Annotated in this window: 46 protein-coding genes, 1 tRNA gene and 1 pseudogene; 25 read left to right on the top strand and 23 right to left on the bottom strand. The window is 40.7% G+C overall.

Translation table 11 applies throughout. The features are described from left to right. Positions 1–754 precede the first annotated feature (754 nt). The gene (locus V7K25_RS01315) at positions 755–2,176 is read right to left on the bottom strand and encodes an NADP-dependent isocitrate dehydrogenase (protein ID WP_335154375.1); all 1,422 of its coding nucleotides are present in this window, start codon (positions 2,174–2,176) and stop codon (positions 755–757) included. Positions 2,177–2,450: 274 nt separating this feature from the next. On the opposite strand from V7K25_RS01315, the gene V7K25_RS01320 reads away from it, so the two are divergent. The 9 genes and pseudogenes from V7K25_RS01320 to V7K25_RS01360 all read left to right on the top strand — a co-directional run bounded on the left by V7K25_RS01320 (position 2,451) and on the right by V7K25_RS01360 (position 8,712). Continuing rightward, entirely contained in the window at positions 2,451–3,179 is a 729-nt protein-coding gene (locus V7K25_RS01320; RefSeq protein ID WP_335154377.1) for a GUN4 domain-containing protein, read from the top strand. A gap of 25 nt (positions 3,180–3,204) precedes the next feature. Then, positions 3,205–3,432 (top strand): type II toxin-antitoxin system HicB family antitoxin, encoded by a 228-nt coding sequence (locus V7K25_RS01325; protein WP_442948046.1) that lies wholly within the window; start codon positions 3,205–3,207, stop codon positions 3,430–3,432. A 23-nt stretch (positions 3,433–3,455) separates the two neighbouring features. Next, positions 3,456–3,701 (top strand): annotated as a pseudogene (locus V7K25_RS01330) (BrnT family toxin); the annotation flags it as partial. A gap of 7 nt (positions 3,702–3,708) precedes the next feature. Further along, positions 3,709–3,954, top strand: a complete 246-nt coding sequence (locus V7K25_RS01335) for a hypothetical protein (RefSeq protein ID WP_335154379.1) — start codon at positions 3,709–3,711, stop codon at positions 3,952–3,954. 52 nt (positions 3,955–4,006) lie between these two features. Beyond that, positions 4,007–5,104 carry an ABC transporter ATP-binding protein gene (locus V7K25_RS01340; RefSeq protein WP_335154381.1) on the top strand — a complete coding sequence of 366 codons (1,098 nt, stop codon included), beginning with the start codon at positions 4,007–4,009 and terminating at the stop codon, positions 5,102–5,104. Between the two features lie 50 nt (positions 5,105–5,154). Beyond that, entirely contained in the window at positions 5,155–5,292 is a 138-nt protein-coding gene (locus V7K25_RS01345; protein WP_335154383.1) for a hypothetical protein, read from the top strand. 325 nt (positions 5,293–5,617) lie between these two features. Beyond that, a complete protein-coding gene (locus V7K25_RS01350) occupies positions 5,618–6,397 on the top strand; it encodes a superoxide dismutase (protein ID WP_335154385.1) in 780 nt (259 codons plus the stop codon). Between the two features lie 324 nt (positions 6,398–6,721). Continuing rightward, positions 6,722–7,606 carry an FG-GAP-like repeat-containing protein gene (locus V7K25_RS01355; RefSeq protein WP_335154387.1) on the top strand — a complete coding sequence of 295 codons (885 nt, stop codon included), beginning with the start codon at positions 6,722–6,724 and terminating at the stop codon, positions 7,604–7,606. A gap of 512 nt (positions 7,607–8,118) precedes the next feature. After that, positions 8,119–8,712, top strand: a complete 594-nt coding sequence (locus V7K25_RS01360; RefSeq protein WP_335154389.1) for a hypothetical protein — start codon at positions 8,119–8,121, stop codon at positions 8,710–8,712. Positions 8,713–8,777: 65 nt separating this feature from the next. On the opposite strand, the gene rsmG is transcribed toward V7K25_RS01360, so the two are convergent. Both rsmG and V7K25_RS01370 read right to left on the bottom strand, forming a co-directional pair. Further along, positions 8,778–9,512 carry a 16S rRNA (guanine(527)-N(7))-methyltransferase RsmG gene (rsmG, locus tag V7K25_RS01365; RefSeq protein WP_335154391.1) on the bottom strand — a complete coding sequence of 245 codons (735 nt, stop codon included), beginning with the start codon at positions 9,510–9,512 and terminating at the stop codon, positions 8,778–8,780. Positions 9,513–9,571: 59 nt separating this feature from the next. Beyond that, positions 9,572–10,246 (bottom strand): ABC transporter ATP-binding protein, encoded by a 675-nt coding sequence (locus V7K25_RS01370; protein WP_335154393.1) that lies wholly within the window; start codon positions 10,244–10,246, stop codon positions 9,572–9,574. A 300-nt stretch (positions 10,247–10,546) separates the two neighbouring features. On the opposite strand from V7K25_RS01370, the gene V7K25_RS01375 reads away from it, so the two are divergent. The 3 genes from V7K25_RS01375 to V7K25_RS01385 all read left to right on the top strand — a co-directional run bounded on the left by V7K25_RS01375 (position 10,547) and on the right by V7K25_RS01385 (position 12,470). Then, a complete protein-coding gene (locus V7K25_RS01375; protein WP_335154395.1) occupies positions 10,547–11,503 on the top strand; it encodes a Sll0314/Alr1548 family TPR repeat-containing protein in 957 nt (318 codons plus the stop codon). Between the two features lie 74 nt (positions 11,504–11,577). Further along, positions 11,578–12,030 (top strand): DUF3531 family protein, encoded by a 453-nt coding sequence (locus tag V7K25_RS01380; RefSeq protein ID WP_335154397.1) that lies wholly within the window; start codon positions 11,578–11,580, stop codon positions 12,028–12,030. 8 nt (positions 12,031–12,038) lie between these two features. Next, positions 12,039–12,470 (top strand): NUDIX hydrolase, encoded by a 432-nt coding sequence (locus V7K25_RS01385; protein WP_335154399.1) that lies wholly within the window; start codon positions 12,039–12,041, stop codon positions 12,468–12,470. 37 nt (positions 12,471–12,507) lie between these two features. On the opposite strand, the gene V7K25_RS01390 is transcribed toward V7K25_RS01385, so the two are convergent. Further along, positions 12,508–12,888: a type II toxin-antitoxin system HicB family antitoxin gene (locus V7K25_RS01390; protein ID WP_335154401.1), complete on the bottom strand. Its 381-nt coding sequence runs from the start codon at positions 12,886–12,888 to the stop codon at positions 12,508–12,510. Beyond that, positions 12,854–13,066 (bottom strand): type II toxin-antitoxin system HicA family toxin, encoded by a 213-nt coding sequence (locus V7K25_RS01395; protein ID WP_335154403.1) that lies wholly within the window; start codon positions 13,064–13,066, stop codon positions 12,854–12,856. The genes V7K25_RS01390 and V7K25_RS01395 overlap by 35 nt, the downstream gene beginning before the upstream one ends. Positions 13,067–13,181: 115 nt before the next feature. Between V7K25_RS01395 and V7K25_RS01400 the strand changes: the two genes are divergently transcribed. After that, complete coding sequence (locus tag V7K25_RS01400; RefSeq protein WP_335154405.1) at positions 13,182–13,652, top strand: DUF29 domain-containing protein; 471 nt, start codon at positions 13,182–13,184, stop codon at positions 13,650–13,652. Between the two features lie 98 nt (positions 13,653–13,750). On the opposite strand, the gene V7K25_RS01405 is transcribed toward V7K25_RS01400, so the two are convergent. Both V7K25_RS01405 and mfd read right to left on the bottom strand, forming a co-directional pair. Then, positions 13,751–14,011: a hypothetical protein gene (locus V7K25_RS01405; protein WP_152589996.1), complete on the bottom strand. Its 261-nt coding sequence runs from the start codon at positions 14,009–14,011 to the stop codon at positions 13,751–13,753. A 56-nt stretch (positions 14,012–14,067) separates the two neighbouring features. Further along, positions 14,068–17,643 carry a transcription-repair coupling factor gene (gene mfd, locus V7K25_RS01410; protein ID WP_335154408.1) on the bottom strand — a complete coding sequence of 1,192 codons (3,576 nt, stop codon included), beginning with the start codon at positions 17,641–17,643 and terminating at the stop codon, positions 14,068–14,070. Between the two features lie 240 nt (positions 17,644–17,883). On the opposite strand from mfd, the gene V7K25_RS01415 reads away from it, so the two are divergent. After that, positions 17,884–19,212 (top strand): hemolysin family protein, encoded by a 1,329-nt coding sequence (locus V7K25_RS01415; RefSeq protein ID WP_335154410.1) that lies wholly within the window; start codon positions 17,884–17,886, stop codon positions 19,210–19,212. 94 nt (positions 19,213–19,306) lie between these two features. Here the strand turns inward: V7K25_RS01415 and V7K25_RS01420 are convergent, their stop codons facing one another. Both V7K25_RS01420 and V7K25_RS01425 read right to left on the bottom strand, forming a co-directional pair. Further along, positions 19,307–20,491, bottom strand: coding sequence for an aldo/keto reductase (locus V7K25_RS01420; protein ID WP_335154412.1), 1,185 nt, complete (start codon positions 20,489–20,491; stop codon positions 19,307–19,309). A 371-nt stretch (positions 20,492–20,862) separates the two neighbouring features. Beyond that, complete coding sequence (locus V7K25_RS01425; RefSeq protein ID WP_335154414.1) at positions 20,863–26,808, bottom strand: amino acid adenylation domain-containing protein; 5,946 nt, start codon at positions 26,806–26,808, stop codon at positions 20,863–20,865. Positions 26,809–28,094: 1,286 nt separating this feature from the next. Between V7K25_RS01425 and V7K25_RS01430 the strand changes: the two genes are divergently transcribed. The 4 genes from V7K25_RS01430 to V7K25_RS01445 all read left to right on the top strand — a co-directional run bounded on the left by V7K25_RS01430 (position 28,095) and on the right by V7K25_RS01445 (position 35,436). Further along, positions 28,095–29,537, top strand: coding sequence for a sugar transferase (locus V7K25_RS01430; protein ID WP_335154416.1), 1,443 nt, complete (start codon positions 28,095–28,097; stop codon positions 29,535–29,537). Between the two features lie 573 nt (positions 29,538–30,110). Beyond that, positions 30,111–31,205: a glycosyltransferase family 4 protein gene (locus tag V7K25_RS01435; RefSeq protein WP_335154418.1), complete on the top strand. Its 1,095-nt coding sequence runs from the start codon at positions 30,111–30,113 to the stop codon at positions 31,203–31,205. A gap of 154 nt (positions 31,206–31,359) precedes the next feature. Continuing rightward, on the top strand, positions 31,360–32,592 hold the full coding sequence (locus tag V7K25_RS01440) for an O-antigen ligase family protein (RefSeq protein WP_335154420.1): 1,233 nt from the start codon (positions 31,360–31,362) through the stop codon (positions 32,590–32,592). Between the two features lie 627 nt (positions 32,593–33,219). Beyond that, on the top strand, positions 33,220–35,436 hold the full coding sequence (locus V7K25_RS01445; protein ID WP_335154422.1) for a GumC family protein: 2,217 nt from the start codon (positions 33,220–33,222) through the stop codon (positions 35,434–35,436). 637 nt (positions 35,437–36,073) lie between these two features. Here the strand turns inward: V7K25_RS01445 and V7K25_RS01450 are convergent. The 5 genes from V7K25_RS01450 to fabI form a co-directional block, all read right to left on the bottom strand. Beyond that, positions 36,074–37,477 carry a right-handed parallel beta-helix repeat-containing protein gene (locus V7K25_RS01450; protein WP_335154424.1) on the bottom strand — a complete coding sequence of 468 codons (1,404 nt, stop codon included), beginning with the start codon at positions 37,475–37,477 and terminating at the stop codon, positions 36,074–36,076. 1,229 nt (positions 37,478–38,706) lie between these two features. Then, entirely contained in the window at positions 38,707–40,179 is a 1,473-nt protein-coding gene (locus V7K25_RS01455; RefSeq protein WP_335154426.1) for a polysaccharide biosynthesis/export family protein, read from the bottom strand. A 506-nt stretch (positions 40,180–40,685) separates the two neighbouring features. After that, a complete protein-coding gene (locus tag V7K25_RS01460; protein WP_335154428.1) occupies positions 40,686–41,669 on the bottom strand; it encodes an ABC transporter ATP-binding protein in 984 nt (327 codons plus the stop codon). Between the two features lie 153 nt (positions 41,670–41,822). Beyond that, on the bottom strand, positions 41,823–42,464 hold the full coding sequence (gene hisB, locus V7K25_RS01465; RefSeq protein WP_335154430.1) for an imidazoleglycerol-phosphate dehydratase HisB: 642 nt from the start codon (positions 42,462–42,464) through the stop codon (positions 41,823–41,825). Between the two features lie 86 nt (positions 42,465–42,550). Next, positions 42,551–43,327, bottom strand: coding sequence for an enoyl-ACP reductase FabI (gene fabI / locus V7K25_RS01470; RefSeq protein WP_335154432.1), 777 nt, complete (start codon positions 43,325–43,327; stop codon positions 42,551–42,553). Positions 43,328–43,709: 382 nt separating this feature from the next. On the opposite strand from fabI, the gene ntcA reads away from it, so the two are divergent. The 3 genes from ntcA (at position 43,710) to V7K25_RS01485 (ending at position 46,613) form a co-directional block, all read left to right on the top strand. After that, positions 43,710–44,381, top strand: a complete 672-nt coding sequence (gene ntcA, locus V7K25_RS01475; protein ID WP_017652326.1) for a global nitrogen regulator NtcA — start codon at positions 43,710–43,712, stop codon at positions 44,379–44,381. Positions 44,382–44,549: 168 nt separating this feature from the next. After that, positions 44,550–46,040 (top strand): DUF3084 domain-containing protein, encoded by a 1,491-nt coding sequence (locus V7K25_RS01480; RefSeq protein ID WP_335154433.1) that lies wholly within the window; start codon positions 44,550–44,552, stop codon positions 46,038–46,040. A gap of 123 nt (positions 46,041–46,163) precedes the next feature. Beyond that, on the top strand, positions 46,164–46,613 hold the full coding sequence (locus tag V7K25_RS01485; RefSeq protein WP_335154435.1) for a pre-16S rRNA-processing nuclease YqgF: 450 nt from the start codon (positions 46,164–46,166) through the stop codon (positions 46,611–46,613). Positions 46,614–46,665: 52 nt separating this feature from the next. Here V7K25_RS01485 and V7K25_RS01490 read toward each other — a convergent pair whose 3' ends face one another. Together V7K25_RS01490 and V7K25_RS01495 are read right to left on the bottom strand one after the other, a co-directional pair. Continuing rightward, entirely contained in the window at positions 46,666–46,935 is a 270-nt protein-coding gene (locus V7K25_RS01490; protein WP_372726526.1) for a DUF3146 family protein, read from the bottom strand. Positions 46,936–47,241: 306 nt separating this feature from the next. Continuing rightward, positions 47,242–48,003 (bottom strand): hypothetical protein, encoded by a 762-nt coding sequence (locus V7K25_RS01495; protein ID WP_335154437.1) that lies wholly within the window; start codon positions 48,001–48,003, stop codon positions 47,242–47,244. Between the two features lie 161 nt (positions 48,004–48,164). On the opposite strand from V7K25_RS01495, the gene V7K25_RS01500 reads away from it, so the two are divergent. Continuing rightward, positions 48,165–49,031 carry an aldo/keto reductase gene (locus tag V7K25_RS01500; RefSeq protein WP_335154439.1) on the top strand — a complete coding sequence of 289 codons (867 nt, stop codon included), beginning with the start codon at positions 48,165–48,167 and terminating at the stop codon, positions 49,029–49,031. 129 nt (positions 49,032–49,160) lie between these two features. On the opposite strand, the gene V7K25_RS01505 is transcribed toward V7K25_RS01500, so the two are convergent. Both V7K25_RS01505 and V7K25_RS01510 read right to left on the bottom strand, forming a co-directional pair. After that, the gene (locus V7K25_RS01505) at positions 49,161–49,619 is read right to left on the bottom strand and encodes a type II toxin-antitoxin system VapC family toxin (RefSeq protein WP_335154441.1); all 459 of its coding nucleotides are present in this window, start codon (positions 49,617–49,619) and stop codon (positions 49,161–49,163) included. Continuing rightward, positions 49,616–49,882, bottom strand: a complete 267-nt coding sequence (locus V7K25_RS01510) for a FitA-like ribbon-helix-helix domain-containing protein (protein ID WP_094330234.1) — start codon at positions 49,880–49,882, stop codon at positions 49,616–49,618. The genes V7K25_RS01505 and V7K25_RS01510 overlap by 4 nt, the downstream gene beginning before the upstream one ends. Before the next feature lie 415 nt (positions 49,883–50,297). On the opposite strand from V7K25_RS01510, the gene V7K25_RS01515 reads away from it, so the two are divergent. Together V7K25_RS01515 and V7K25_RS01520 are read left to right on the top strand one after the other, a co-directional pair. Further along, on the top strand, positions 50,298–50,606 hold the full coding sequence (locus V7K25_RS01515) for a type II toxin-antitoxin system HigB family toxin (protein WP_335154442.1): 309 nt from the start codon (positions 50,298–50,300) through the stop codon (positions 50,604–50,606). 93 nt (positions 50,607–50,699) lie between these two features. After that, positions 50,700–51,131, top strand: a complete 432-nt coding sequence (locus V7K25_RS01520; protein ID WP_335154444.1) for a helix-turn-helix domain-containing protein — start codon at positions 50,700–50,702, stop codon at positions 51,129–51,131. Here V7K25_RS01520 and V7K25_RS01525 read toward each other — a convergent pair. Together V7K25_RS01525 and V7K25_RS01530 are read right to left on the bottom strand one after the other, a co-directional pair. Continuing rightward, the gene (locus tag V7K25_RS01525) at positions 51,044–51,454 is read right to left on the bottom strand and encodes a type II toxin-antitoxin system VapC family toxin (protein WP_335154446.1); all 411 of its coding nucleotides are present in this window, start codon (positions 51,452–51,454) and stop codon (positions 51,044–51,046) included. The genes V7K25_RS01520 and V7K25_RS01525 overlap by 88 nt on opposite strands. Next, a complete protein-coding gene (locus V7K25_RS01530) occupies positions 51,451–51,717 on the bottom strand; it encodes a FitA-like ribbon-helix-helix domain-containing protein (protein ID WP_094330234.1) in 267 nt (88 codons plus the stop codon). Before V7K25_RS01530 ends, V7K25_RS01525 begins: the two co-directional genes overlap by 4 nt. Before the next feature lie 209 nt (positions 51,718–51,926). Between V7K25_RS01530 and V7K25_RS01535 the strand changes: the two genes are divergently transcribed. Further along, positions 51,927–53,270 (top strand): GTPase, encoded by a 1,344-nt coding sequence (locus V7K25_RS01535; protein WP_335154447.1) that lies wholly within the window; start codon positions 51,927–51,929, stop codon positions 53,268–53,270. Between the two features lie 112 nt (positions 53,271–53,382). On the opposite strand, the gene V7K25_RS01540 is transcribed toward V7K25_RS01535, so the two are convergent. From V7K25_RS01540 to V7K25_RS01550, 3 genes are all read right to left on the bottom strand, one after another. After that, positions 53,383–53,571, bottom strand: a complete 189-nt coding sequence (locus V7K25_RS01540; protein WP_335154449.1) for a hypothetical protein — start codon at positions 53,569–53,571, stop codon at positions 53,383–53,385. 89 nt (positions 53,572–53,660) lie between these two features. Next, positions 53,661–53,745, bottom strand: a tRNA-Ser gene (locus V7K25_RS01545). A 131-nt stretch (positions 53,746–53,876) separates the two neighbouring features. After that, on the bottom strand, positions 53,877–54,797 hold the full coding sequence (locus V7K25_RS01550; RefSeq protein ID WP_335154451.1) for a TIGR04168 family protein: 921 nt from the start codon (positions 54,795–54,797) through the stop codon (positions 53,877–53,879). Positions 54,798–54,904 lie beyond the last annotated feature (107 nt).

The raw sequence follows: 54,904 nt of genomic DNA on the forward strand, positions 1-54,904 counted from the left end.
CAATCCCTTTTCTCCCGCCTTAAAATGATTATCATTCTTGAGAAAACCTGTCTCTTGTTTTTCTTGGAATAATTTATTCTTTGGAAGTCCCTTATAAAGGGGATTGAACTAGATTTCCGTTTTCCCCCCTTTATAAGGGGGGATTAAGGGGGGTAATTTGACTTGTATATACACGTAATTTTCTCAATAATTTTATCTAAACTTCATATTTTGACTAAATTCAATAAGCAAAATCCGCAATTACTTTCTCAAAAGAAGCTTTTACTTTCTCAAACCCCAGTTTGCTTTCTCATTTTGGTGTTTTCCGCAAGTAAAAGGAGCTTTGACTTACTCAAACCCCAGTTTGCTTTCTCATTTCGGTATTTTCCGCAAGTAAAAGGAGCTTTGACTTACTCAAACCCCAGTTTGCTTTCTCATTTCGGTATTTTCCGCAAGTAAAATAAGCTTTTGCTTTCTCAAAATGCCATTTGACTTACTCAAACCCCAGTTCGCTTTCTGATTTTGGTTTTTTTTGCAAATAAAATGCCATTTCGCTTTTTTAAAATGGTTGATTTATCAGAAAATGTCTGAGAAGTATTAAATATTTGTCGATTGTCCCTAACTCCCCTTAAAAAGCGTGTATACACAAGTCAAATTACCCCCCTTAATCCTCCCTTGGAAAGGGGGGAAATAAGAAATCCAGTTCCCTCCCCAATACATACGGGGAGGGTTAGGGTGGGGTAATTCGACTTGTGACTAATTAGCCCTAATAGAATTAACCAAAATGCTGAATAATTGCCTCGGCAAATTCAGAACATTTTAAGGGTTCAACTGGCGGTTCTAGCAACCGGGCTAAATCGTAGGTGACTTGACTATTTGCGATCGCATCGCTTAAACCTTTCTTAACTAAGTCTGCGGCTTCTTGCCAACCCATAAATTCCAGCATCATCACACCAGACAAAATCACTGAACCAGGATTAATCCGATCTAAACCAGCGTGTTTGGGTGCTGTACCGTGGGTGGCTTCAAAGATGGCACTAGAATCACCAATATTTGCCCCTGGCCCCATTCCCAATCCTCCAACAATCGCAGCGGCGGCATCAGACAAATAATCGCCGTTCAAGTTCATCGTCGCCAAAATCGAATACTCATCCGGTCTGGTTTGGATTTGTTGAAAAATACTGTCAGCAATTCGGTCATTCACCAAAACTTTTTCTTTCCATTTGCCATCGCCGTGGGTTGCCCAAATTGTGTTAAGAACAGTTTCAACTTCCTTGACAATTTGCGCTTTCTTCTCTTCGGTGAGACTATCAAACCCAGGATCAATCTCGTGGGCGTTTTCTTCCAAGGAAATATTCGGATTTTTTTCCTTGTTGCTCAAAATCCAAGATTCCCGTTCTGTGACAGTTTCTTGGCGAAATTCGCTGGTTGCTAATTCATAACCCCAATCGCGGAAAGCGCCTTCGGTGTACTTCATGATGTTGCCCTTATGCACCAAAGTCACTTGTTGCTTGTGTTTGGGCAATAGCAAAGCGTGTTTGATAGCGCGTCTAACTAAACGCTGGGAGCCAGTTTTGCTGATGGGTTTGATGCCAATACCAGAATCAAGAGGAATGCGTTTTTTCCCATGTTCTGGGGTGGCGGGGATCAGTTCTTCATTAAGAATTTTAATTAAGCGATCGCCGATTTCGCTACCTTGTCGCCACTCAATGCCTAAATAAATATCTTCCGTATTCTCCCGATAAACAATTACATCTAGCTTTTCGGGATTTTTGTGGGGTGAGGGCGTACCTGCATAGTAACGGCAAGGACGCACGCAGGCATACAAGTCAAAAATTTGTCGCAGCGCTACATTTAAAGAACGAATTCCCCCCCCGATGGGAGTAGTCAAAGGCCCTTTAATAGCTACACCATATTCTTCAATTGCTGTCAGAGTGTCTTGAGGTAAATACTGGTATGTGCCGTATAAATCGCAGGCTTCATCCCCAGCGTAAACCTTGAACCAACTAATTTGACGCTGGCCCTTATATGCTTTGGCTACCGCAGCATCTAGAACCTTTTGAGTAGCAGGCCAGATATCTATACCTGTACCATCGCCGCGAATAAAGGGGATAATTGGATTGTCCGGTACGATTGGTTCACCATTTTTGAAGGTGATTTTTGCTCCGGCTGCGGGGGGGGTAATCTTTTCGTACATCGTTCACACACTCCTAATCGATACGCTGCTAGTAAAAAAAACCTTATGTGGCAGGCTTGTATATTTTGCTATGTCTTTTGTTCACCAAGCCATAAGGCGCAGATTTTCCCCCTATTCCCCTTGTACCTTATTTGGGGATTAAGTGTGGGATTCAGTGAAGCGATCGCAATTTTGTACGATCAAAAATAGTAAACTACTTTTCGCTATCAGTGCTTCACTTTGGAGGAGCTAGATAGCTTACCGCTCTTTCACTGACCGCTAAAACAAGAATGGCATGACAGACCCAATGATTTTATCAGGCCCTGCAAATGACATCGACTCCCTCCGACGACCGTTAATCGCTGGGTCTGAAAAAGTCCAACAACAGATAATCCCACAATTAGCTGAGTTGGGTAATGAGGGATTAGACGTGTTGATGGAATTTTTACTGAAACGGCGTGAGAACCCAGCTACTTGGGTTGATGGCAAAGCTTACCAAGTCCTCTACAACTCTGATGCATCTCAAGTCAAAGAATTTCTGCGCTCCTGCTTTCCTGAGGGAATTGTACCTCTAAAATCAGAGTGCGGGATTAACTACAATTCTTTGCAACAGCTACTTGCTGTTCAAGACTTCCAAGCAGCCGATCGCGTCACCATTGAAAAAATGTGTGAACTATCAGGGCCAACGGCTGTACAACGAAAATGGTTGTACTTTACTGAGGTAGAAAAGACCTCGGCTGTTGACTTGGAAACCATTAACAACCTCTGGTTAGTCCACTCGGAAGGGAAATTTGGTTTTTCAGTACAGCGAGAAATCTGGTTAAGTTTGGGTAGAAACTGGGAGAACTTCTGGCCAAAAATTGGCTGGAAAGCAGGTAATAACTGGACGCGATACCCTAACGAGTTTACCTGGGATTTGAGTGCGCCTAGAGGTCACTTACCCCTTTCTAATCAACTTCGGGGAGTAAGAGTATTTGCTTCTTTACTCTCTCACCCTGCTTGGTCGAAGAATCCAGAAAAATGATTTTGAGCCTACGTACAAATAGATTATGATCAATCCCACGAAGCGAGAATTCTACGTCATCATTGAACGGGATGAAGATGGTTATTATGTCGGAGAAGTCCCTCAGCTAAAAGCCTGTTACAGGCAGGGAGAAACAATTGATGAGTTGATGGCTAATATGAAAGAAGTAATTGAACTTTGTTTAGAAACAAAAACTGAAGAAGAAATACGAATTTATAGGTTTTTAAAAGGTGGTAATTTAATAATTCCATGAAGTTTGAGTAGGACGAAAACAAAGCGGCAAGAAATCTTTTAAAACATCAGGTTTCCTTTGAAGAAGCTAAAACTGTTTTCGACGATCCGCTCTATGTTGACTTCTACGATCCAGACCACTCTAATAATGAGGAGCGTTACCTTATTATTGGAGAATCAAGTCGGGGGCGCTTACTTATCATGTCGTATACAGATAGAGGAAATTCGATTCGTCTCATTAGTGCAAGAGAAGTAACACGATCCGAGCGAGAAGCATATAAAGAAGGGTAAGCCAGAAATGGAAGACGAACTGCGATCGGAGTATGACTTAAAAAGTTTAAGGGTCAAAAAGTTCGGCCCTGAACGAAAGAGCTTTGGTAAGACAACAATTGGTTTAGAACCTGATGTTGCAGAGGTTTTTCCTAATGCCGATGCCGTCAATGAGGCTTTAAGATTTCTGATTAGAATTGTGCAGAACAACGAAGTTTCTGCACTTACAAAGCAGCCTCACAGTTCCTCGGAGGGGGCGGACAAAAGCCCCTAGTACCTGAGTTGGAAGTGCCGCAGATCCCAAACTCAAAATATCAAATCAGATAATGGCAAACGTTCGTCTAGAAGATATTAAGCGTAGATTTAATAATGTCACCGCGATCGAGGACATTACCTTTGAAATTCCTGATGGCGAGTTTTGGGTTTTAGTGGGGCCATCGGGTTGTGGTAAATCTACAATTTTGCGAACGATCGCAGGTTTAGAAACCGCTACATCTGGCAAACTTTATATTGGCGATCGCTTGGTGAATAATATCCCAGCCAGACAACGGGATGTAGCAATGGTGTTCCAAAACTACGCTCTCTATCCTCACATGAGTGTGGCAGAAAACATCGGCTTTGGCTTGCAAATGCGGAAAGTTGACCGGAAAATCATTCAAGAACGGGTGATGAATGTGGCGCGATCGCTTTCTCTAGATCACTTGCTGGATCGCAAACCGAAACAACTTTCCGGGGGACAGCAACAACGGGTAGCATTAGGGAGAGCGATCGCTCGTGAACCACAAGTGTTTTTACTTGATGAACCTTTATCTAATTTAGATGCCCAATTGCGCGATGATACAAGGGCTGAATTGAAACAGTTACATCAAGAATTAGGCATTACAACTATTTACGTCACCCACGATCAAGTTGAAGCGATGACTTTAGCTGATAAAATTGTCGTGCTAAATCGTGGGCGGATTCAACAAATCGGCGCTCCCCAAACTATTTATGCAAGTCCTGCTAATCAGATGGTGGCAAGTTTTTTAGGTAGCCCAGCAATGAATATTTTGCCTGCAATCTATGAAAATAACGGTTTTGATGTGAGTGGACAGCTATTAACGATTCCAGCAGTTGTGAAGGAAAAATTACAGTTGCGTCAGGGAGACAGTTATGATTTGGGGATTCGTCCAGAGCATATTTTTATTAAGGAACAGCCCAGCCGCCAAGAAGCAAATGAGAGTCAACTGATTGTGGAAGTTAAGGTTGTGGAACCTTTGGGAAGGGAAACTTTGATTCGCGCTGCTTTACCTGGTTCGTCGGTGGTGTTGAATATTCAGGTGGGCGGGGATGTGCGTCTGCGTCCAGGCGATCGCCTTTCTCTACAACTCGATTTAAATCAATTGTTTGTATTTGATCCCAAAACTGGGGACAGAATATTATAAGCGCTTCGGAGTGTAAAATATAATTGTTTTGTGTGCGATCGCTGTAATTCGTGGCGAGGGATAGGTTAGCGATCGCATCCAGAATCATCACCACACCGCCGTTAATCCAATTTTTGACCGTAACTCTGACCTTGCCCTTGCGTCGTGCGATGCCTGCGGCGGGCATCGCCATCGCGGCCATTTGTTAACCCAATAGCGAAAATTTGGTGTATCTCTTGCTGAGTAAGAACTTGGCGCGTCCATGCCGATTTACTTTCACCTTTGGCCGCTACACCCCGTTGCGCCTCTTGTGACGACGGGGTTTATTTTTGGTGGTTGGTTGCGAACCTATGATTAGTTGTAAAAAAAGAGTTTAAGTAAAAATACTTAACTTTTTGAATATTAGTACTTAATATTACAATTCTTAAAAAAAGTTTCTTAAACTGCCAGAAATAATTGCCAATTTTTTATACCCAAAATCTAAGAAAATAAAAACTGCAATAGAGACTTAATGGATTCGCTGCAAAAACTTATATGACTATTAATCGACGCCATTTCTTGTTTTTACTCACATCAGGTGCGGGTGCTTTTGCATTAGATGCTTGTGCATTGGCAGAGAAATCTCCTCAGGGAAACACTGCAACACCAAATACAACAGCAAATACAACACCAAATACAACCGCCAATACAAAAGGGGCTATCCAACTACCGCCTTTACCTTACGCCTACGAAGCGCTGGAACCACACATTGATGCCAAAACGATGCAATTTCACCACGATAAACACCACGCAACTTATGTGAAAAACCTGAATGCAGCGTTAGCCAAACATCCAGAACTCAAAGGTAAAAGTGTTGAAGAACTGTTGCAGAAACTTGACTCTGTACCACAAGATATTCGCAAAACAGTACGCAATAATGGCGGTGGTCATGTGAACCACTCAATGTTCTGGCAAATTATGAAGCCGAAAGGTGGGGGAGAACCAACAGGAAATATAGCCTCCGCGATTAATCAAAATTTTGGCTCTTTTGCAGCTTTCAAAAAACAGTTTAACGAAGCTGGTGCTGGTCGTTTTGGTAGTGGTTGGGTTTGGCTAGTACATAATAAAGGTGGCAAGTTGGAAGTGGCCACTACAGCTAATCAAGATAGTCCCTTAAGTGCAGGTAAATATCCCATCTTGGGTAATGACGTATGGGAACATGCATATTATCTCAATTACCAAAATCGCCGCGCCGATTACTTAGATGCTTGGTGGAACGTGGTTAATTGGGATGAGATTAACAAGCGGTTTGCAGCAGCAACTAAACTTGCCTGAAAACAGACAATATTTTAGAGTTATAAGCCCTTAAGAACTGGCAACAGAAACAATATTCTGCTGCCATCTTTTTAGACGTAATAAGCTCATCTTCATTCATTTTTTCAAAATGATTCGCCAGAAAGCCTCTGCTCATAACTCCTCTCATCTTAAGAAGTGGCGTTACACCTATCGTACTAAATTACTTATGAAAAGCAAAAGCTATATAAGATTAAAACTTAAGCTTTTGTCATGACAACGCATAAAGCTTAAAATAATTTTCTCAAATGTGCAATTTGAATAACAACATTTTTGAGTCATTTTGATTATAAGGAGTATATTCTCGTGAAGATTGGTTGCAAATTATTCATGCTTGCTTTAACTGTTCCATTATTTCTTGGAATTTTAAATTATAAAGCACAAGCTCAAGTTACTACTAAAAAATTAGGTGTAACTGGTGATATTCCCGTTCCCGGTAATTATGATAAGGATGGTAGAACTGATATTGCAGTATGGCGGCCAAGTAATGGTACTTGGTATGTAATTAAAAGTTCTACAGGTCAAACAGTTACTAGGAAATGGGGTATAAATGGCGATATTCCCGTTACTGGCGATTATGATGGTGATAGGATAACTGATATTGCAGTATGGCGGCCAAGTAATCACACTTGGTATGTAATTAACAGTTCTACAGGTCAAGTAGTTACTAAACAATTGGGCATAGATGGCGATATTCCTGTTCCCGGCAGTTATGATAATGATGGTAAAACTGATTTTGCAGTATGGCGCCCCAGTAATGGTACTTGGTATGTAATTAACAGTTCTACAGGTCAAACAGTTACTAAAAAATGGGGTGTAAATGGCGATATTCCCATTCTCGGCGATTATGATTATGATAGTAGAACTGATTTTGCAGTATGGCGACCCAGTAATGGTACTTGGTATGTAATTAATAGTTATACGGGTCAAGTAGTTATTAGAAAATTGGGCGTAATGGGTGATGTTCCTGCCCCTGGTAAATACGATGATGATGCTAGAGCTGATTTTGCAGTATGGCGACCAAGTAATGGTACTTGGTACATAATTAACAGTTCTACAGGTAAAGTAGTTACTAGAAAATTGGGCGTAAATGGTGATATTCCTGTCCCTGCCATTTATAATTTTTCTATTAAAAGTGACTTCGCAGTATGGCGACCAAGTAATGGCACTTGGTATATTCTGAGGAATTAGTGCTAGTATTTTGTCTGATTAAGTAGGACGGCGTAAATAATTAAAGGTTTGTAGTGAAGGCTGTTTGCGTTGGCGTAGCCTCTCGTAGAGAAGCGTTCCCGTAAGTAAACCCTCACTACAAACTAATTTCAATATTTTTTACATTAGTTAATATAGGTTGAATTATTCTCATCAGCTTACTTACCCCTCTTCTGTCACTCTCCAGGAGGGCAATTTCTAGAAGCTTTATGAATCAATACAAGCTATCTTATTACAAAAACTTAATTGTTGTATTTATTATTAGGAAAAAATCTTGCCATGCCTGCGGCGGGCGGAGCTATCGCTTCGTATATAAAAGCTCTAGATTTCAGAAATATCAAAAGTTTTCGGAAAGTTGCAGAAGAGAAATAACAATAAGTTACTAAGCAACAAAAATAATATCGCACTAGAAGATTAATTACCAAGGTTTATTTGGGAATCCTATACATAGCCAATGACAATCGTCAAGATGTAAGGAGAGCCAATCTCAGGTGATGTCATCAAATAACACAAATTCTTATGCCAAACACCATCTACCACTACACTTAGTGCTTGTACTTCCCTTCGTTTTGCAAATTTTCGCCGCAGTAGGGCTAACAGGCTATTTATCTCTCCGCAACGGACAACAAGCAGTGAATGATTTAGCCAATCGATTGCAACGTGAAGTTAGCGATCGCATTGACCAGCATTTAGATAGTTACCTGAATACAGCTCGTAAGCTAGCTGAAATTAACGGAGATGCTATTGATTTAAAATTATTAAATACCCAGGATTTAGAGCAGCTAGGGCACTTTTTCTGGAAACAGATGCAGCTTTACAACGTCGGCTACATCAGCTTTGGCTCCAAAACTGGTGAATTTGCTTCTTCTGGAAAGTTTTTTGATGATGGTCGGATCACGGTTAGCGAAATTTCGCAACGACGCAATGGCGATCGCGATGAACATCTCTACAATGCTGATGCTCAAGGTAATCGCGCCAGTTTAGCGATCGCTCGTCAAATTGTCGAAGAAACGCACAATGGTAAGTTAATCTGCAACTCCATTCTGGGTGAGGGGACAGAATTTATTATTAAGATTCCAGTGTCTTAATTGCTACTATTTCAATAACAGATACGAGGAAAAGAAATTATTTTCCCCTATTCCCATCTTTACTCTCAAAGAGGCTTTTGAGTAGGTATACCAACAGCACGAGGAAAATTAGCTGGTGTGGTAGCTAGCTTACGCAAATACACACAGTGGCGGACGCTGTGACTCAGGGGTGTTGTAAATTGCTCGATTGATTCAATCGTGCCACCCAACTGCTTCACAGAATTCTGCAAAGCAGTTGTTTCATCCTCTGTCCAATTACCGCGATAAATTATGGCTAAACCTCCCTGTTTGAGCAGTGGTAAGGTATATTCTGCACAGACAGAAGCTTGACCTACAGCACGGATTAATGCAATATCGTAAGCTAATCGATGCTGCGGGTGATGGCCGATTTCTTCAGCCCTACCAACAAGAGTTTTGGCTTTGGCAAGGGCAAGTTCAGTTAATATATTGTCGATAAAAGAAATTTTTTTCCGAGTGGAATCGAGAAGATTAATTGTGCAATTAGGTACAGTAATTGCTGCTGGAACACCTGGAAAACCCGCACCTGTACCAATATCGATGAGAGCAGGGGAAGCAGGGGAGAAATTTGCCGATAAAAGAGGTACAATTCCTCGCAGAGAATCCCAGAGATGTTTTTCCCAAAACTCTTGGGGGTCAGTGATTCGAGTTAAATTGAGTTGGCGATTACCTTCTAGGATTAACTCATAAAGCCTTTGGAATTGCGCTTGCTGTTGGAGGGTTGGTTGCCAATTGAGAGTTTGCTGCCAGATTTCTGCCATCTCAGGCAATAGGTTTGTCATTTGTCATTTGTCATGAGGCATGGTTGTTCTCCTTGTACCCTTGTTCCCCTGCTATCCTTTCACACGGTTGGTAAAGGTTCTTTAACTTTGGTTTCTAGTGTTTTTGGGTCTACTGATTGTAGTTCACCGTGGTTGAGTGTCCAGCAACGATCTGCGATCGCTAACAGATCCCCAGCATCGTGTGTCACTACCAACAGCGTCCAATCTTGTTTCAGTTTCGCTAATAAATTTACCAGTTGCCGACGCATTGACCAATCTAACCCAGCTGTGGGTTCATCCAATAACAGTAAATTTGGCTGGCGAATCAATTGCACTGCCAAAGCTAAACGTCGTTGCTGACCACCACTCAAAGCATAGGGAGCGGCGGAGAGTGATAAATGCTCTAATCCCACTTCGGTTAGGGTCTGTCTGACTCGTTCTGACCCTAACTCAGGATGTCCTAAACGCAATTCTTCTAAAATTGAACCACCGCAAAAGTGACGCTCTGGAAATTGAAATACCAACCCAGCTAACTGTTGCAGCTGTTCGGCTATCAGTTCTTGTTCCCGCCAAAATAGTGTGCCGCTAGTGGGTTCGGCTAGTCCCGACAAAATTTCTAGTAAGGTACTTTTACCCGAACCACTTGCGCCAATAATCAGACCTAGCTGCTGGGGTGCTAATTCCAAGTTGATCGATTTGAGAATCGCTGTTGGGCACGCTGTCGGGTGATAATTTAGATTTCGGAGATAGAGCATTTGTTAAGATTACCAAAAAGTCAGCAAATTACTGATTAGCTACACTGAAAGCATCTGGAAAATTCAAAGAAAGGATTAACACCTTAATCTAGCAGCAAGAATCATCCACTTTTTCTCCATTGTGGCAGAGTCATCCTTAAAACTTTGGCTCTAACCAGCTTGGGAACATGAAAAAATTACCAAAGTCAACCTTTATATAAAAAAATTTTGGTTGAAGCAGAGGCAAGCTAAAATTAACCATTTTTTGCATTCTAAGTAACACATACAACTATTTCAACCGCAAATATTCTGAGGGTTAAAATGACTAAAAGGTTTTCTTCGCCTCAATTAGTAGTGTCTGCTAGACTCACTAAGCTTGCTCAGACTGCTTTTGGCGCTGCGATCGCCTTTGGCGTTGCCCCTTGGGCAATCGCACTTAATCTGTGGGTAAATCCCTCCTTGGCTGGCGATCCATTTCGCAATAGCGAACCTCATCAGATTGGCGACCAAACAGAAGCCGCTTTTAAAGCGATTTTCCAACAGGGCAATTATCCAGCAGCACAGCGTTATCTGGAACAAGCACTATCCAAAGAGCCAAATGAACCTCTAGCTTATGCCATGAGCGCATCTTTAGCATACGGAAATAAGGATTGGGCTAAACTAGATACCTACAGCCAAAAAACTCTAGAAACTGGACAAAAACTGATTTCTAGCGATCCATTGCGTGGTAATTTATACACTGCTGTTGGTCATTTTTTACAGGGAGCAGCAATTATTACCCGTGAGGGTACAGTCAACGGTGTGCCGCAAGCCTTTAGTCGGTTGCGGCAAGTTTATGAATATTTAGACAAAGCTGAAGCAATTTCTGCCAACGATCCAGAACTGAATTTAATCAAGGGTTATATGGATTTATTGTTGGCGGTTAATTTGCCATTTGCTAGCCCAGATCAGGCAATTGGACGCTTAGAACAAAATGCTTCTCCTAGCTATCTAGTAGATCGGGGTATTGCTCTTGCTTACCGAGATTTAAAACGGTATCCACAGGCGCTAGAGTATGTCAACCGGGCGATCAAAACGACATCTGATAATCCAGAAATTTTTTATCTTAAAGCCCAAATACTGAAACAACTGGGGCAAAGAGAAAAAAGCCAACAGATGATCCAGGAAGCGATCGCTAATTTTGACAAAGCACTGACTAAAAAATCCCAACTCCCAGGCGATTTAGTCAAACAAATTGAACGTGAACGCAGCAGTGCTGTTAGCCTGAAGAATCCTTAGTCCCCATTCCCCACTCCCCACTCCCTACTTTGATATGCTTATTTGCAGAAGAGTAATTGAGATACTAGACCAAAATGGAGATTCAGTTCCGCGAAATTAATCCTTTTGATATGTGGATTTGGCTGAAATTCAGCACAAATCCTTCTGCGCGTGAAAAGCAGTATGTAGAAGAAGTTTTCAATTCCTGGTTTTATCTGGGTAAATTGGGTGCATTTAATGCAGAAAATCTTCAGGTGCAGGACACTGGACTCGATATCAGCTACATGAATTATGACGAACAAGGCTATGACAAAAGCCTACTAGCACTGATGCACAACATTGGTGAGTTTGAATATGAGGGTCAGTGGGGACGTTGTTGGTTTGACTTAGGAACTAGTGATGCGATCGCATTGGATATTTTAATTAACGCCCTCACCCAGCTAAGTCAGGAATATGTCACCATTGAAGAATTGTACATCGGTGGCGAAAATCCAGATTGGCCTATTGAGGGTAGCGAAAGCCGTCCTCAGTCTATTTACGATAATTAGTTACCAAAATGAATAAAGCAGGCGAAATTCGGGTAATAGCCTTGGGGTTAATTCGGGATGGCGAACGCATATTTCTTTCTGAAGGCTACGATCCCGTAAAGCAAGAAACATTTTATCGGGCTCTAGGGGGTGGTGTTGAATTTGGTGAAACCAGCCACGCCGCCTTAGAACGAGAGTTTCAAGAGGAAATTCAGGCAGATTTAACAAATATTAAATATTTGGGTTGTATAGAAAACCTGTTTACATTTAATGGTAGGCAAGGTCATGAAATTATTCAGCTTTATCAATGTGACTTTGCTGATTCAAAATTTTATCAACTAGAAAGTTTAGTTTTTTCAGAATCACAAACTCATAAACATAGAGCGTTATGGATAGATATTTCTCGCTTGAAATGTGGGGAATTTAGATTAGTACCTGAAGTATTTTTTGAATATTTATAAAGAATATGGAAGTTTACTAAGATTACTTTGCTGTTAATTATGTTACTGCACTCAGCAAAGACACAATATACTGGTTGAGACTAACGCCTTCCCGTTCAGAAGTCTCAGCTAAACGTCGATGTAAAGATTTTGGCATCCGTAGTAGTAGTTTACCGCTATAGCTATCGTTACTACTTGGTAAAGGAATATTATCGTCGGCTTCATAAGCTGTCTCAATCCACAATTCCCGCGCCTCATTGAGATTTGCCATTGTTTCTTCAAGAGTTTCGCCTTGGGTAAGACATCCAGGAAAATCTTTAATTTGAGCTACATATCCCCTCTCTGGGTCGGGGTAAAGTGTTACAGGGTACTGAAGATTTAAATAATATTCTAAGGATGGCTTCTCAATCTGTTGGTTCTTCTGGTTCAGTATCTTCATCAATCCACTCTTCTAAATTTAATAGTTCAACTATTTGCTGTACATAAACTCCTTTAACTTTTTGCCCACCTGTTTTGGGTACAATGATGGTTTTACCTTGGGAGCCTCGGAAGCTATGATGGCTACCTTTAGACCTTTTCTCTTCAAACAACCGAAATCTTAAACCCCAGTTGTGCAAACACCTTTGTCGTCTTAATTGATCACCTCTATTTGAGACAGTTCTACAATAAAAGCAAAGACGTTGAGGTTGAATTAACCTAATGGGTGTACCTGAAACAAACCCAAAGATAACAATGCTTTCACCAAGCCTCTACGAAACTGATTTTTACGCTTGGACACAGGAACAAGCAACTTTACTTCGCAATGAGCAGTGGAGTCAGATTGATCTGCAAAATCTGATTGAGGAGATTCAATCTTTGGGTAAACAGCAACGTCAAGAACTGCGGAACCGTCTGAGTGTGTTAATTTGTCATTTACTAAAATGGCAGTACCAGTCAGGGCGTCGTAGCCGTAGCTGGTTAGCAACACTTCGTATTCAACGCTTAGATATTGCTGAACTGCTTGAAGACAATCCTAGCCTCAAACCCTACCTTGAAGAAGCACTTCGCAAAGCCTACCTTAAAGGTGTCGAATTAGCTGTTGGAGAAACAGATTTGCCCAAGCGGACTTTTCCGGTAGAGTGTCCTTACAATTTGATAGAGATTGTGGACTATGATTTCTACCCCGGTGAACCAAGCAAATTACTAGATGAATCCGAGCAGTAATTTGAAATTATGCCTACGCACTTTGCATTTTACTCAAAACGTCGCAGTGGTTGAATATCAATCAAAACGTCGGTATCTAGCAAATACATCAACTTTACTTATTCTCGCTCACGAGTTTGGGCCTCATGGCGTAACTTGCGAGCGTATGCTTGACTATCTGTTATGTCAGGTCTTGAATTGATCACACCTTCGCTCTGCCAATAAGCAACGAGTTCGGCTCCTGTCTTGGGAGGATTTGCTAAAACCTGTCTCACAGAAAGAATCCGAAGAATGTATTCAGAAAGAGGAAGGTTTAGCCGAGAAGCTTCAGTAAAAAGCTCGTTTTCTAGCTCTGGTGGCAAATCAAGATTAATACTCACTCTGGTTATCCTCTGTAGGTTTGGTTCTTAATTCATAGAAACTTGAGCAAAATTTATCAAACAACAGCCGCCTCTGGAATCGCACCCTGCATTCTCCCGAAAGCATCGATCAAATTCTGCAATTGTTGATCTGCTTTAAAAACTCCTAATCCGCGCACCGTCACTTTACCTGGAGAATACACAAAGCGCGTTTTAAGATTATCTGGTAAATTCGCTGCTAACAAGTTCCAAGCCGGTTCCTCCATCGGCGTTTCTAAAACGACGTGCTGCTTTTGTTCTGGTTTAATCCGGCTAAATCCGAGTTTTTTCGCTAGCTGTTTGAGTTCCATGACTCGCAAAAGTTGATTTGCAGGGACAGGTAAACTACCATAGCGATCGCTCCACTCAGCTGCAATCTGTTTTAATTCTGATTTAGATTTAGCTGTAGCCACTGCCCGATAAGCACTCATCTTTTGATCCAAATCGGTGATGTAATCCGCCGGAATAAACGCCGTCAGGTTGAGGTCAATCTGAGTATCCTCCACTTTCGGAATTTCTTGTCCTCGGATTTCCCGAATTGCTTCTTCTAGCATTTCCATGTATAAATCAAAACCGATGGCATCCATTTGACCGGATTGTTCTGCACCTAGCAAGTTACCCACGCCTCTGATTTCCATGTCGCGCATCGCTAGCTGATACCCAGAACCTAACTGAGTAAATTCCTGAATCGCTCGTAATCGTTGCCGTGCTGCATCAGATAATTGCCGTTGCTTTGGATAAAATAACCAAGCATGAGCTTGGATACCTGCACGTCCCACACGACCGCGTAATTGATACAATTGTGCCAATCCAAAACGATGAGCATCTTCAATTAAAATCGTGTTGACTCGCGGAATATCTAAGCCAGATTCAATAATTGTTGTACAAACGAGGATATCTGCATCGCCATTGCTGAAGGTGAGCATGGTTGATTCTAACTCGCTTTCATCCATTTGACCGTGAGCGATCGCAAACCTAGCTCCCGGTAATACTTCTCGTAAATTTGCTGTTGTTTCTTCAATTCCATCCACTCGTGGAACTACATAAAATACCTGTCCACCTCTGTCTAATTCTTGACGAATTGCAGTGCGAATACTTTCGGAATTTATCGGTGATAAATGGGTTTTAATCGGGCGTCTGGTTGGGGGTGGTGTGGTAATCAAACTCATTTCCCGAATTCCCGACAAGGACATATACAAAGTCCGGGGAATGGGAGTGGCGGAGAGGGTAAGCACGTCTACCTGAGTTTTCAGGCTTTTAATTTTTTCTTTCTGATTTACCCCAAATCGCTGTTCTTCATCCACTACCAATAGCCCTAAATCCCGGAATGTCACGCCTTTACCTAAAAGTTGGTGCGTACCAACTACTACATCTAATTCACCCGTTGCCAATCGCTTTTGAATCTCGCGGCGTTCTTCAGCAGACCGAAAGCGGTTGAGCAAACCGACATTTACCGGATAGGGTGCAAAACGTTCTTTGAGTGTATGGTAATGCTGCTGTGTTAAAATAGTCGTTGGCGCAAGGAGTGCCACTTGTTTACCGGCGGTGACTGCTTTAAAAACAGCACGAATCGCCACTTCCGTCTTTCCGAAACCGACATCGCCACAAACTAAGCGATCCATTGGGCGATCGCTTTCCATGTCGCGTTTTACATCTTGTACAGCTTTGAGTTGATCCGTCGTGGGTTGGTAGGGGAAAGAATCTTCTAATTCTTCCTGCCAAGGCATATCACCTGGAAAGCTAAAACCCTGTTGTTGCGATCGCGCTGCATACAGTTTCAACAAGTCCACCGCCAATTTTTTAATCGCTTTGCGGACTTTATTCTTGGTATTTTCCCAAGCTTTACCAGTCATCCGATTAAGTTCTGGTGCTTTATCACCTGCGGCACGAAACCGGGATAAAGCACCTACTTGATCGGCTGCGACTCTGAGTAAACCATCAGCATACTGCACCACCAAATAATCACGAGTTTCGTTATTAATCGTCAAACTTTCCAGCTTGACAAATTTACCAACACCATGATTTCTGTGAACTACATAATCGCCTGGACGCAGCTTATTGGGATCGACTTGTTTAGAAGTAGCTTTGTGACGCTTGCGGATATAGCCGGGAGTCGCCAAGGAATGCTGCCCAAAAAATTCCCGATCTGTGACAATTACTATTCGGTATGTCGGTAGGATAAAACCTTCTAGTTCGGCAAGACCAGAATATTTTAGGGTTATGGGAGTATGGTTGATTTGCAGCTTATCTATCGCTTGGTAGTCGCGGGGATTGGGGATAAACTGAGCCGGACAATCATGTTCTTGCAATAAAGAGACAGAACGCGAAGGTTGAGCAGAAAGCAGCCAGATGGAGAAATTACGAGCGCATTCTTGGCGGATGGTTTCAGCTAGTTTAGCAAACTGGTGCGGCGTGACTGGAACAGATCGGCTGGCAAGATTAATCCCATCATTTTCCTCTGACAGTTCCGATAAATATAAGGTTTTAAATTTGGCAACGTCAGCCAAACACTCATCAAAAGAACGGTGAATTTTCGGCAATGCTAGGGGAATAGATTCTTCCTCATGCCCCATTCTCCACTGTTCCTCAGCATTTTCCACCCAGCGATCGCTATGAGCATGACACTGTTCTGGCTCATCAATGGCAATCAGGGTATTTTCTGATAAGTAGTTTAGCAGGGACGCTGGTTGCTCGAAAGCCAACCCCAAAAAGCGACGACTCCCCTCCAAGAGTGATGACTTCTCAGTGCTAAGTTCTGAGTCAGAATTTAACTCATAACTTATAACTCCTAACTCCGAACTATTCTTCAGTGCCGCCATGACGATGGGAGCAAAGCTAGTGGGGGTAAGAATTAACTGGTCAACTTTATCGAGAGCAGAACGCTGGGTTGCTGGGTCAAATTCCCGGATTTGCTCGATTTCATCGCCAAACCATTCCAGCCGGACTGGAAACTCAGATGAAACTGGGTACACATCAACAATATCGCCCCGTCGGCTCCACTGCCCTTCTGTTTCCACCAGAGGTACTCGTTCGTATCCCAGAATAGTTATTTTCTCACTGAAGGCATTCAAGTCAAATTCCATCCCCCGCTTCAAGGTAAGACAGAATTGCCCAAAAGCTTCTGGTGGTGGTAAGTGTGGTTGCAGCGCCCCTTGAGTCGCCACAATCGCTAAATTTGTCCCTACCCTGCGGGAAGCCGCAGAAGCGTCTATGTCATTTGTCCTTTGTCCTTGGTTTCTTTCTAATGACAACTGACTAATAACTAATGACTCTTGATTTTTGAGCAAATCTGCCAATACCTGCATTTGCCCCCAACTCATCTCAGTTTCCGGGTCAAAAGGTTCGTAGGGAGAAGCCTCGGAGGTGGGGTAAAAATGTACTGTTTGCCATCCCATTGCCTCCAGTTGCGCGTAAACGCGTCCAGCTTCTTCCAGAGTGGCACAAACTACAAACAAATCTTTGCCCATAGCCTGCGCCAATGCCGAAGCCACCAAACCCTTGGGTAGTCGAGGAACGCCATTTAACCGCAATTCGTGTTGTCGGTTTAGCTTAGAAATAAATTCAGTGGTGAGCGGCGATCGCGCTAAGGCACGCACAATAGAAGAAAATGACATAAGTACTATTAGCGGTGGGAGTCTGTGTGGGTCGGAAAATCTTGAGGCAGTTTATGTCAACTATTTTAAAAGTGTTAACAGCCTTCTTATTCTTTCGGTGGAAGAATAATATCCGGCGATTAACAAACTTAAGAACTATAACTATTACTTTGTGTACAGTAAAAGCATTTATAGAAGCACCTTTAATACTAGATACTAGGTACTGAGCTACGTTCGCTCTGATAAGCGGCAATTCTAAACATGTCCTCCATAAATTTTGAAATTTTAATCATTTTGGTGCTAATTATTGCCAACGGCGTGTTTTCTATGTCTGAGATGGCGATTGTCTCGGCCCGGAAAGTTAGGCTACAACAGCTTGCTAATCAAGGAGATGCCAAGGCAAAGGCAGCATTGAAACTAGCTGAATCTCCAAATCATTTTCTGTCAACCGTCCAAGTGGGTATTTCGCTGATTGGTATCCTGACTGGTGCTTTTGGAGGAGCAACAATTGCCAACCGACTGGCAGTCTATGTAAAACTTGTGCCCTTATTAGCACCTTATAGTGAACCGCTATCTTTCGGAATAGTGGTTTTGATCATTACCTATTTCTCACTCATTGTTGGCGAATTGGTACCGAAGCGTTTGGCATTAAACAACCCAGAAAGGATTGCATCGATTGTAGCGATTCCGATGCAAGCCTTGGCGACGATCGCTTCTCCTGTAGTCTTTCTCTTAAGCGCTTCTACAGATTTGATCTTGCGAGTGCTGGGAATTACAGCTTCTACCGAACCGCAAGTCACCGAGGAAGAAATTAAAATTTTAATCGAGCAAGGCACTGAGGCGGGAACCTTTGAGGAAGCTGAACAGGATATGGTAGAGCGAGTCTTTCGTTTAGGCGATCGCGCTGTCAGCTACTTAATGACACCCCGTCCAGATATTGTCTGGCTAGACTTAGATGACACTACCGAAGAAAATCGCCAAAAAATGGTTGATAGTGCCTATTCTCGGTATCCAGTTTGTCAGGGGGGACTTGACAATGTGCTGGGTGTTATGCCTGTTACCGACTTATTAGCTAGAAGTTTCCGAGGAGAAGCGCTAGATTTAACAGTGGGATTGCGGCAACCCGTATTCGTGCCAGAAAGCACCCGTGGTTTGAAAGTTTTGGAATTATTCAAGCAAACGATTACTCACATGGCGCTAGTAGTCGATGAATATGGTGTGATTCAAGGATTAGTCACTCTCAACGACATCATGAGCGAAATCGTGGGTGATGTTCCTTCAACAGATGGGCAAGATCAACCACAAGCTGTGCAACGCGAAGACGGTTCCTGGCTTTTGGATGGGATGTTGCCTGTAGAGGAGTTTTTGGAACTTTTCGGTATGGAAGAGTGGAAATCCGAAGAAAGCGGCAGTTATCAAACCTTAGGTGGTTTTGTGATCACGCATTTAGGCCGTATTCCTGCCGCAGCAGATTATTTTGAATGGCAAAGTATGCGAATTGAAGTGATGGATATGGATGGTAACCGCGTTGATAAGGTGCTAGTTGTACCAAAGGGAAGTAAATCACCGGATACGGCAAAATCTGATTAGTATTGGGCATTGGGCATTGGGAATAGCGCATTGGGCATTAATAATTGTTTACTATTTCCCATTGCCATAGCCAATGCCCTATTTATGCAAATTGTCAAGTCTTTGATAGACGTTGAACGGCCTCACCTGCTAACATTTGATGGGCTTGTGCCAAAACTTGGGGGATTTTATCAGCGTGGGGATTGCGGGTGAGACATTGCCGCAAGTCTAATTCGTCTAGGCGGCCATCAGCTTTGTTGCCAGGAAACCAATGGCTGCCATTACCAAGCAGGTTGTAACGCATTTTGGCATACTCTACTAGATCGTAGGCGATCGCTAAATTTCGCAGCCACAAAATTACCCGAATATTTATCTCACCAGGGGTTTGGTTGAAAGTTGGTAGATTTGTTTCCCAGGATTTTACCCAATCTTCTCCCAAAGTAGCGATCGCTTCTTCTTCTAACCTTGCTAAAATTGGTGGCAAAATCTCTGACGCCCGATCTACTAATTCTAAAGTCTTCAGGTGTTCATCAAAATCTTCTGGTTTTGCTGCTCCCACACTCAGGGTATGTACCTCTTGATGACTCAAACAAAACAAATCATTAAATACCATTGGACTCAAAGGGGCGCAAAGATTTACTAATTTTTGCGGAGGTTCATACAACAAACCTCCTTTATTAGATGGGCTAATAATAAATACCCCCATATCGTGGCGTTTAGCTGCTTCAATTGCTGCCCAATTCCATTGATTAATGTAATACCAGTGCAGATTCACGTAATCAAATAGATTGGTATTAATTGTCTGCACAATCATATCTGTTGATCCGTGTGTAGAAAAGCCAATAAATCTAACTTTTCCCTCTGCTTGCAACTGCTGCGCTACTTCCAAACAGCCACCTGGACGAATGCTGTCATCAAACGACTCAGCATGATTGATACCATGCAACCCTAAAAGATCAACATAATCTAGCTGGAGATTTTGTAATGATTGTTCAAATGTCGCGCGAAATTCTTTCGCATCTGCCTTTGGGCTGACTTTGGTCTGAACAATTAACTTTTCGCGAGGAAACTTGGGCAATATTCTCCCTAATTGCATTTCGGAAGTACCATAACCACGAGCAGTTTCAATATGATTAATCCCAACCTCAACTGCCTTTCTAATAGTTACTTCGAGATTCGCCTGGTTATCAGCAGGAATTTCATTATTGGGAACATCTTCCCATTTGAACTGATATCTCATGCCACCGCAGGAAAACACTGGCATCTGTAATTCTGTGCGTCCAAATCGTCTATATAGCATCAGTAAATTGTGGATTGCTTGCCAACTTAAAATCTAAAAACAACAGCCATTAAAGTCTACAGTGCCACAATAATTAAGGACTTCCGAAAAATAAATTATCCAGTCGGGTGCGTTACGGTGTTATATCATGTCCGGCTAAAGACCAGGGCTATTTCATTCTCATCTAGCCCGCCTCAGAATAAATCCTGAGACTAATAGCAAAAGTCGTTTAAAGACTACTAATAAAGGGTTTTAGTCCACTTTAGTGGAGTTGGGCTATGAGCCCAGAACTTTAGTTCTGGGCGGTTTATGTCTACAACGAAATAGCCCTGGGCTAAAGCTCTTATCATTTAGAGCGTAGGGGAAAAAGGCTTTTCCGATTTTTGCACAGATTAATTCTTTGGAGACTGCGCTTGGATTAAGCAATTTCTTAATGTTTTGGCTAACAGCTGTATATGCGGCTCATTAAGTAGGCCAAGGTGAGATCCGGGAACATAATGGATATCTAATCCTCCAGCAACTACTTCGCCCCAGCCGAATTGAGGATCGTATTGTGTGCCTATAGCTTCGTCTCGGTTTTGATCCTCTGTTCGCAAGAGGATAACTCGACCAGGGTAAACCGGGAAAATATATTCACTAACGGCTTGAGTATTAGCATCTATAATCTTTAAGTGCTTGTCACTTATAGGTATATCTAATGCCGCTTCCAAGTAACGGTTATATGTATTTTGGAGCAGAGACTTACGCCAATAACTCCATCTCACAACCCTTTGCCAAAGGTAGGCTGGCCCTTGTTGAACAATATTATTTAAATGCAAGAAAACTCGCTTGAACAATGACGCGCGCCAGCTATAACCTCTACGGCAACTATCAAGTACAACTAGAATACCAACTTGTTCGCCTTGCTCTCGCAGTTGCCTAGCCATCTCGAAAGCAACTACACCCCCAAAAGAATAACCTCCCAGGAAATAAGGGCCATTGGGCTGAAGGGTCTGGATTTCTTGAATGTAGTGAGTTGCCATGTCTTCAACCCTTGTATGGAAAGGATGTTTTCCATCTAGCCCTTGTGGTTGTAGTCCATAGAATGGTTGATCTGGCCCCAAATGCCGTGCCAATTCACGGAAACACAAGACTTCTCCACCCAGTCCATGAATACAGAAAAAAGGTGGCTTGGAACCATTGGGTTGAATTTCTACCAAGGATGACCAAGTTGTTCTTGATTTGTCTAAGGTATTTACTAAAGTCTTCTTGTTTGCTGCTAAATCATCTTGGCAGATTATTTTGGCTAGAGCCTCTACAGTCCCTGACTGGAAGAGAATGGCAAGAGGCAGATTTTTATTAAATGTCTTCTCAATTTGCCAAAACAGTTTTACTGCTAATATCGAGTGTCCTCCTAGCTCAAAGAAGTTATCGTTGACGCCAATAGGCTGGACACCTAAAGTTTGTTCCCAAATCTCTGTTAGCTGACGTTCTACCTGATTGCGGGGAGCAACAAAGGTGGCTTCCGATTCTTGCCTTGATAAGTCTGGTGCTGGTAAGGCCCGGCGGTCTACCTTGCCGTTGGGAGTTAAAGGCATGGTGTCCAGCAAGACGAAAGCCGAAGGGAGCATGTACTGTGGGAGCTTTGTTAAAAGGAAACTCCGTATATCACTAATTGTAGATGCCCAGTCTTGATTTGGGATAATGTAAGCTACTAAACGTTGATCGCCAGGAACATCTTCACGGGCAATTACTACGGTTTGGAGTACATGCGGGTGCTGGGCTAATACCGTCTCAATTTCCCCTAGCTCAATGCGTATCCCACGGATTTTAACTTGATGATCTCGGCGACCGAGAATTTCTAGGGAGCCATCTGGACGATAGCAACCGCGATCGCCTGTATAATAAAGCCAATCTTGTTCGTCATTCCGATAGAGGTTTTTGACAAACCGAGAACGGTTTTCTTCTTGAGCATTTATGTAACCCAAAGTACGGAATGGCGTTCTCATAACGATTTCGCCTGGTTCACCAATGCCACACAGTTGGTTATTTGGTGTTAAAACTAGTGCTTGAGTTTCAGGGAGCGGCAATCCTACTGGCTGTATCCCTGGTGTACACTCCACAGGTATTTTGTAATAACACTTTGCCAAAGTTGTCTCTGTCGGCCCATAGAGATTGACAATTTCACCTGATTCTGGAAAAGTATCCCGCCACCGATATACCAGTGTTTCTTTGAGAGGTTCTCCAGCAAAGAATAACCAGCGTAAGTTACGAAGATAGACTCCTGACGGCACATTAGCCAACCATGATTGCGCCAGCGATGGAACTGTGTGCAGCACAGAAATTTGCTCATGTTCCAAGTAATTCAGAATTTTAGTTGGTTCCAGGTTATGCCCTTCTTCTGGCAGACACAGGGTTGCACCACTTGTCAAAGGTAAGAAGATATCTCTAAGAACTACATCAAAGGAAAGACCAGTCAATTGGGCTACTCGGTCTTGCTGACCAATTTCAAATGTCTGCCTCTGCCAGTTGAGAAAATGCGCCATCCCTTTGTGACATCCCAGCACTCCCTTGGGTATACCAGTAGTGCCAGAAGTAAAGAAAATATAAGCTGGATCATCGGCACTGATTTCAGGCAAGTTTAGTTCTTTACTGATGTCTTGGGGGGAATTTATCGCTTCTCCTGTATCTGGGTTTACACTGATGATTGTTAAAAATTTGTATATTTCTTTATCTTCTGAATGCTGACTCTCTATATATAAGATATATTTAGCTTTAGCTTCCTTTAACATGAGCAAGTGGCGATCGCTAGGAAGTTTCGGATCGAGAGTCAGTAGAACACCACCACTCAAAAGTACAGCGTTCATACTCGCAATCAGTGCAAAGCTTCGTGTCCCGAACACGGCTACAACATCTCCCCGTTGGACTCCGTAAGACAATATCACCCCCGCTAAAGCTTGAGCGCTTTTGCCTAATTCCCGATAATTCCAAGTGCGAGATCCTTGACGGAGTGCCGAATGTTCTGGGGTGCGATTTACCCAAGAGGTAAACATTGTTGTTACCAATTCGTACCGAGGTTCTGGCAAAACCGCCCTTGGTTCTGGTAGCAAAGTTCTGGCTCCTGGTGTGACAAGAGAATACAAACTAATCTGGCATTCCGTTGCAGCAACGATTTGATTTAACAAATGATGGAATTGATTCAGCATTTCCATCATCCGCTCTGAAGCAAACAGATCAGTGTTGTAGACTAAATCAAGTTGGATTCCCTGATTTTTTTCTGTCACATACAAAGTTAAGTCGAACTTAGAAGCTGTTTCTAACATCGAAACTGGTTCTATAGCCACCCCAGGTAGTTCCAGTTGGATATCCTTTAAATTGAGCATATTAAACCACACTTGAAACAGTGGGTTACGGCTGGTATCTCGCTCTGGTTGCAGTTCTTCTACCAATTTCTCGAAAGGCATATCTTGATGGGCATAAGCACCTAATGCCATCTGGCGAACTCGATTTAGCACTGAACGAAAACTAGGATTGCCAGAAAAATCAGTCCGTAAAACGACGGTATTAATAAAAAATCCGATCAACCCTTCAATTTCAGAACGGTTACGTCCAGCAATAGGAGAACCAATGAGAATATCTTCTTGCCCACTGTAGCGGTGCAAGATTGTCCCAAAGGCCGCCAGCAAGGTCATAAATAGGGTGACACCTTCCTGACGCGAGAGTTCAATGAGCGATGCACTCAGAGTCTGCGGTAGCACGAGGGATTGAGCCGCCCCCTGGTAAGTTTGCACTGGTGGCCGTGGTCGGTCGGTAGGCAATTCCAGTACAGTATTAGCGCCTGCTAACTGGGTTTTCCAGTAGTTTATTTGGCTAGAGAGGACTTCACCCGATAGCCATTGATGCTGCCAGACAGCAAAATCGGCATACTGAATGGGTAATTTTGCCAAAGGAGAAGGCTTACCGCTCAATAAGGCTTCATAAAGGGATGCTAACTGCTGCCAGAGAATGCCCATTGACCAGCCATCGGAAGCGATGTGGTGCATTACCAACAAAAGTATCTGCTCCTGTTCGTCTATCTGGAGCAAGCAAGCTCGCAACATTAAGTCAGATTCTAAGTTAAAAGGGCGTTGCGACTCTTGATTTAGTAGAGATTGTACCTGCTCCTGTGTTAGTTTAATTATTTTGAGTTCAACTGGCCGAGGCTTGCCAATAACTTGTATAGGGCTACCATCCGGTGATGTAATAAAGTTTGTTCGCAGTGCCTCGTGGTGAATAACGATCGCATTTAGTGCCTGTTGCAATATACTCGCGTTGAACTCGCCCGTTAAGCGCAGTGCATTGGAGATGATATAAGCTGGGCTGTTAGGTTCCAACTGCTCCAAAAACCATACTCGCTGCTGGGCAAAGGATAAAGGGACTGACTCGCGGTTGGCTATTAGGGGAATAGTCTGGTTTTGAGGATCATTTTCTTGAGTTTGGGTTTGAGCCAACGCTTGAGCTAAACTAGCGATCGTTGGATTCTCAAATAGGATTTGCAACGGCATTTCTATCTGAAAAGCTTGGCGAACCCTAGACATGACTTGCGTTGCCAGCAGTGAATGGCCTCCCAATTCAAAAAAATTGTCGTGAATACCTACTTGTTCCAAACGCAAAACTTTTACCCAGATGCTAGCTAAGACTTCTTCTGTAGCATTTTGGGCTGGGACAAAGTTAGTTGACAGACCAAGATCAGACGTATGCGGTGCAGGTAAAGCGCGGCGGTCTATTTTGCCGTTGGGGTTTAATGGCAGGTTGTCCAAAAATACAAATGAGGCAGGCACCATATATTCAGGCAACCGACCTTGTAAAAAGCGACGCAATTCAACCTGACTAGGAATTTGCTCTGGGTTGGTAACAATATATGCTGCAAGTTGCTTGTCACCAGGAACATCCTCTCTAGCTATTACTAAAGTCTGTCTTAGTGCCGGATGTTGTCCTAATATCGCTTCAATTTCTCCCAATTCAATTCGGTAGCCACGAATTTTCACTTGGTAGTCAATACGACCAAGGAACTCAATATTACCGTCTGGTAGAAAACGTGCCAAATCCCCAGTTTTGTAAAGACGTGCCCCAACTTCAGAACTAAAAGGGTTGAAAATGAACTTCTCTGTGGTTAATTCCGGACGGTTAAGATAGCCTCGCGCTAAACCAATCCCGCCAATGTGCAGTTCACCTGATTCACCAACAGGCACAGGCTGCAAATTTTCATCAAGGATGTAAATCTCTGCATTAGTAATGGGGCGACCAATGGGAGCAATGGTATAATTACTGCCGCGCTGACAAGTCCAGAAAGTGGCATCAATGGAAGCTTCTGTCGGGCCATAGCAATTATGGAAAACATTATCCAAATTCAGTTGGACAAAGAAGCGTTCTATTAGCTCGCTAGGTAAAGCTTCACCACCGCAGGTAATATGCTTAAGAAATCGGCAATTCTCAATTCCCTTCTCTTCCAGTAAGACACGCAGTATAGAAGGTACTAAGGCCAAAACAGTGATTTGCTGGTCAATAATCACCTTCACCAGGTAAGCAGTATCTTGCTGTCCACCAGGGCGGGCCAAGATCAATTGCCCCCCGAAGCACAATGGCCAGAATATTTGCCACACTGAGGGATCGAAGCTAAAAGAAATACTCAGTAAAACTTTATCTGCTTGAGTTAATCTAAAGTTTGTTTGTCGCCAGTATAGTTGATTGCAGATACCACGATGAGGGATCATTACACCCTTGGGTTGTCCTGTAGAACCAGATGTGTAGATTACATAGATCAGGTTATCAGCCGTCGTTTGATTTACAGGATTTTCTTGAGTGTTTTGGGTGTCACCTTGCCAGTTTGAGTCTAGACAAACCACTTGCGCCTGATGCGGTGGTAGGTTCTTGACCAATTTCTCTTGGGTCAACAATACTGGTGTCTGGGCATCTGATAAGATGAAGGCTAAACGCTCTGGGGGATATGCCGGATCTAAAGGCACATAAGCGCCTCCAGCTTTGAGAATACCCAGTATTCCTACGATCATCTCCAAAGAGCGCTCCAGGCAAATCCCCACAAGGACTTCAGGCCCAACTCCCAAAGTACGTAGGTAGTGCGCTAGTTGATTCGCCTGCTTATTTAACTGTTGATAAGTAAGTTGTATATCTTCAAATACTAAAGCGATCGCTTGAGGCGATCGCTCTACTTGCATCTCAAATATCTGATGGATACACAGATAATGATCAACTACTTGAGTGTTATTACATGCCTCTAGAACTTGAGTGCCGATGATGTGAGTTAAGGTATTTAACGGGATATTTTGCTTATACTCTGGAGTCTGGCTATTTCTCTGCATTTTTTATATATCAACTCCATCAACAAATGCGATTATTTTAATTTATTATTTATTGTAAATGTTTTTATAGAAAATTATCTGTGAGTCTGCATATTAATAAATGCCCTCAAGATACAAGCCTAGTAAGGCTTAAGGGCAGTCCATGCGCTAAATCGTTCTGGTTTGCACTACCCAGGCTAATTATATGTATCTTCAAACATAATTGATACTTAAAACTCTAGCTAATAAATTTTTATTAAACATACTAATTGCCAATATTTTACCAAATATTTTATTCCTAACTTAAATTTTAAAACGCGTTTAAATTTAAAAAAATGTTTGATTACATTATTGAGGTACATTTAAGGACAAGCATTTAATCTCAAGATTTTTGTTTACTTTAAAAATTCTTTTTTATATAACCCTCTATATGGTTCAAATACAATGACTGAAAAGAGTTTATCTTTTTCTACAAAATTTTGCTGAAAGAAAAAGCAATTATTACCCAATCTTCATTGTGTTTATTCAAATGTAAAAATACTGTAAAGCCAAAGAATTGATTCTCTGTAAGTAGGTAAAAATGTCTATAATGCAGATATTACAAGACTGAACAGATATCAACCACTGTTGATATTACTTTATGACCAATTCTCTAGAGATGCCCATGAAACTTACTCAAGCTCAAGCACGACAGAAATTTATGTAAATTTTTGTAACGATAATCAAATTTTTGATGCATTTTGTTATATGTTATGTCTGTAAGTTTTGTTAATCAGTAATTATGCGTAAACAAACAGACAACTTCTACGGAAAGCTGAATTAGTCATAGCTAAACATGCTACAGTAATTCCCGAAGGCATATCATTGCCTACCTAATAGAAGTAAAAATCTGCAATGAAACTGGAGTAACTCAGTTCAAATCTTACGCAGCTTAAAAATCCTTCCTAATATTTTTATCTTAGCTACTTGATTACCTGACTACTTTATTATTTACGTCAGGGATTTTATTCTGCTATTAAGTTAACACTCATTAAAAAATCTTTGTTTTGGCATCTAAAGCTCAAAATTTCCAGGCTAAACTGCATTCTATCCTGCAATAAAAGCGAGGTATCTGGGTAGTTACTGCGCTCAAGCGACTCTGAAAAATGTTTTTGATAAAGAAAGAATTTAAATTTAAAGTTAGTGCAAAGAAAAATGGTTAATTAGTAGGCTATAAAGTCCATGTTTCTTTGAAAAAAAGTATGAGATTTCCCACAGCGTTAATATAAGCTTCCATCGAATTTTAAGTACACCAAATCTTTATAACTATGAGTAATCAAAGCATTACAACAAGTAAATTCAATGAAGTACCTTTAGATTTACGTGCATCTTCATTTGCCAGGGTACGCAAGGGTTCCTGGTGGTTGAGATTAACAACATTGTTTTTAGTAGACTATACTCTTTTATCCTTGGCTTGGGTTATAGCTGGATATCAATCTTCTTATGGGCATTTTGGTTCGTATATACAGAGCCATTATTTGGCGATTCTAATAACTATTGCTATTCAAATAGGCTCATTAGCTATCGAGGGTATTTATCGAGAAGGTCAAAAACGCTATGACTATTTCAATATTATAAAATCGCTAACTTTTGCTCATGGATTAATACTCCTAGTTTGTCTTTTATATCAGCCAGTCATTGATATTACACGCCCAAGATTAATATTATTATCTTGGTTGCTAAGTATATTGTTTGTTTGTACTGGTAGATATGCTATAAATATTACACTTGAATACCTGCGTAAACAGAAAAAAATAGTTCGTTCTTCTATCTTCATTATTTGTGATTCTCAAGACCATGAACTGATAGCTAGCTTTATAAAAAAAGAAAAGCATTATATTGTATCTGGAACTGCTAAAGCTAATTCATTAGATAGATATCAGCGTCAAAAAACATTGAATCAACTTAATGAATTAGGTGTAACAGAAGTTTTTATATCTTGGGATGCTCTCAAAAATAGAATGTTTTTATGCTGGTTATTTCAAGCATCAGGCATCCAAGTACATATTTTGCCGATGGAATTAAAACCAATTTATAAAAACATAGAATTTAATAAAATAGGGGGAATGCCTTGTCTAAGTTTGGATTGTCCAATAATTACAGGGAAAGACTTTTGGATAAAGCGTACTTGTGATTTTTGCTTTGCGACTTTATTTGTAATGTTATCATTCCCTATTTATATAGCTATAGCTATAGCTATCAAACTGGACTCTCCCGGCACAGTATTTTACAAACAAACCCGTATAGGTTTACATGGGCAACAGTTTAAAGTATGGAAATTCAGAACTATGAGATCTGATGCAGAAAAATTCCAAAAAGAATTAGAAGCATTAAATGAAACGAAAGATGGGATTATCTTTAAAATTAAAGATGATCCTCGCATTACCCGTGTTGGAAAATTCCTTCGACGTTATAGCTTAGACGAATTACCCCAACTTTTTAACGTTATCCTTGGAGAAATGAGTATAGTAGGACCTCGTCCTCTACCTATTAGAGATGTAGATAAGTTTTCTGAACATCATTTTATTCGCCATGAAGTTTTACCTGGGATTACAGGCCTTTGGCAAGTCTCAGGTCGCTCGGATATTTTGGATTTTGAACAAGTGATAAATCTTGATCTTAACTACATCGAAAATTGGTCGCTTCGATTAGACTTTGAAATTCTCCTCAAAACAGTTATGGTAGTTTTGAAAAAAGAAGGTGCCTACTGAAGTCAGAAACAGAAAATAATAGCAGACAGCAATAATTATAATAAATATATTGATACAATTATTGCTGTCTCCAGTAGAGCTTCTGTTTTTCACCCATTAAATAAAGTCAGCCAAGTAAGGTTAATTAGTAATTTAAGAATGGTATAAAAGCACTTTGCAAGTAATAATTATTAGCAATACATTAGGAATCTTGGGAGGTGTATCATTAGTTTTGCAGTATTCAGTTACTAGATACAGTTTGAATGGCAATTATTAATGACTATTCTAGGCTTTGGAGCCAGTTTTGTTGATTTATCTATACTCGCCTATTTTAATTAGATTTATCGTAAGTAAGTATTGTCATGCTACTTATATTCGTAATTATGGGAAAAAATTAGTTTTTACTTTATATTCACTACTATTGATTCCTTTTTTATTTGTGATTTATCTAGCTATTAGTGCGTTCGGCGAGTTTCGTTTTTTGTAGATCAAACTTTTAAGAAAGCCAAAAAATTTTAAGATAAAATTTTACCAGTAAAGCATCCAAACAAATTTATTGAATAAATAGTTATACCTGATCTTATAATATTAATTATGAAAGTTGCGTTACTACACTTTTCCTTTGAAGACTATACCATCGAATTAGCAAACAGTCTGGTCAAATATGTTGATCTAACGCTAATTCATCCACAAAAAGTCTCAGATGTCTGTATCGATGTTATTGATCCAAGTATCCGCGTCATTAGCTTTAAAAAACCACGGATTCGCAACCTGGGCAACCTATTCTCTATGGGCGCTATGATGCATATAATCAAAGACATACAGCCAGATGTTTTACATGTCCAAGAAACTAACGATCCTTGGTACGATTGGACTTTGTTACTCAACAAGATGCCACCATTGGTGACAACTATGCACGATATATTTCGTCACCCAGGTGATAGTATGTCTGTATTCGGTTCAGAGTATACCAAGCGTATTGCTTTCTACCGTTCCCAACAATTGATTGTCCATACTCATCAACTAAAAAAGATTTTAATTGAACAATTTAGTTTACCTAAAGAGCGAATTAATATTATACCGCATGGGGAACTTGGTAGTTTGTATCAGCGCCGGAGTAATTACAAGAGTCAGCCTCGCGATCCAAATACATTACTATTTTTTGGACGCATCTGGCCCTATAAAGGATTGAAATATTTGCTTGAAGCTATGCCTTTAATTGCTGAACGTGTACCTGAAGTAAAACTGATTATTGCTGGACAAGGAGAAAGCATTAAACAGTATTTCCCTGATGGCTATAATGAGAAACGCTACGAGATTATCAATGACTTTATACCCCTTGAAGAAGTAAGTAATCTATTTCAACGAAGCGCAGTAACAGTTCTGCCATACATAGAAGCTTCTCAAAGTGGAGTAGCAGCCTTATCTTATGGAATGGGAACACCGGTTATAGCCTCTGAGGTAGGGGGATTAAGTGAGATAGTTCAGCATAAAAAAGATGGGTTATTAGTTCCTCCCTGTGATATTCGATCCTTAGCTGATGCCATAATTTGTTTATTAAGCGATCGCGACTTGCAACAAAGCATGCAAACTGCTGCACTAGCTCGTTGCCAGGAAGATTTAAATTGGTCAAATATTGCGGCTCAAACTGTAGAAGTTTATGAAAAAACCATAAAAAAGAGACATTAAAAACGCTGACTCATTACATGGCATTTAACGAACATAATAATTAGAAATTTCAGAAAAAAGTATTTGCCAAAATCAACTGATACTAGCAACCAGTGATGCCTGACTTGCTTAATATATTTTCTATATGTATACATGATGATACATATTATAAAAAATGAGAAAATTTTTAATCTCTGCTGAACAAATACTTACATTCGCTTGCTTGATGATCTACTCAGGAACTCCACTAGATGCTTTTTTAACGGATGGCTATACTGTAAAACAGGGTGATAGAATTATATTTCGACTCCTTTTTACTTTTACATATATATTTAGTCTTTTCTTGATTACTTTACGCTGGAAGAAGGTTGCTTACGTTTTTAGTAGAGATAAGTTCATTTGGATATTGATTGGACTTTGTGCTCTTTCTAGTTTTTGGTCTTTAGATCCAGACACTACTTCACGTCGCGCTATTGCTCTGGTAGGAACAAGTATTTTTGGGCTTTATTTAGCTTCACGTTACACTATAAACCAACAACTGAAGTTATGTGCATACATGCTTGGCATCACAGCAGTAATGTGTTTTGTATTTGCTATATTGATGCCAAAATATGGTTTTTCAGGCGGTCTTGATGGAAATACTTTGCGAGGAATATTCCCAACTAAGAATGTTCTTGGCAAGAGATTTGTACTTAGTGGAGCAATATTTTTCTTCCTTGCCATGACTAGTAAAGAAAATCGCTTGTTTTTATGGTTTGGCTATATTATTTCTGGATTACTTGTATTATTATCAAAATCAACAACATCTTTAGGTAATTTTATAATCATTACAGGTGCTTTTCTCATATATTATCGAATTTTAAACTTAAAGTATAAAGTAATGATACCTATTGTAACTTTTCTGCTAACACTTGGTATATCTTTCTACGTTTGGTTTATATCATATGCTGATACAATTTTAGGGTCAGTAGGTAAGGATACAACACTCACGGGACGTGCAGAATTATGGCCTGCTGTGTTGCAGATGATTGCCAAAAAACCGTGGCTGGGATATGGGTATGGAGCATTCTGGGGAGAGAAGGGTGAGTCTTCTATTATTGTACAAACCGTAGAATGGAATGCTCCTACTGCTCACAATGGTTTTTTGGATCTCTGCCTAGCGTTGGGTCTATTAGGAGTTTTGATTTTTCTAATTGGGTTAGTTATTAATTTCTTAAGAGGAATATATTTAATCCGATGGAATCAAACATCTGAAAATTTATGGCTTTTAGTTTATCTTACCTATATTATTTTTTCAAATCTAACTGAAACTACATTATTAGACCAAAATAGCCTGGAATGGATACTTTATGTATCAGCAATATTATCAAGCAAACTTTCTACACGCACAAATTTGGGCGTTGCATAATAGATCCAAATCTGTAGATATGCTTAAACACTTAGTTCGTTTACTACTTTATTCCTTGAGGTATAGAAAAATACCTGTATTTAGTTAATTTATCCCGCATTTATGCAACGCCGAAAATCGATAGGCTTACTGGAACTCAATAAAAAGCTAGGGAGCCTTTTGAATCTGCTAAAATCAAACCTTAACTTGTGATTTAGCTGATATATTAATCAAACGATAGACCAAGCATTCAAAAATTACAGCTAATGTGTCGAACTAATAGTCTCAAGATTATCACATTAAGTTCTAGCTTACTCCCACAGAGTGTTATTTTCGGTTATGAGAAACTGTCATGGCTGAAGAGAAAATTGATTATCTTCTGAGATAGAAGCCGAGGAGCAACGCAGAATGAAGAAGATCCTTGAGTGCCAATATCAAGCTCCAAAACTGTTAGAGGCTGATGATAAAATTTTGCAAAGCTAGTAGTTACTTTAAATTTCGGAAGGAACTAAATTTGTAACTTAATATAGTCTATACTATTGTCAGTATTGTCAAATCGCATCATTCTTGTCAGTTGCAGTGGTTTGTGCATTCTCTAAGTAAAGCAATTTTTAGTTTCTTGCTTAAAACCTGTACTTTTGAAGATTTATGTCAAAAAAATCTATGGAATCTAGAGAATCTATCGATTTAGACCTTAGTCGTTATTTATTGATATTAAAACGATGGTGGCTACCTGCAACTGCGATATTTGCAGGTACAGTTATGCTCAGTGCTATAGCTATACAATTTATGAAGCCATCCTATGAAGCCGAAGGAAAACTTTTATTTAGAATTCCTTCTTTTAAAGTAGTAGGCTCCAATCTTTTGCCTACTAACACTGAAGGAGGAGATGCAGGAGATTTAAAATCCCTGCTAGCAACTCAAAATCCTATAAACACTCAAGTAGAAGTTATTTCTTCACCTACTATATTACAGCGAACAATAGACAAACTAGGGCTTAAAGACCAAGAAGGTAAACCTATAGAGGTAGAGCAATTACGGAAAGCCGTGATCTTGAAAATAGTTAATGGCACAGATGTATTGCGAATTAGCTATACCAGCCATGATCCTGAACAATCAGCGGCAGTGGTCAACACAATCATGAATCTTTATTTAGAAAATGATATTTTGACAAATCGCTCTGAGGCAGCAGCAACTCGTCAATTTATGGCCAAGCAGCTTCCTAAAACTCAAGAGGCTGTTAATAATGCAGAAGTAGCCCTACGTATATTTAAACAGAAGCATCAGATAGCTGATTTATCAGAGGAGACAAAGTCAGCCGTTGCAACTATTGGAAATCTAGACAATGAGATGAATACTGTTAAGGCTCAACTGGATGAGGTAAACGCCCAAACCAATGAACTGCGCCAGAAAGTAGAGCTAAATTCTCAAGAAGCGATCGCGGTGAGTGCCCTCAGTCAATCACCCGCAGTACAGGGAGTTCTTACACAACTTCAAGATACTGACCGACAGCTAGCGATAGAGCGTAGCCGTTTTCTAGATGACAACCCCGTAATTATTAACTTAGAAGCAAAGCAATCTAGTTTAAAATCGCTCCTGCAACAGCAAATTGGTCAGACTGTTGGTAATCAAACACAAATTCCGCAGAGACTATTGCAGATTGGAGAACTCAGACAAAACCTGATCCAAAGTTTTCTACAGTCAGAAGTACAGCGCTTTGGTTTAGCTAAAAGACTCTCCTCTCTATCTAATTCCCGCTCTGCCTACGAGCAGCGAGTAAAAATCATACCCCAGTTAGCACAAAATCAGCGGGAGTTAGAACGGAAAGTTGAAGTTGCAGAATCCACATATCAAACTCTCTTAAAAAAGGTACAAGAATTACAGTTAGTTGAGAATACAAATACAGCCAGTTCGCGGATTATTACTCCGGCTTTAGTGCCAAATAAGCCAGGAACAGGCAAAAAAATTATCGTTTTATTGCTAGGAGTGATGTTCGGTTTATTTTTGGCTACTACAACTGTTCTCTTCCTAAGCATGAGAGATAGATCGTTGAAAACACTTAAGGAAGTCAGAGATGTATTTAGATATACGTTGCTGGGAATTATTCCTTTATCTGTTAAAAAAGTTCGTCGTGATTCAAATGTAGAACCAAAAATTGCTGTCAGAGATACGCCTTACTCTTTAACTAGCGAAATGTACCGAATGATTCAAGCCAATCTGAAATTCCTGAGTTCAGATAAAGTGCTCAAAACTATAGTGGTAACTAGCGCAGTTCCTAAAGAAGGCAAGTCTACAGTTTCAGCGAATTTGGCAGCAGCGATCGCTCAACTAGGGCGTAAAGTTTTACTAATTGATGCAGATATGCGAGTTCCTTCTCAGCATCATCTTTGGCAGCTAACCAATGCAGTTGGTTTAAGTGAGGTTCTTGTAGGTCAGGCTGAATTTGACGTTACTGTATCTAAGGTAATGGATAATCTTGATGTCTTAACTGCTGGGGTTAGACCTCCCAACCCACTGGCTTTGCTTGACTCGAAACGCATGGCATCATTAATTGAAAATTTTTCATCTCAACATAACTATGATTTTGTAATTATTGATGCTCCTCCCCTCCTTTTGGCAGCCGATGCTTTGACTTTAAGCCAAATGACTGACGGGATTTTGTTAGTAGCTCGACCTGGGGTAGTTGATTCTAACAGTGCTAACGCTGCTCAAGAGATGTTAGAAAGATCCAATTACAACGTATTAGGCTTAGTCGTGAATGGAATCATTGATAAAAATGAATCTAGTAGTTATTTATATCACGATCATGAATATTTTAAACCAACGAAGTTGACAAAGGAGTTTCAGCGACTTGCGAAAAAGTAAAATTTTCAAAGGTTAGGAACTACGCTAATAGATATTAATAAACCACGAGCCTAATTCATCTGGCTGAAGAGGTAGGGGAGCAAGGAGAATTGCTTGCTGGGAAAAAAATATTGAAATTACCCTGCCCCAAGGGTTTCAGAGCAAATAAACTTATGCCAAAAATTAAAAATATTTATTTTGAAACGCAATACGCAAAAAATAATGCGTCATTGTTTCAAGCCCCTGCATTTATGTACGGGGTTCTCTCTCCAGGAATAACTGCCCTTTTCCTCTTCTTTAATAGTGAGAATAGTTAGTTTAAGATGCGGAATGTAGGTTAAAACTTACAGTTCGCCCATTTTATTTTTATTATAGTTAGGAAAAATCAGGAATCTAGTTTTGATCTGGAATTGAATATAGAAAATGTATTGCTGTTTAAGTAACAGCTAGATTTAGTAGGCAATTACCTATACATTAGCCTAGCTTGATAGAAGTATTAATTATCTTCGCAAACGCTGAAACCCTGATTTTTTAACACAATTTTTCTTAGTTTCTAATAAATGAGCCAACAGTATGATGTGTTACAAAACGGGTTGTAGACAAAAAGGTTGGATAAATTAGGATTTTGCCATACAACCCAATTCCATACTCTTAACTACTACCGCATTTCGTATGCCCCTCTATCGGATCGTGAACCTTTCACACGAGGTCCGCCTAGAAAATCAGTTTTTACACTATTAAAGTTCATACCACTATTGATTGCCGGACTCGTATACTTCAGCCTAAAATCACCAACGTAGGGATTCATAAACTGTGGATCTGCAATCATATCATTAGCTCCGGAAGCAGGTATCAAGGAACTATTGGCGTTGAGGTTGTAGTCAAACCTAACGTTGTCACCACCATTTCTTAGATTTATCCGTTTCCCACGCTCAGAATAAAGGATGTTATTGAGAACATTGATATTATTTGAGTAATTAACCGAGATTTGTCCGTATTCAACTTCCCGACTTTGGTTATTCAGATAACTAGTGTTGTAGACAATATCGATATTCTCACTTTGGAATGTGTGAATGCCACCACCACCATTTTTATATGAGATGTTACTGGCAATCAAAGTACGTCCTCGATACGCACTTATTTTTGATCCTTTTTGCTTATTCATTCCACGATCAACAATAATACCATTACCGTCTTGGATCTTCCCATTACTAATCCAGGGAACCAACATTTGATTGTTGTAGACCTTGTTTCTGGTCACAAACATTTTATAGTTTTGGTTGTTGTCAGAATTCCAATTGTTGAGTAGCGAAATGCCACTACAGCCGAAAACTGAGTACCAGGCATTATTAAATACCTCGTTGTTATCTATTGTTAGATAGTCTGATTCAATAGCTGAAATGCCTCCGCCTCCACAATCATGTACCTTGTTGTTGAGAATACGTATATGGTGGGAACGACCATCTTGCCCTCCTTCTACGCTAATGCAATTTCCATTAGTCAGGGGGTTTGATTGGTTATACTTCTGACTCAGCGCATAACTACGGGACATTTTGCCATTGTTCCCTTCAACCTCAAGCCCGTTCACTTCAATATATGATGCTCCATCGTTAATCCAAACTCCATGCCATCCATTGTGCTGAAGTTTCGGTCGTTGTTCAGGGTATGCTTTATACGTAATCCATGCATTTGCCCTCCCAGAGCGTTTAATATCTATTACCGCTCCAGATGGATGTGCATTCTTGTATACCCCGTCCATAATAAGTACTGTGTCCCCAGGGTTAGTCAGGTCTGACGCTCTTTGAATTGTCCTAAAGGCAGATGAGGTAGTGCGTCCGCTATTTCTATCGTTTCCTTTACCACTGACATAGTATGTTGTGCCATATGAAATATAACTGATCAGTTTGCGGCTTGGTAGTGGCATTTCTTGATCGGTGGATGACTGACGAACATCTTTAACAAAAGACTCTGTTATTCTCTGTCCTTGAACCAGACCTGTTAATGCCCAGGGAAGTACAAGAGATGCGCTCAAACTGAGAAAACCTAAACCATGAATCATCATAGGGAAAAAATAGGGTATGTTGCAAAAACTGATTCGTCAACGGTCAGTAGCTCTAGCCTTAGTCAGTAACTCAGTATTGGATACAGTCGTGAATTGCCATTTGTAAGTTTATACACCCTTTATCAGGTTTCAACCTGAGAATTCCCACGTAGATATGCCTGAAAAACCTTTTTAGCTTGTCTTCCAAAAAATAGCAATTATATAGTAAAAGTACTGAAGGAAAATGATTCAGTATCCAAAGCTATTCCATTAATGGACACCAAGCAACTGTACAAATGGCGTCATTTCCAATTCGACATCATTGTACTGTGTATACGCGATATCTGTGGTTAAGATAGTATATCTGTTATAAATTAGTTAATTTACTTAAATAATTCTTATCATAATGAGAATGAATAAATAGGTAAAATCCTTTTACAGGTAGACTTTAAGGAATAACATATTTTAATGATTATCATTATCACAACATATCAGAGTAACTAAAACAAAGCTTGAAATAGCTTATAAATAGCAGATTAAGAATTTTCAGTGAAAACTTTAGGTCTAGAGTACTTTCAAGTGAGTAATATTATCTAAAAAGATCCGAAAATTGAGATAGAAAATACAATTTTCGAGGAAGCGATCGCTCCATGCAAGCCATTTCTGTACCCTAGTCTTATCCTGTGGCTGAGGCTGCGTAGCTTGTCCCATAGGAGTACAAGAACAGCTATTCTCTAACCTAGAAGTTTTTCTTTGGAATAAGAGACGCGTTGCATAGCTTGCTTCTCTGTAAGAGTACGGCTCTGTGCGTCATATTTAAACGCATCATTTAAGTAAATGGGCAAGAATAAATAAAACTATGTTACGTAATGTAAAATTCATTCAATTTGCTGCTACTAAGCGGCTCCAACCCTTAAAATATGGCTAAAGCCGCTTAGTACAAACCTTTAATTATTCACGCCCACTTACTTATTCTTGCTCTCAAAAGGCAGTACAAGAGTTAATTTAAAACTGCCATTATGAGTCTATGTCTATAGTTCTTTTCTATAGCAATCCAAATTAAATCGCGAAAATATACAAATATACAGAGATAGAAATACTTATTTATAAGCTTTTCAACTTTTTATCTCTCACAAATGATTAAGTAGCGCTATCTTAACTCTTAAGTATAGAGCTGTAACTTATACTTAGTGTAATTTTGGGGACGGAGAGATTTGACTAACGCCCCCAATTCACATCTGTATCTTAAACTAGAGTCCGAACAAGTTCAGAAGACTAAAGATAACACCTAGAGGCCCAGTTACAGTACCTATGGTATCGCCAGTTTTAGCTGAACCAGATCGATTGACTACTACAACGTCATTATTGCGGAGTATGGGATTAGTTTGCTCATTAATCCCAGCCGAGAAATCCACCTTTACTATACGTTTAGTGACAGAACCATTAGGGTTGAGGCGAATCAAATCAACAGCTTTACTACTAGCTCTGGCATCATTAAATCCTCCAGCAGCGAGTATCGCTTGATTTAAGGAACTATTCGGCTGAACGTCTGTTAACCCTGGTTTTTTAACTTCACCTACTACACCAACTTGAATGCGTGTAGGAGACAAAGTAGTGGTAGCTAATTGAGTGGCCTCTGCGGGGTTGATTTCAGTTGCCGTTGGAATAACTATTGTATCTCCGTCTTGCACAATAATATCTTGATTGGCGTCACCGCTCTGCAATAATTGCCAAAGATTAATATCTATAGCTTGTTCTGAGCCGGTTCTTGTAGGTCGGCGTAGCTTTAGATTACGAACATCAGCCTGTGCTGTAATTCCCCCTGCTAATTGAATTACCCGCGTCACATTTGGTAGACCAGAGGGAGAAGCAGTGCCACTATTAGTGGTTGCGCCCCCCCCTTGTGCATCCGTATTAGCTGGGGTGACAAGATATGAACCGGGACGGTTAACTTCACCAATAATTGTTACTGTGCGGGGTGTGGTTTGGCTAGCGGCAAAGTTAGATGCAAATATATTGCGGGATTCTGCCACGTTGAAGTTGGTTGCAGTTGGCACAACTATAGTGTCTCCATCCCGCAAGGTAATATCTTGTGATAACCTGCCTGTTTGGATGAGTTCCTTCAAATTAATACTGACGGTTTGCTCTGAGGAGCGTCCTAATTTACGCCGTAATTGAACTTGAGTCACATCCGCAGCCAAGGTTACTCCCTGTGCTGTTGTCAATGCGGCTAATACAGTGGGGTATTGTACACCTGGATTGTCTCCTGCGCCTCCGCTCAAGCTGAGAGTGTAAGCTCCTGGACGTGTCACCTCTCCGGCAACGAAAACATTGATAGGACGAGGCGATAACAAATTGACTGAAATCAAGGGACGTTTGAGGAAGCGAGCATATCTTCTGGCAATTTCGTCAGCAGCCTGTTCAGTTGTTAGACCGAGGACTGGCACACTGCCAATTAAAGGTAGGTTGATGGCTCCACCTGGGGGAATTTGATATTCGCCTGTATATTCAGGTACTTCAAATACATTTACACGGATGCGATCGCCGCCTCCTAATGAATAATTAGTATCTAATTGTGTTGATGTGGTTTGTGTTGGTGTTGTTGGTGGTAATGGTTGTCCCTGAGCTAAACTGGCAAATGGCACAACGGCATTGACAGCAGTTAACAAAGCCACACCCACAACTGGCTGAGTTAGGAATTTAAACAAACTTGTATTAAGCATATTTACCTGAGACTCTGAAACTACAATCAATAATGTACTGTCTAAACATTTTTATTTGGACTATACCTAAATATTCAAGTTCCCCGACACTCTTATTTTCCTCGAAAAGTGTCATTTTCCGGAGGAAATTTGTTTGTTAAATTTGAATTTTTAGTGAAGTTAATTTAAAGTTAAGCAAATTTGATATAGAAATTATAAAAAAACATTAGGGACTTTTGCAAATAAACATAGTTGCTCTAATAAATTATTTGTTAAAAAACAAGGCAGTGACGAATAAAATTTTCTTGTAAAAGTCAATTTTATGACATTTAAACTGCGGTTTAAAATTTACTATGAGTACCAAAATTATGAACAAGTTCATTCAATAAATAAAAATCACCTTAACAAGAAATCGGAATTTAATTCTTTACCGATTGGCTTCAGCAAGATGAACTCAAAAAGGCATAAAGTTTAGTTTTGCTCCTCAAGTTAACCCAAAATTTTCTATTTGGCAATAAGCAGGAACCCTAATTCAGTAAGTCATTTTTTCTTTGGATTTGTTGAATAAAAAACTCTTCTAGGGAGTAACGCGACAAGTTCATGGCAATAATTTTACCTTCCATGAGACGAAGGCTGGCGAGAAAATCATAGTAATCGTCTTGTAGCGTACCTTGCCAGGAACCATCAGGTTCAAATCTGAGAGTGGGTATCCATTTTTTAAGAATTTCCCAGTCACCACCTTGACCTTTGACATGATATGTGTTGTTTCTGCCTAAGAGTTCATTGAGGGAACCAGAGCAAATTAATTCACCTTGAGAGAGGATGGCAATGCGATCGCAAATCTGTTCTACTTCACTGAGAACGTGGCTGTTGAAAAAAATAGTCTTACCAGCAGCTTTTAGTGCCAAGATAATTTCTCGCATTTGGTAGCGTCCGACAGGATCAAGACCAGACATTGGTTCATCCAAAAAAACCAAATCTGGCTCGTTAATTAGCGCCTGTGCCATGCCAACACGCTGTAGCATTCCTTTAGAATAGCGACGCAGCAGCTTTTTACGGGCATCAGCTTGGGATAAACCCACTAATTCCAGCAGTTGAGGAATGCGTTTGCGTTGCACGCTTTGGGGAATTTGGAATAGGCCGGCTGCTAGCTGCAAAAATTCCCAGCCAGTGAGATAGTCATACAAATAGGGATTTTCCGGCAGATAGCCGATATGTTGCTTGATAGTGCGATCGCCTATTGGCTTACCCAATAATAATCCCCGTCCAGAGCTAGGGCGAATAATTCCCAGCAACAATTTTAAAAGGGTGGTTTTACCAGCACCGTTTGGCCCCAGCAACCCAAAGGTTTCACCTTTATAAACTGTTAAAGAACAGTTTTTGAGAGATACGACTTTTTGATTTAGCCAAAAACCAGTGCGATAAACTTTTCGCAACTCAGAAGTCAGGACTACTGGCGGAGTGTCCGTCGGATTAAGTTGAGAATCAGGGTCATCTGCAACAGACTTCATCTCGGTTCAATTACTAATTACCAGCTTGGCACTAATTACAAGTTACCGGATAGGCTGATAATAACCATCACTAACCTGTGTGTCAATTATCGTAAACAGATTAGCTGAATGAACACTAAAAATATTAGTCCTGGCAAGTAATTCTGGCTAGCTTTACAAAACGCCTTTAGAACTGGGAATTAGACCAGCACGGCGAGGGTCAATTTCCACCGCCAGCCGGGTTGCCCTCGCAAATGCCTTAAATGTAGCTTCAATAATGTGATGGGAATTAATGCCATCCAGTTGCCGAATGTGCAGTGTCATTTGGCTATGGTTCACAAGTGCCACAAAAAATTCGCGCACGAGTTGGGTGTCATAGGTTCCTACACGCCCAGTAGGAATTTGTAAGCCGTAACTGAGGTGAGGACGTCCAGAAAAGTCTAGCGCTACCTGAACTAAAGCTTCATCCAGTGGCGCAAGAAAATTACCAAAGCGGACAATACCTTTTCTGTCGCCTAGTGCTTGGTTAAAGGCTTGGCCCAAGGTAATACCTACATCTTCGTTGGTGTGATGGTCATCAATTTCCCAGTCTCCCTTGGCTTGGACATCTATATCAATCAGCCCGTGGGAGGCAATTTGATGCAACATGTGATCTAAAAACGGAATACCAGTTGCTGCGGTGCAAGTTCCTCTACCATCCAGATTGATGGTAACTTGCACATTGGTTTCACCAGTGGTGCGGTGAACAGTAGCAATCCGAGGGGTTTTAGTTGACTGGTCGTAGTTTGAATTAACTTGGCGATTGGTTGTTTGCATGGGGAGTGGGGAGTGGGGAATGGGGAATGGGGAATAGGGAATCGGCAAGAATAATTCTTCACTTACTCCCCACTCCCCAAATTATCTTACATTCCCATAATTTCATATCCTGCATCTACATATAGAATTTGTCCGGTAATGCCGCTAGACAAATCACTACATAAGAAAGCGGCAGCGTTACCCACTTCTAGCTGAGTTACGGTGCGTCGTAGGGGAGCCACTTCTTCTACATGATGAATCATATCCAAAATCCCACCCACTGCTGAAGATGCCAAGGTGCGGATGGGGCCTGCGGAAATGGCATTGACGCGGATATTTTGTGGCCCTAGTTCGGCGGCTAGGTAACGTACACTCATTTCTAAGCCAGCTTTGGCAATTCCCATGACATTATAGTTAGGGATTGCCCTAACACCGCCTAAATATGTGAGGGTGACGATACTACCTCCCTCTGTCATCAAAGGTTTAGCTGCACCACTTAACTGCACCAGCGAGTAGGTACTAATTTCTAAGGCGGTGTTGAAGCCAGAACGAGAAGTTTGGCTAAAATCTCCAGTCAAATCATCTTTGCTGGCAAAGGCAAGACAATGGATGAGGATATCTAGCTTTCCCCACTTTTCGCGGATTGTCTCAAAGGTAGATTGAATCTGTTCATCATTTTGGACATTACAGGGAAGAAATAAACTGGGGTTTAGGGGTTCTACCAATTCCGCAACTTTTTTCTCCATCTTGCCGCGTTCATCGGGTAGGTAGGTAATACCCAGGTTTGCTCCGGCTTTATGCAGCTGTTGGGCGATGCCCCAGGCGATCGAGCGGTTATTGGCAATACCTGTAACAAGGGCATTTTTTCCAGTCAGATTTAGCATATAAATTGTTAATGCGATCAATCATTTAGGAGCATACTAGAATCTGACGCACGTTTTGTCTTTGTTTTATACAGGATTTGCAAAAATGAATATTGGTAAGAGTGTTTGCTGCATGTAAAAATCTTGATTTTTCCTAAAGATATTCCCGAAATAACTTTATTTGTTCTTTAAAAAACCCTTTTTAATACAGCTATTGGAAGTACTTATCAACAATTTGTAGCTGAAAGGATCAACAATTATGTATCATTATAAACAAAGAGTTATGAAGAGATTAGTTTGAGTATAGGAAAGTACAGAAAGGTTGACGGTGCTTTATTCATTTTTCGGGTGTATTCTTAGGTAATCAGTTTTTGTTTTTCCGGCATTGGGTAGGGGAAGGGAGATGATCGTGACACAAGATAAAGCCCTAGCAAATGTATTTCGTCAGATGGCGACCGGGGCGTTTCCGCCAGTTGTGGAAACGTTTGAACGCAATAAAACGATCTTTTTTCCTGGCGATCCTGCCGAACGAGTTTATTTTCTTTTGAAGGGTGCTGTTAAACTTTCCAGGGTGTACGAGGCAGGAGAGGAAATAACGGTAGCGTTGCTGCGGGAAAATAGTGTTTTTGGTGTATTGTCATTGCTGACAGGAAATAAGTCGGATCGGTTTTACCATGCGGTTGCATTTACGCCTGCGGAATTACTGTCAGCACCAATTGAACAAGTGGAGCAAGCACTCAAGGAAAATCCAGAATTATCAATGTTAATGCTGCGAGGTCTGTCTTCGCGCATTTTACAGACAGAGATGATGATTGAAACTCTCGCTCACCGAGATATGGGTTCTAGGTTGGTGAGTTTTTTGCTAATTCTTTGTCGGGATTTTGGAGTTCCTTGTGCAGATGGGATCACAATTGATCTGAAGTTATCTCATCAAGCGATCGCAGAGGCAATTGGTTCAACTCGTGTTACCGTTACTAGGCTGCTAGGTGATTTGCGTGAAAAAAAGATGATTTCTATCCACAAAAAGAAAATTACTGTGCACAAACCTGTTACCTTAAGTAGGCAATTCACATAAAATCAATTGGAGAAAGGGGAATCGGCGCGTGTTCTATTTTGAAAAATGACACTAATAGCTAGAGGTAAATCTAAAATTGAGTAATTTCAGCTATTGCCAATTTCCACTTCTTTCCAGACAATGCTTAAAAGTAGTAGGCTGTATCTGGAAGGATTTCGGTAGCTAAAGATGACCACCGGATACATCCTCATCGCAGCAATTTTAATCCTGGGAGGCGTAATTGCAACCGTGGGCGATCGCATCGGCACACGAGTTGGCAAAGCCCGCCTCTCACTTTTTAACCTTCGTCCAAAAAATACTGCTGTACTAGTAACTATTTTTACGGGTGGTTTGATTTCCGCATCAACCTTAGGAATTTTATTCGCTGCCGACGAAGGCTTGCGAAAGGGAGTCTTTGAGTTAGAAGATATTCAAACAGACCTCAGACAGAAGCGGGAACAGCTAAAAACCGCAGAAACTCAAAAAAGTCAGGTAGAGAGCGAGCTAAACCAAGCAAGGATTGCCCAAACAAAAGCACAACAAGACTTGCAGGTAATTAATCAATATTTGCAGGCGGCCAATGCCAAACAACGCCAAACACAAGCTCAGTTGAACCGCACCATTAGTCAACAAGCTCAAACTCAAACTCAACTCCAACGCACACAAAGTCAGCTAGAACAAGTTGTACCTCAGTACCAAAAAGCTATAGCTGAATTGCAAAGTGTTTACAATCAGAGAAAGGAGCTACAAGCGGCAGTTGAACTACTGAAAACAGAACGTCAACGATTGTACGCTGAAGCTAAAAAAGCTATTGACGAAGCCAAAACAGCAATTGAAAAACGCGATCGCGAACTTGCTAATCGCCAAGAAGCTATAGAAGTGCGCGATCAAAAAATCTCCCAACTCGATCAATTGATTCAAAAGCGTAATGTAGAAGTTGCAGCGCGAGAGCAAGTGATTGCCACACGGGAATCACGCCTCAAAGACTTAGAAGCACAACAGGAGCAACTAGAAATGGAAGTTGCCAGGTTGGAAAAATATTATCAGTCTTACCGCGACCTGCGTCTAGGTAAGCTGGCCTTAGTTCGCGGTCAAGTTCTGGCTGCTGCTGTAATTCGTGTTACCCAACCTGCTGCTGCTCGTCAGGCAGTGATACAACTTTTACAAGAAGCCAATCGCAACGCCAACCTCGAATTAAGTGAGCCTGGGGCAAATCCTGCAAATGTAGAGCTACTGCGCTTAACCCAGGATAGGATTGACCAATTGAGCAAGCCGATTGGCGATGGTCAAGAATACGTGGTACGGATTTTCTCGGCTGGTAATTACGTCAGAGGAGAAAAGCAGATAGAATTTTTTGCCGATACAGCCCGTAATCAACTGGTTTTTTCGGGAGGCGCAGTACTGGCTACAACGACTGCTGATTCCAAAACCATGACATCTTATCAATTACAGCAGCGACTGGAAATACTGATTTCTGCTTCCCAATTTCGGGCCCGTAATGCCGGAATTGTCGAAGATGTGCAAGTAGAAGGGACTTTCTTACGCTTTGTCAGCCAATTAAGACAGTACAATCAACCATTGGAGATTAAAGCGATCGCAGCAGAGGACACTTATACAGCCGGCCCATTGAGAGTAAAATTAGTGGCAATAGTCAACGGACAAATTATTTTTAGTACTTAAAACATTATTTGCACACTGTTATTAGTAAGATTTAAACATATTGAACAGCAGTCAAAATAGTTGCTGTAATTACATTTATTCTCTACGAGATGCTACGTCAATATTTCTAATTTTTAATTTATTATGAATTTCCCTAAATTTTCACCAAGGCAACCAGTCATCTTGGGGTTTGATCCAGGTCGGGATAAGTGTGGTTTAGCGGTGATGGGACTGGATCGGCAACTATATTACCATGAGGTCGTGCTAGCAAAAGAGGCGATCGCTACCATTGAGACACTACGGCAGTTTCCTATCTCTTTGATGGTGATGGGCGACCAAACTACAGCCAAGCAGTGGAGAGAGAAATTATATCAGGAATTGACAGAACCTCTGAGTATTATTTTAGTAGATGAGCGGTATACAACCTTAGAAGCACGCGATCGCTATTGGCAAATGTTCCCGCCCAAAGGGTTAATAAAACTATTGCCACAGGGTCTACGACAGCCACCAAGACCGATAGATGACATTGTTGCCATCCTCTTAATCGAAAGGTACTTAAATCGCCTCACTGAATCAGCAGTCAGCCAATTTTAGATTTTAGATTTTTTCTCCAATCCAAAATCCAAAATTGAATAGCTCCTAACTTTTAAAGTTCCGCCCGAATAGTAAAAGCATAATCTCCTCCCGGCTCTAGCTGATAATCTTGTTGCTCCAAAAATCGACCGAGGGGTTCTTTGATTAAGGCGCGGCCTTGGGAAGGCTTGACGGCAAGTTCTCCCCGGCGAAAATGCCACTGGAAATGCCACTCAAACTCACCTGCACTCACTTCACCCTCAAGGAAGCCGTGTTGCCAGGATTGGCGGGTGATTCTGACATGGGCAATGGTTTCTGGCAGTCGTCTTTTAGCACTCACAATGCTTTATGTCAAGTGTAGAATAACAGCCGCTCACATTAGGCTGGCTTCTTATTTTATTTACCAAAATAGCTTAAATAGATAAACTGACAAAGTGAGTATTTGTAGTTGAGCAAGAATTGCACTAATCGAGGATGCTGTAAAATTTCAGTTAAAAGTGACTCAAACTTACTTAATCTCGGCGTTCCGTGTCTGTATAGCAATCCTAAATCATTCGTGATAAACAAAATCCTCAATTTTGTATGCTAAAGTCAGCGATCTGTGACTTTCGTCTATGAACACACTGGTAAGTAGTGCGGGTAATTTTTATTAAGATTTTAGGAATGACTGTATCCTAGAAACTGCATATCTGACACTCCTTTCATCAGTATATTGTGGGTTAATTGGAATTTCCTTGAAGAATTTAACTACAATTACAGCCCGATAAAGCTTAGAGGATTTAAATTGCTTTTCTTGGATATCAAAACTCATAATATTCTCTAGTGGATGTTCGATAATTTCGTTGACACGCAAACTTTTACGTTCGATAAATACCTTATTGATACTTTTATAGAAGGTACAGGTAGTTACAGGGGATGTTGCAAAAAAAGCAGTGATCGCCATCACAATCAATATAAAGATACTTAAGAAAAATAGATAATCGCGCTGATTTTGCTGCACTAATAGGGAAGTTTGCCCAGAATTGATAAAATCGTTGATTTTAGAGGTAATTTCTTGATTCTCTTGATAGCTAACATTTGATAGGAGGGCAAAATCTCGAAGTGAAGTCACAATAATAACTTGATAAGTTTTTCCCCCTTTGCTACCAGTCCTTGTAAGAATGTATGCTTCTTGAGGATCAAACATTTTGAGTTTTTCCATGCTTCCCAGCAAATTAAACCGCCTCAATTCACAATTAATTTGATTTTGGGAGAGGCGATCGCAAGTTATTCTAACTGAAGCAGACTCAAAAAATAAGCAGTAAATCAAAAAGCTTAAACAGACAGTAAAAAGGCACCACCCGATGAACCAATATCTGAGTGGTTGATGCTTTAGCTGTAATCTAGTACGAGTTTCCTCAATAATTTTCATCAGTGTTTGTGTATAGAATACTTAACCCCTAAGTAGAGTATTCCCTTGTTAATCCATTCACCGATCGCTAAGTCTAAGTACTAGGGAGGATTTATGATGAATCGCTAAACAAGCTTTGGCTAGGTGGTAGATAATTGGGGCAGAAAGCTAGAGCTAGAAGCATGGAAACCAAACAGCTAGGAAAAACTGGAATCTTTGTGAGTGCGATTGGTTTGGGTGGTATGCCCATGTCAATTTCTAATCGCCCTCCCGAATCGGAATCAATCCAAGTTATTCATCGGGCCTTGGATCTGGGTATCACATTGATTGACACTGCCGATTCATACTGCAAAGATGAGTCAGATAAGCACCACAACGAGCGACTAATTCACAAGGCGCTTACTAGTTACAAAGGCGATGTTAGCCAAGTAATTGTGGCAACGAAGGGCGGTTTGATGCGTCCCAATGGTAACTGGACAAGCAACGGCAACCCAGAACATTTACGCGAAACAATTCGAGTCAGCTTTGAGGCGTTGGGTGGTGCTAAACCCATTGATGTTTGGCAATACCATTCGCCCGATTCTAAGTACACAATCGAAGAATCCCTTGCACCTGTGAAAGAAGCAGTCGAGGCAGGTTTAATTCGATTTGTGGGAGTTTCTAACTTTTCCGTTGAACAAATTAAGCGGGCGCAGGATGTAGTGGATATTGTCTCGGTGCAAAATCAATACAGCCCTTGGCAACGACAGCCAGAAAATGACGGCGTGTTGAAGTATTGCGAACAACAAGGATTAACCTTTTTGCCTTGGAGTCCTTTTGGTGGTAGACGTCGCCATCAGGATTTACAAGATATCCCTGCGATCGCTAACTTAGCTAAAGAAAAAGGCGTGTCAGTATATAATATCGTCTTGGCGTGGTTGCGTTCCAAGTCGCCCGTTATTTTGCCAATTCCTGGTGCTAGCAAGGTTTCTAGCATTGAAGACTCAGCACAAGCTATCAATGTGAAACTATCTGATGATGAAGTGCAAAAAATTGATCAGGCAACTTAATCATTCCAAGCGATTCTCACTTCGGTGTAATACAGTCTGAACCTCATCCCCAACCCTGATGTATCGAGATGTTTAGTCTCATCCAATACTTTGGGGTTGAATATATGGTAAGAGGAAAGGCGATCGCTTCTACATTGACTCCAACGGCGGAACCTCGAAGTCATTAAATGAGGAAACATTGTAAGACGAAGCGGCTAGGGCTTTCACCAGCTTACCGTCGAGAGTCAACAAAGTAGCACCTATCTGCTGTGAAAGTGCAACATAAGAGCCATCGTAGGCAGAGATTTTATAATTTAATGCGATCGCAACTGCATCCGCCATCAAATCAGCCGTGGAGACAACACGCAAAGGGAAAGCTTTGAGACTAGCTAAATTCCCCTGAATCAAAGAAACATCGTAACTACCTGCACGAGCATACTTCCACAAAACGTTTGCACACTCAATGTAAAACAGGTCAGGTACAAAGATTTCTGTCTGGGGATAGGCAAGGTGAGCAAACAGTTGATTAACCTTAGCTGTTAGCGGATCGGGAATAAATTGCTTAACGGACACACTGGCATCCAAAACGCACCTAAGAGGAATTGTCATCTGTCCCGATCTTCTCTAATCATGGCAGTGCTGTCAGGCCATTCGATATCAGTTGGTAGTTTTTCACGGCGAAGACGGATTTCCTCTAAAAGTTTTGGCACATTCTTTCGTCTTTCTTCTTCTGTTTGCTGTGCTTCAGTTTTTAAAGCTTGTTCTAACAGAGTTATGACTTGGGCGTTAATGGAACGGTGTTCAGATGCCGCTAACTCTTGCAGTTTTGCATACAAATCATCGGGTAAATTTCTTACATAAAGGGTAGCCATCGCTTTACCTCAAAGTAGAATTTATCAAAATGATAGCATAATGCAAGCAGAAGGGGGGAGTGGGGCGATCGCCAGGCGATTTTGTACGCAATTGGCGGCAGGTGGTGGCAGCACTGCACGTTGAAGTCGGAAGTTAGCAGTTAGTCAACGACAACTCAATTAAGGGTTAAAGGTCAATCGGGAGAGCTAGTGATCGCACACTGTGGTTGCACTGCTTTTTGCATTGATGAACGTTGCAATTTCCGTTGCACCGATTAGTAAAGTAAAAATACTCATAAAGCAAACACTTGTGCTTTACTTCGCAATTTGCTAAGATTATTTCAAGCCTTATTATTAAGGTTTTCAATTTTTGTAGTTCACACAATCAGGAGATGAAGCTCATGTATTTTATCAACAATAAAGGAAAACCCTATATATGCGGATTATTACAGAAACCAGACTTAATAAAGCTTGTGAAAAGCACCCCGATGCTGAACCTAGCATACGAGCCTGGAAGAAGCTTGTAAAAGTGCAAGACTGGAATAGTTTTACTGATGTCAAAGCTACTTCTATTTTTGCGCCTGACCAAGTAAAAAACTTCGTCATTTTTGATATTGGAGGAAATAAATATAGGCTAATAACCTGCATTAACTATAAAACCAAAGTTATATATATTCGTGAGTTTCTGACTCATGCAGAATACGATAGAGACAAATGGAAGAATGACGAATGGTTTGATAGCTAGCACTAATTAGAAGCTATCAATTAGGTAAAACTAAGATTGGTGTATTACCAATCTTAGTCCTAATAATTAAGCAACTAATTCTATAATGAACAAATGTTACATCATCACACCAGTTACACAGAATTACTTACATATTTCCCCCCGCGCCCTATAAAAAATGAAGAAGATTTAGAAAAAACTCAAGCAGTTGTCGATAGTCTACTTGATAAAGGGGAACTAACGGAGTCAGAAGAAGACTATTTGAATTTACTGGGAATTTTGATTTATGAATACGAATCAAAACAGGATTTGGTTCCAGATATTTATGGAGTAGAACTGCTCAAAGTTTTAATTGGGGAATTGAATCTTAAACAAAAGGATTTAGTTCCTATTTTTAAAACGGAGTCAATTGTTTCTGATGTACTTAAAGGCAAGCGTAAATTAACGGTTGAACACATTCAAAAGCTTGCAGAATTTTTCAATCTTTCAGTTGCTGTATTCTTCCCAGAGAATCCATTAGACAGAGATTTTTTAAGTGCAACATAAGAGCCATCATAGGCGGAGATTCCATAATTTAAGGCGATCGCAACTGCATCCGCCATCAAATCAGCAGTGGAGACAACACGCAAAGGGAAAGCTTTGAGACTAGCTAAATTCCCCTGAATCAAAGAAACATTGTAACTACCTGCACGAGCGTACTTCCACAAAACGTTTGCACACTTAATGTAAAACAGGTCAGGTACAAAGATTTCTGTCTGGGGATAGGCAAGGTGAGCAAACAGTTGATTAACCTTAGCTGTTAGCGGATCGGGAATAAATTGCTTAACGGACACACTGGCATCCAAAACGCACCTAAGAGGAATTGTCATCTGTCCCGATCTTCTCTAATCATGGCAGTGCTGTCAGGCCATTCGATATCAGTTGGTAGTTTTTCACGGCGAAGACGGATTTCCTCTAAAAGTTTTGGCACATTCTTTCGTCTTTCTTCTTCTGTTTGCTGTGCTTCAGTTTTTAAAGCTTGTTCTAACAGAGTTATGACTTGGGCGTTAATGGAACGGTGTTCAGATGCCGCTAACTCTTGCAGTTTTGCATACAAATCATCGGGTAAATTTCTTACATAAAGGGTAGCCATCGCTTTACCTCAAAGTAGAATTTATCAAAATGATAGCATAATGCAAGCAAAAAGGAGAGCGATCGCAAAGCTTTTTGCTAAGGATTGAGATGCAAATATTGCTTAGAGATGTCTTACATAAAAACACTTGTATAAAATTCAGTATTTATAAGGATTTTATTTCCAATGTCCAGGCTGATAATACATATAAATTACTATATAACTCATATATGAATCGTCAGGAAATATTTGATAAAATTCAAGCTATAGTTGCTGAATATTTATCTATTGAACACGAAAATATTACTTTTGATTTTCCATTGATTGAACCAAATTCTAATTCTTCATGTCGTTATTGGGGATTTTCAATTTCTGGAGATGAATTAGTGGCAATAGAAATAATTATGGCATTGGAAGAAGAGTTTGATGTTGAAATACCTGATGAAGATGTTGAGAAACTTGCCACAGTTCAACACGCTGTTAATTATATTAACAATAAACTCCCAACATCAGAAAATGAAGTAAATAGTAAAGATATAAATAGTTGGATTGAGGATTTTAAGAAAAAACTAGATTTAACTATTGTAAATGGCAAAGAGTCTTTATCTTCAGTATTTAGTGATTATTTTAGCTCTTTAATTGAAACGCTACAGATATCTCGTAATAAAAAGTTCGTATTTCTCTTAGTTGGTCGCACAGGAGTTGGAAAGTCCAGTACTATTAACACATTAATGGGTAAAGAAGTAGCGCCAACTAGCCGTCGCAAACCTACAACAATGGATGTTAACTATCACGAAAATGAAATCAATGGAATTCATTTTACAGTTGTTGATACTCCTGGTCTATGTGATGATCATCCAGAGAAAGGAAATGATCAAAATTACTTGGAACTGATAAGATCCAAGGTAAAGCAAATTGACTTGTTATGGTTTGTTACACCTATTTATGAAACGAGAATAAGGAGTGATGAATTAAACGGAATAAAACTAATTTCAGAAGCATTGGGAGTAGAAATTTGGAAACACGCGGTTATCGTATTTACTTTTGCGGACAAGGCTGATGATTATTTAGTTGATTTGAAAGAAAGAACAGAGGATATTCAAGAAGCAATAGCAACGTATGCGGGGTATGAGATAGCTAACAATATTCCATCCGTAGCAGTAGATAATAAAAATGAAACAACTCCAGATGGAAACAAATGGCTTGGAGAACTTTATACAAAAGTATTTGTAAGGATATCTGAAAGCGGTACTATCCCTTTTTTATTAGCAACAGTCCAAAGATTGAGTAGTAATAATTCACAAAAAAGCTCTACAGAGAAAAAAGTTGAGTTTGATGCTAGGCAAAAAGAGTCTATTAAAGAAAAATTATTTAGTGTTATTCCAATTTTAAAAAATATAGGCGGAGCAATAGGTTCTGCGGTTGGAGCCGTAATTTCTATGGTTACAGAAGTCGAGGAATTTAGAGAAGTTGGAAAATGGGGAGGTGAAGCAGCAGGAGAGTACGTAGGCGAAAAAGTAGATAGTGCGATAGGTAGTACGATAAAGTTTTTTAGCGATCTATTTAGCTGGTAAAGCAAACTATTGAGCTATTTATCCACTCCAGCAAAATTAGCTATATCAAAGGGCTCTAAGCATAAATATCTATCTGATAGATTTTCTACTGCTGTTGCTGTCCAGTAAACGTTCACTCTGGTAGTCGAAATTTTTTCCGCACTTCTTGTACAGAAATAACATTACTAGCTTTGCTATCCGCTAGTCCAGCTTCAACAGTTTGCCGAACATAAATTTGGTACATCAAATCATCCCATGTGGAATTTTCTGGCAACTTGTCAATCAATTTGTGGGCTTCTTCTTTAATGTTGAGATTTTTCATCAGTAGTTAACCAAATACTGTTTGTGCATCAATTTGGATATATTGTAGATGCAAAACAGGTGTAGTACTTGATAACAACATTCATTCAACGGAGAGGGGGAGATTCGAACTCCCGGAGGTTTTAGCCTCATCCGATTTCAAGTCGGACGCAATCGACCACTCTGCCACCTCTCCAGTAAATCTGTCAAACTTGTGCTTATCCTAGTTTTAGACGCTATTCAGGCGCATTTGTTGGTTAGCACTAAACTTGACAGATCATACTATACCCTATTATCTACGCAGATTGCACTACTGGATGCGAATGTCTACGACACAATACGCGATCGCTCGTACAAAATTTCCCCCTTAGCCACCTGAAAGTCATTCCCTACCCAAACGAGGGAAACTTGCGAAACCACACCCGCCTCTAGGGTGACAATGGAAAAATTACGCAACTTCTCGCTGTCATTTTCCACAATCCTGGGGACACTAGCCGCATTTAAGTAAATTGTCCCCTCTGGACTTCTAAAGATGGGTTTGCGCTGCACCTTCTTGGTATGGCGTAAATCTCGGTGCATGTGACCAAATGTCACCAAAGGAATGGTTTTACCAGCAGTCAAGGCTTGAGAAATCGCCTCACCAAAATCTGGATCGCCAAAATCGCCGCCAATTGGATGCCAGTCTTTGCCGCAGGGGTCTTCGGGGCGATCGCCTAACCCACTAGGCCCATTGTGACCCAAAAATATAATTGTCTCGTAAGCGGCACTTTTGACTGCTTTTACGATGCGATCGGCGGATTCTTCTAAACTCGTCACACCGTAACGTTCTTGACAGATTTCCGCGAATTTCCACTCTGGGCCACCCCAGGTAAAGGGACGACCCCCCACTACAGTTAAATTCCAAGCGGGAAAATCCAACTTACCGTAACCGACATGAGACGGGCCTAATAAATCGAGTTGTTCCTGTACCCAGTTTTCCTTAGAGCGGTCATAAGGAGCCTTTTTGCGTCCCCATTCGGTGGCGGTGTACCAGGCATCGTGGTTGCCCATCACGGCTGCTTTGGGAATATCGAGAGATGCGATCGCTCTGACCACTTCCACCGATTCATTGCCAAAATCCCCAACAAACAGCACTAAGTCAACACCCAAATGCTTGAGTGCAACGCCATCTTCCACTTCCCATTGGTCGTGAATATCTCCAACTACAGCAATTTTGAGGTTTATCGATTGAGTTTTCTGACTGGTCATGCCACTTTCCTTGCCGTCTATCTCCAGGATATGAAACTCAGCCCGATTTGGACACAACCCCAAAATATCAACCGTCCACTATTTTTGGTAAAAACTACTATAATTGA

The sequence above is a fragment of the Nostoc sp. genome (assembly GCF_036919495.1).
In the GTDB taxonomy this organism is placed as follows: domain Bacteria; phylum Cyanobacteriota; class Cyanobacteriia; order Cyanobacteriales; family Nostocaceae; genus Nostoc.

Bases quoted from the DNA above. Each gene is read 5' to 3' on its own strand.
- V7K25_RS01315 (WP_335154375.1), bottom strand. From the start codon at position 2,176: ATGTACGAAAAGATTACCCCCCCCGCAGCCGGAGCAAAAATCACCTTC.
- V7K25_RS01320 (WP_335154377.1), top strand. From the start codon at position 2,451: ATGACAGACCCAATGATTTTATCAGGCCCTGCAAATGACATCGACTCC.
- V7K25_RS01325 (WP_442948046.1), top strand. From the start codon at position 3,205: ATGATCAATCCCACGAAGCGAGAATTCTACGTCATCATTGAACGGGAT.
- V7K25_RS01335 (WP_335154379.1), top strand. From the start codon at position 3,709: ATGGAAGACGAACTGCGATCGGAGTATGACTTAAAAAGTTTAAGGGTC.
- V7K25_RS01340 (WP_335154381.1), top strand. From the start codon at position 4,007: ATGGCAAACGTTCGTCTAGAAGATATTAAGCGTAGATTTAATAATGTC.
- V7K25_RS01350 (WP_335154385.1), top strand. From the start codon at position 5,618: ATGACTATTAATCGACGCCATTTCTTGTTTTTACTCACATCAGGTGCG.
- V7K25_RS01360 (WP_335154389.1), top strand. From the start codon at position 8,119: ATGTCATCAAATAACACAAATTCTTATGCCAAACACCATCTACCACTA.
- rsmG (WP_335154391.1), bottom strand. From the start codon at position 9,512: ATGACAAACCTATTGCCTGAGATGGCAGAAATCTGGCAGCAAACTCTC.
- V7K25_RS01370 (WP_335154393.1), bottom strand. From the start codon at position 10,246: ATGCTCTATCTCCGAAATCTAAATTATCACCCGACAGCGTGCCCAACA.
- V7K25_RS01375 (WP_335154395.1), top strand. From the start codon at position 10,547: ATGACTAAAAGGTTTTCTTCGCCTCAATTAGTAGTGTCTGCTAGACTC.
- V7K25_RS01380 (WP_335154397.1), top strand. From the start codon at position 11,578: ATGGAGATTCAGTTCCGCGAAATTAATCCTTTTGATATGTGGATTTGG.
- V7K25_RS01385 (WP_335154399.1), top strand. From the start codon at position 12,039: ATGAATAAAGCAGGCGAAATTCGGGTAATAGCCTTGGGGTTAATTCGG.
- V7K25_RS01390 (WP_335154401.1), bottom strand. From the start codon at position 12,888: ATGAAGATACTGAACCAGAAGAACCAACAGATTGAGAAGCCATCCTTA.
- V7K25_RS01400 (WP_335154405.1), top strand. From the start codon at position 13,182: ATGCTTTCACCAAGCCTCTACGAAACTGATTTTTACGCTTGGACACAG.
- mfd (WP_335154408.1), bottom strand. From the start codon at position 17,643: ATGTCATTTTCTTCTATTGTGCGTGCCTTAGCGCGATCGCCGCTCACC.
- V7K25_RS01415 (WP_335154410.1), top strand. From the start codon at position 17,884: ATGTCCTCCATAAATTTTGAAATTTTAATCATTTTGGTGCTAATTATT.
- V7K25_RS01420 (WP_335154412.1), bottom strand. From the start codon at position 20,491: ATGCTATATAGACGATTTGGACGCACAGAATTACAGATGCCAGTGTTT.
- V7K25_RS01425 (WP_335154414.1), bottom strand. From the start codon at position 26,808: ATGCAGAGAAATAGCCAGACTCCAGAGTATAAGCAAAATATCCCGTTA.
- V7K25_RS01430 (WP_335154416.1), top strand. From the start codon at position 28,095: ATGAGTAATCAAAGCATTACAACAAGTAAATTCAATGAAGTACCTTTA.
- V7K25_RS01435 (WP_335154418.1), top strand. From the start codon at position 30,111: ATGAAAGTTGCGTTACTACACTTTTCCTTTGAAGACTATACCATCGAA.
- V7K25_RS01440 (WP_335154420.1), top strand. From the start codon at position 31,360: ATGAGAAAATTTTTAATCTCTGCTGAACAAATACTTACATTCGCTTGC.
- V7K25_RS01445 (WP_335154422.1), top strand. From the start codon at position 33,220: ATGTCAAAAAAATCTATGGAATCTAGAGAATCTATCGATTTAGACCTT.
- V7K25_RS01450 (WP_335154424.1), bottom strand. From the start codon at position 37,477: ATGATGATTCATGGTTTAGGTTTTCTCAGTTTGAGCGCATCTCTTGTA.
- V7K25_RS01455 (WP_335154426.1), bottom strand. From the start codon at position 40,179: ATGCTTAATACAAGTTTGTTTAAATTCCTAACTCAGCCAGTTGTGGGT.
- V7K25_RS01460 (WP_335154428.1), bottom strand. From the start codon at position 41,669: ATGAAGTCTGTTGCAGATGACCCTGATTCTCAACTTAATCCGACGGAC.
- hisB (WP_335154430.1), bottom strand. From the start codon at position 42,464: ATGCAAACAACCAATCGCCAAGTTAATTCAAACTACGACCAGTCAACT.
- fabI (WP_335154432.1), bottom strand. From the start codon at position 43,327: ATGCTAAATCTGACTGGAAAAAATGCCCTTGTTACAGGTATTGCCAAT.
- ntcA (WP_017652326.1), top strand. From the start codon at position 43,710: ATGATCGTGACACAAGATAAAGCCCTAGCAAATGTATTTCGTCAGATG.
- V7K25_RS01480 (WP_335154433.1), top strand. From the start codon at position 44,550: ATGACCACCGGATACATCCTCATCGCAGCAATTTTAATCCTGGGAGGC.
- V7K25_RS01485 (WP_335154435.1), top strand. From the start codon at position 46,164: ATGAATTTCCCTAAATTTTCACCAAGGCAACCAGTCATCTTGGGGTTT.
- V7K25_RS01495 (WP_335154437.1), bottom strand. From the start codon at position 48,003: ATGAAAATTATTGAGGAAACTCGTACTAGATTACAGCTAAAGCATCAA.
- V7K25_RS01500 (WP_335154439.1), top strand. From the start codon at position 48,165: ATGGAAACCAAACAGCTAGGAAAAACTGGAATCTTTGTGAGTGCGATT.
- V7K25_RS01505 (WP_335154441.1), bottom strand. From the start codon at position 49,619: ATGACAATTCCTCTTAGGTGCGTTTTGGATGCCAGTGTGTCCGTTAAG.
- V7K25_RS01510 (WP_094330234.1), bottom strand. From the start codon at position 49,882: ATGGCTACCCTTTATGTAAGAAATTTACCCGATGATTTGTATGCAAAA.
- V7K25_RS01515 (WP_335154442.1), top strand. From the start codon at position 50,298: ATGCGGATTATTACAGAAACCAGACTTAATAAAGCTTGTGAAAAGCAC.
- V7K25_RS01520 (WP_335154444.1), top strand. From the start codon at position 50,700: ATGTTACATCATCACACCAGTTACACAGAATTACTTACATATTTCCCC.
- V7K25_RS01525 (WP_335154446.1), bottom strand. From the start codon at position 51,454: ATGACAATTCCTCTTAGGTGCGTTTTGGATGCCAGTGTGTCCGTTAAG.
- V7K25_RS01530 (WP_094330234.1), bottom strand. From the start codon at position 51,717: ATGGCTACCCTTTATGTAAGAAATTTACCCGATGATTTGTATGCAAAA.
- V7K25_RS01535 (WP_335154447.1), top strand. From the start codon at position 51,927: ATGAATCGTCAGGAAATATTTGATAAAATTCAAGCTATAGTTGCTGAA.
- V7K25_RS01540 (WP_335154449.1), bottom strand. From the start codon at position 53,571: ATGAAAAATCTCAACATTAAAGAAGAAGCCCACAAATTGATTGACAAG.
- V7K25_RS01550 (WP_335154451.1), bottom strand. From the start codon at position 54,797: ATGACCAGTCAGAAAACTCAATCGATAAACCTCAAAATTGCTGTAGTT.